This window comes from Pseudomonas sp. MOIL14HWK12:I2, assembly GCF_000510745.1.
Classification (GTDB): Bacteria; Pseudomonadota; Gammaproteobacteria; order Pseudomonadales; family Pseudomonadaceae; genus Chryseomonas; species Chryseomonas oryzihabitans.
Map to the genome: position 1 here is coordinate 1 of NZ_AZOA01000012.1, position 56,471 is coordinate 56,471.

At 68.4% G+C, this 56,471-nt stretch carries 46 protein-coding genes and 1 pseudogene (1 of these 47 running past the window's edge); 29 read left to right on the forward strand and 18 right to left on the reverse strand.

The genetic code is table 11. From position 1 onward, the window contains the following. The 3 genes from PSK12I2_RS0110960 to PSK12I2_RS0110970 form a co-directional block, all read left to right on the forward strand. On the forward strand, positions 1–3,582 hold a 3,582-nt coding region (locus PSK12I2_RS0110960; RefSeq protein ID WP_027598422.1), incomplete at its 5' end, for an Hpt domain-containing protein. Next, on the forward strand, positions 3,575–4,594 hold the full coding sequence (locus tag PSK12I2_RS0110965) for a chemotaxis protein CheB (protein ID WP_027598423.1): 1,020 nt from the start codon (positions 3,575–3,577) through the stop codon (positions 4,592–4,594). The genes PSK12I2_RS0110960 and PSK12I2_RS0110965, both read left to right, overlap by 8 nt. 11 nt (positions 4,595–4,605) lie before the next feature. Then, positions 4,606–5,073, forward strand: coding sequence for a chemotaxis protein CheW (locus tag PSK12I2_RS0110970; protein ID WP_007161686.1), 468 nt, complete (start codon positions 4,606–4,608; stop codon positions 5,071–5,073). Here PSK12I2_RS0110970 and PSK12I2_RS0110975 read toward each other — a convergent pair. The 3 genes from PSK12I2_RS0110975 to PSK12I2_RS0110985 form a co-directional block, all read right to left on the reverse strand. After that, positions 5,070–5,729: an HAD-IA family hydrolase gene (locus PSK12I2_RS0110975; RefSeq protein ID WP_027598424.1), complete on the reverse strand. Its 660-nt coding sequence runs from the start codon at positions 5,727–5,729 to the stop codon at positions 5,070–5,072. The two genes, PSK12I2_RS0110970 and PSK12I2_RS0110975, sit on opposite strands and share 4 nt — an antisense overlap. Positions 5,730–5,796: 67 nt before the next feature. Continuing rightward, a complete protein-coding gene (locus PSK12I2_RS0110980; RefSeq protein WP_027598425.1) occupies positions 5,797–6,525 on the reverse strand; it encodes a 16S rRNA (uracil(1498)-N(3))-methyltransferase in 729 nt (242 codons plus the stop codon). A gap of 13 nt (positions 6,526–6,538) precedes the next feature. Then, positions 6,539–7,939, reverse strand: coding sequence for an adenosylmethionine--8-amino-7-oxononanoate transaminase (locus PSK12I2_RS0110985; RefSeq protein ID WP_027598426.1), 1,401 nt, complete (start codon positions 7,937–7,939; stop codon positions 6,539–6,541). A gap of 174 nt (positions 7,940–8,113) precedes the next feature. Here PSK12I2_RS0110985 and PSK12I2_RS23915 point away from each other — a divergent pair, with 174 nt between their 5' ends. The 7 genes from PSK12I2_RS23915 (at position 8,114) to PSK12I2_RS0111020 (ending at position 17,936) form a co-directional block, all read left to right on the forward strand. Then, the gene (locus tag PSK12I2_RS23915; RefSeq protein ID WP_037007670.1) at positions 8,114–9,691 is read left to right on the forward strand and encodes a flavin monoamine oxidase family protein; all 1,578 of its coding nucleotides are present in this window, start codon (positions 8,114–8,116) and stop codon (positions 9,689–9,691) included. A 173-nt stretch (positions 9,692–9,864) separates the two neighbouring features. Next, the gene (locus PSK12I2_RS0110995; protein WP_027598427.1) at positions 9,865–10,419 is read left to right on the forward strand and encodes a cytochrome b; all 555 of its coding nucleotides are present in this window, start codon (positions 9,865–9,867) and stop codon (positions 10,417–10,419) included. A gap of 35 nt (positions 10,420–10,454) precedes the next feature. After that, positions 10,455–11,033, forward strand: coding sequence for a YceI family protein (locus tag PSK12I2_RS0111000; RefSeq protein WP_007161692.1), 579 nt, complete (start codon positions 10,455–10,457; stop codon positions 11,031–11,033). 346 nt (positions 11,034–11,379) lie between these two features. Then, positions 11,380–12,576, forward strand: a complete 1,197-nt coding sequence (locus tag PSK12I2_RS0111005; protein WP_027598428.1) for an efflux RND transporter periplasmic adaptor subunit — start codon at positions 11,380–11,382, stop codon at positions 12,574–12,576. Positions 12,577–12,588: 12 nt separating this feature from the next. Further along, complete coding sequence (locus PSK12I2_RS0111010) at positions 12,589–15,726, forward strand: efflux RND transporter permease subunit (RefSeq protein WP_027598429.1); 3,138 nt, start codon at positions 12,589–12,591, stop codon at positions 15,724–15,726. A gap of 1 nt (position 15,727) precedes the next feature. Next, a complete protein-coding gene (locus PSK12I2_RS0111015; RefSeq protein ID WP_027598430.1) occupies positions 15,728–17,230 on the forward strand; it encodes an efflux transporter outer membrane subunit in 1,503 nt (500 codons plus the stop codon). Between the two features lie 118 nt (positions 17,231–17,348). Then, positions 17,349–17,936: a YajG family lipoprotein gene (locus PSK12I2_RS0111020; protein WP_007161696.1), complete on the forward strand. Its 588-nt coding sequence runs from the start codon at positions 17,349–17,351 to the stop codon at positions 17,934–17,936. Between the two features lie 60 nt (positions 17,937–17,996). On the opposite strand, the gene PSK12I2_RS0111025 is transcribed toward PSK12I2_RS0111020, so the two are convergent. Next, positions 17,997–19,157: a 1-acyl-sn-glycerol-3-phosphate acyltransferase gene (locus PSK12I2_RS0111025; RefSeq protein ID WP_027598431.1), complete on the reverse strand. Its 1,161-nt coding sequence runs from the start codon at positions 19,155–19,157 to the stop codon at positions 17,997–17,999. Between the two features lie 107 nt (positions 19,158–19,264). Here PSK12I2_RS0111025 and PSK12I2_RS0111030 point away from each other — a divergent pair, with 107 nt between their 5' ends. The 3 genes from PSK12I2_RS0111030 to PSK12I2_RS0111040 all read left to right on the forward strand — a co-directional run bounded on the left by PSK12I2_RS0111030 (position 19,265) and on the right by PSK12I2_RS0111040 (position 20,479). Continuing rightward, on the forward strand, positions 19,265–19,447 hold the full coding sequence (locus tag PSK12I2_RS0111030) for a CPXCG motif-containing cysteine-rich protein (protein WP_017639858.1): 183 nt from the start codon (positions 19,265–19,267) through the stop codon (positions 19,445–19,447). Next, positions 19,447–19,707 carry a putative signal transducing protein gene (locus tag PSK12I2_RS0111035; protein ID WP_007162730.1) on the forward strand — a complete coding sequence of 87 codons (261 nt, stop codon included), beginning with the start codon at positions 19,447–19,449 and terminating at the stop codon, positions 19,705–19,707. The genes PSK12I2_RS0111030 and PSK12I2_RS0111035 overlap by 1 nt, the downstream gene beginning before the upstream one ends. Before the next feature lie 154 nt (positions 19,708–19,861). Next, on the forward strand, positions 19,862–20,479 hold the full coding sequence (locus PSK12I2_RS0111040) for an SOS response-associated peptidase (RefSeq protein WP_027598432.1): 618 nt from the start codon (positions 19,862–19,864) through the stop codon (positions 20,477–20,479). Between the two features lie 64 nt (positions 20,480–20,543). On the opposite strand, the gene PSK12I2_RS25490 is transcribed toward PSK12I2_RS0111040, so the two are convergent. Next, complete coding sequence (locus tag PSK12I2_RS25490) at positions 20,544–21,428, reverse strand: methyl-accepting chemotaxis protein (RefSeq protein WP_371100520.1); 885 nt, start codon at positions 21,426–21,428, stop codon at positions 20,544–20,546. Then, positions 21,402–22,673: pseudogene (locus PSK12I2_RS25495) on the reverse strand (HAMP domain-containing protein); the annotation flags it as partial. The pseudogene PSK12I2_RS25495 and the gene PSK12I2_RS25490, both read right to left, overlap by 27 nt. A 161-nt stretch (positions 22,674–22,834) precedes the next feature. On the opposite strand from PSK12I2_RS25495, the gene PSK12I2_RS0111050 reads away from it, so the two are divergent. After that, positions 22,835–23,656: a M48 family metallopeptidase gene (locus PSK12I2_RS0111050; RefSeq protein WP_007162727.1), complete on the forward strand. Its 822-nt coding sequence runs from the start codon at positions 22,835–22,837 to the stop codon at positions 23,654–23,656. Between the two features lie 117 nt (positions 23,657–23,773). Here PSK12I2_RS0111050 and PSK12I2_RS0111055 read toward each other — a convergent pair whose 3' ends face one another. Continuing rightward, positions 23,774–24,775, reverse strand: a complete 1,002-nt coding sequence (locus PSK12I2_RS0111055; protein ID WP_027598434.1) for a class I SAM-dependent methyltransferase — start codon at positions 24,773–24,775, stop codon at positions 23,774–23,776. 29 nt (positions 24,776–24,804) lie between these two features. Beyond that, positions 24,805–25,764, reverse strand: a complete 960-nt coding sequence (locus tag PSK12I2_RS0111060) for a 2-hydroxyacid dehydrogenase (protein ID WP_027598435.1) — start codon at positions 25,762–25,764, stop codon at positions 24,805–24,807. A gap of 94 nt (positions 25,765–25,858) precedes the next feature. Between PSK12I2_RS0111060 and PSK12I2_RS0111065 the strand changes: the two genes are divergently transcribed. Continuing rightward, positions 25,859–26,446, forward strand: coding sequence for an ACP phosphodiesterase (locus PSK12I2_RS0111065; protein WP_027598436.1), 588 nt, complete (start codon positions 25,859–25,861; stop codon positions 26,444–26,446). Here PSK12I2_RS0111065 and PSK12I2_RS0111070 read toward each other — a convergent pair. Both PSK12I2_RS0111070 and PSK12I2_RS23920 read right to left on the reverse strand, forming a co-directional pair. Then, a complete protein-coding gene (locus tag PSK12I2_RS0111070) occupies positions 26,389–27,186 on the reverse strand; it encodes a 1-acyl-sn-glycerol-3-phosphate acyltransferase (RefSeq protein WP_027598584.1) in 798 nt (265 codons plus the stop codon). The two genes, PSK12I2_RS0111065 and PSK12I2_RS0111070, sit on opposite strands and share 58 nt — an antisense overlap. Beyond that, on the reverse strand, positions 27,183–27,911 hold the full coding sequence (locus tag PSK12I2_RS23920; protein ID WP_037007673.1) for a GNAT family N-acetyltransferase: 729 nt from the start codon (positions 27,909–27,911) through the stop codon (positions 27,183–27,185). Before PSK12I2_RS23920 ends, PSK12I2_RS0111070 begins: the two co-directional genes overlap by 4 nt. Before the next feature lie 225 nt (positions 27,912–28,136). Between PSK12I2_RS23920 and PSK12I2_RS0111085 the strand changes: the two genes are divergently transcribed. Beyond that, positions 28,137–28,622 carry a peptidylprolyl isomerase gene (locus PSK12I2_RS0111085; RefSeq protein ID WP_027598438.1) on the forward strand — a complete coding sequence of 162 codons (486 nt, stop codon included), beginning with the start codon at positions 28,137–28,139 and terminating at the stop codon, positions 28,620–28,622. A gap of 129 nt (positions 28,623–28,751) precedes the next feature. Here the strand turns inward: PSK12I2_RS0111085 and cysZ are convergent, their stop codons facing one another. Beyond that, positions 28,752–29,504: a sulfate transporter CysZ gene (gene cysZ / locus PSK12I2_RS0111090; RefSeq protein WP_007162720.1), complete on the reverse strand. Its 753-nt coding sequence runs from the start codon at positions 29,502–29,504 to the stop codon at positions 28,752–28,754. 299 nt (positions 29,505–29,803) lie between these two features. Between cysZ and trxB the strand changes: the two genes are divergently transcribed. Next, on the forward strand, positions 29,804–30,778 hold the full coding sequence (trxB, locus tag PSK12I2_RS0111095) for a thioredoxin-disulfide reductase (protein WP_027598439.1): 975 nt from the start codon (positions 29,804–29,806) through the stop codon (positions 30,776–30,778). A 210-nt stretch (positions 30,779–30,988) separates the two neighbouring features. Here trxB and glyA read toward each other — a convergent pair whose 3' ends face one another. Both glyA and PSK12I2_RS0111105 read right to left on the reverse strand, forming a co-directional pair. Beyond that, a complete protein-coding gene (glyA, locus tag PSK12I2_RS0111100; protein WP_027598440.1) occupies positions 30,989–32,242 on the reverse strand; it encodes a serine hydroxymethyltransferase in 1,254 nt (417 codons plus the stop codon). Between the two features lie 123 nt (positions 32,243–32,365). Next, positions 32,366–36,559 (reverse strand): EAL domain-containing protein, encoded by a 4,194-nt coding sequence (locus PSK12I2_RS0111105; protein ID WP_027598441.1) that lies wholly within the window; start codon positions 36,557–36,559, stop codon positions 32,366–32,368. 211 nt (positions 36,560–36,770) lie between these two features. Between PSK12I2_RS0111105 and ettA the strand changes: the two genes are divergently transcribed. From ettA to modC, 4 genes are all read left to right on the forward strand, one after another. Then, positions 36,771–38,435 carry an energy-dependent translational throttle protein EttA gene (ettA, locus tag PSK12I2_RS0111110; protein ID WP_007162716.1) on the forward strand — a complete coding sequence of 555 codons (1,665 nt, stop codon included), beginning with the start codon at positions 36,771–36,773 and terminating at the stop codon, positions 38,433–38,435. A gap of 113 nt (positions 38,436–38,548) precedes the next feature. Next, entirely contained in the window at positions 38,549–39,304 is a 756-nt protein-coding gene (gene modA, locus PSK12I2_RS0111115; RefSeq protein ID WP_027598442.1) for a molybdate ABC transporter substrate-binding protein, read from the forward strand. A 4-nt stretch (positions 39,305–39,308) separates the two neighbouring features. Further along, positions 39,309–39,986, forward strand: a complete 678-nt coding sequence (gene modB, locus PSK12I2_RS0111120; RefSeq protein ID WP_027598443.1) for a molybdate ABC transporter permease subunit — start codon at positions 39,309–39,311, stop codon at positions 39,984–39,986. Continuing rightward, a complete protein-coding gene (gene modC, locus PSK12I2_RS0111125) occupies positions 39,983–41,059 on the forward strand; it encodes a molybdenum ABC transporter ATP-binding protein (RefSeq protein WP_037007675.1) in 1,077 nt (358 codons plus the stop codon). The genes modB and modC overlap by 4 nt, the downstream gene beginning before the upstream one ends. Here modC and PSK12I2_RS0111130 read toward each other — a convergent pair. Continuing rightward, positions 41,051–41,977 carry a LysR family transcriptional regulator gene (locus PSK12I2_RS0111130; RefSeq protein ID WP_027598444.1) on the reverse strand — a complete coding sequence of 309 codons (927 nt, stop codon included), beginning with the start codon at positions 41,975–41,977 and terminating at the stop codon, positions 41,051–41,053. The two genes, modC and PSK12I2_RS0111130, sit on opposite strands and share 9 nt — an antisense overlap. A 138-nt stretch (positions 41,978–42,115) precedes the next feature. Between PSK12I2_RS0111130 and PSK12I2_RS0111135 the strand changes: the two genes are divergently transcribed. Further along, on the forward strand, positions 42,116–43,033 hold the full coding sequence (locus PSK12I2_RS0111135; protein WP_027598445.1) for a DMT family transporter: 918 nt from the start codon (positions 42,116–42,118) through the stop codon (positions 43,031–43,033). Here PSK12I2_RS0111135 and PSK12I2_RS0111140 read toward each other — a convergent pair. After that, a complete protein-coding gene (locus PSK12I2_RS0111140; protein WP_027598446.1) occupies positions 42,999–43,931 on the reverse strand; it encodes an acetamidase/formamidase family protein in 933 nt (310 codons plus the stop codon). The genes PSK12I2_RS0111135 and PSK12I2_RS0111140 overlap by 35 nt on opposite strands. 26 nt (positions 43,932–43,957) lie before the next feature. Continuing rightward, positions 43,958–45,340, reverse strand: coding sequence for an APC family permease (locus PSK12I2_RS0111145; protein WP_027598447.1), 1,383 nt, complete (start codon positions 45,338–45,340; stop codon positions 43,958–43,960). A 154-nt stretch (positions 45,341–45,494) separates the two neighbouring features. On the opposite strand from PSK12I2_RS0111145, the gene PSK12I2_RS0111150 reads away from it, so the two are divergent. The 6 genes from PSK12I2_RS0111150 (at position 45,495) to PSK12I2_RS23925 (ending at position 51,483) form a co-directional block, all read left to right on the forward strand. After that, the gene (locus tag PSK12I2_RS0111150) at positions 45,495–46,259 is read left to right on the forward strand and encodes a LuxR family transcriptional regulator (RefSeq protein WP_027598448.1); all 765 of its coding nucleotides are present in this window, start codon (positions 45,495–45,497) and stop codon (positions 46,257–46,259) included. A gap of 88 nt (positions 46,260–46,347) precedes the next feature. Beyond that, on the forward strand, positions 46,348–46,818 hold the full coding sequence (locus tag PSK12I2_RS0111155; RefSeq protein WP_027598449.1) for a nuclear transport factor 2 family protein: 471 nt from the start codon (positions 46,348–46,350) through the stop codon (positions 46,816–46,818). Positions 46,819–46,890: 72 nt separating this feature from the next. Then, entirely contained in the window at positions 46,891–47,796 is a 906-nt protein-coding gene (locus tag PSK12I2_RS0111160; RefSeq protein WP_027598450.1) for a LysR family transcriptional regulator, read from the forward strand. 110 nt (positions 47,797–47,906) lie between these two features. Then, positions 47,907–49,097: a CaiB/BaiF CoA-transferase family protein gene (locus tag PSK12I2_RS0111165; protein WP_027598451.1), complete on the forward strand. Its 1,191-nt coding sequence runs from the start codon at positions 47,907–47,909 to the stop codon at positions 49,095–49,097. Beyond that, entirely contained in the window at positions 49,094–50,020 is a 927-nt protein-coding gene (locus tag PSK12I2_RS0111170) for a hydroxymethylglutaryl-CoA lyase (protein WP_027598452.1), read from the forward strand. The genes PSK12I2_RS0111165 and PSK12I2_RS0111170 overlap by 4 nt, the downstream gene beginning before the upstream one ends. A 77-nt stretch (positions 50,021–50,097) precedes the next feature. Next, a complete protein-coding gene (locus PSK12I2_RS23925; protein ID WP_037007309.1) occupies positions 50,098–51,483 on the forward strand; it encodes an MFS transporter in 1,386 nt (461 codons plus the stop codon). A gap of 2 nt (positions 51,484–51,485) precedes the next feature. Here the strand turns inward: PSK12I2_RS23925 and PSK12I2_RS0111180 are convergent, their stop codons facing one another. Next, positions 51,486–54,584, reverse strand: a complete 3,099-nt coding sequence (locus tag PSK12I2_RS0111180; protein ID WP_027598453.1) for a multidrug efflux RND transporter permease subunit — start codon at positions 54,582–54,584, stop codon at positions 51,486–51,488. After that, positions 54,584–55,726 (reverse strand): efflux RND transporter periplasmic adaptor subunit, encoded by a 1,143-nt coding sequence (locus PSK12I2_RS0111185; RefSeq protein ID WP_027598454.1) that lies wholly within the window; start codon positions 55,724–55,726, stop codon positions 54,584–54,586. The genes PSK12I2_RS0111180 and PSK12I2_RS0111185 overlap by 1 nt, the downstream gene beginning before the upstream one ends. A gap of 151 nt (positions 55,727–55,877) precedes the next feature. On the opposite strand from PSK12I2_RS0111185, the gene PSK12I2_RS0111190 reads away from it, so the two are divergent. After that, positions 55,878–56,471 carry the 5' portion of a response regulator transcription factor gene (locus PSK12I2_RS0111190; protein ID WP_081347947.1) on the forward strand. Its footprint extends 102 nt past the window's final position, so 594 of the gene's 696 nt are visible here — the first part of the coding sequence; its start codon is at positions 55,878–55,880; its stop codon lies beyond the right edge, outside the window.

The following is a 56,471-nucleotide window of genomic DNA, read 5'->3' on the forward strand; positions in this document are numbered from 1 at the left end:
GCCGAAGCCGAAGCCGAAGCCGAAGCCGAAGCCGAAGCCGAAGCCGAAGCCGAAGCCGAAGCCGAAGCCGAAGCCGAAGCCGAAGCCGAAGCCGAGCCTGACCTCGAGCTGCCGGAAGAGCCGCAGCCGCTGGCAGCGGACAGCGAGCCGGCGGCGGTCGAGGCCGAGACCGCCGAGCCCGTCGATCCGGAGATGCAGCTGATCTTCCTTGAAGAGGCCCAGGATCTGCTGGACAGCGCCGACCGGGCGCTGAAACGCTGGCTAGTGGAGCCGCAGCAGCGCTTCCACCTCGGCACCCTGCAGCGCGATCTGCATACCCTCAAGGGCGGCGCCCACCTCGCCGGGGTGGCGCCGGTCGCGCAACTGGCCACGGAGCTGGACGCCATCTACGAAGGCCTGCTCGACGGCCGTCTCGCCGGCGGTGCCGAACTGGCCCAGCCCCTGCGCGATGCCCATGGCTGCCTGGCGGCGCAACTCGAAGAGCTGGCGGCGGGCGAGCCGGTCAGCGAGCATGCCGACCAGGTCGAGCGCCTGCAGCGGATCCGTAGCGGTCATCTCGATGACCTGCCGGCGCTGGACGACAGCGGATCGGCCCCGGGCGAGCCCGCGCTCGGCGAATCGCTCGCGGATCACCCGGCGGACGCCGAGTCCGCGCTTCGGGAGCCGGCGCCCATGGCGACCGCGCCGGCGGCGGAGGAAGGTCCCGACGCCGAGTTGCTGGCCATCTACATCGAAGAGAGTCGCGACCTGCTCGACAGCATGGCGACCTCGCTGCGCGCCTGGGAAGCCGAGCCGCACAACAGTCTCGAACTGGAATCCCTGCTGCGCGACCTGCACACCCTCAAGGGCGGTGCGCGGCTGGCCGAGGTGGATGCCATCGGCGATCTCGCCCATGCCCTGGAGGCCTTCTACGAAGGACTGGCGCGCGGACGGATCAAGCCCGGCGCGGACCTGGGCGACCTGCTGCAGCGCTGCCATGACCGCCTGCACGAGCAACTCGAAGCCCTGGCCCGGGGCGAGACCCCGGTCCCGGCCGCCGATCTCATCGCGGCCTTGCGCGACTACCGCGGCGAGCCACTGGCGACCGGCGTGACCGCCGCGGCCGTGGTGGCGGCACCGGTCTTCGATGCCGACACCGATGCGGAAATCCTCGAGATCTTCATCGAGGAAGCCCAGGACCTGCTGGTCAGCATGGACGAGGCCCTGGCGGACTGGTCGGCCGCGCCAGATGTGGCGGTGGACGAATTGCTGCGCTGCCTGCATACCCTCAAGGGTGGCGCGCGCCTGGCCGGTCTGCACGGCCTGGGCGAGCAGGCCCATGAACTGGAACAGCAACTGGCGGAATTGCGCTCGCTCGCCGTGGGGCTGAGCGAGGGCGACCGTGAACGGGTACGCACCCTGGCGACTCAGGGCGTCGACGGGCTGCAACTGGCGGTCGCCCAGCTGTCGCTGCCGGCCGCCGCCCAGGCGAGTGCGGCGGCCGAGCCGGTCGAGACGGCCGAGGCCGAACCGGACGTCGTGCGCGAGGCTGAGCAGCCACCGGTCGCGGACGTCGCCGAGGAGGAAGCGCCTGCCGACCCGGACGTCGAGCCCGCCGTCGAGGGCCTGCCTGTTGCCCTGCCTGAGCAAGACAGCGCGGCGGCCCCCGTCATGGTCGCGGTCGAGACACCCGCGGCCCCAGTGGCGCCACTGCCCTTCGTGCAACGCCTGCAGCAGGTCCGTCAGCAGGCGGCGCAGCGGCGTTCGTCCCAAGAGCTGGTGCGGGTACCGGCCGCGCTGCTGGAGCAGCTGGTCAACCTGGCCGGCGAGACCTCGATCTTCCGTGGTCGCGTCGAACAGCAGGTCAGCGACATCGGCACCACCCTCGGCGAGATGGAAGCCACCATCGAGCGGGTGCGCGATCAGCTGCGCCGGCTGGATACCGAGACCCAGGCGCAGATCATCAGTCGTCACCACGAAGACGTGGATCGCGCCGGCTACGAGGATTTCGACCCCCTGGAGCTGGATCGCTATTCCCAGCTGCAGCAGCTGTCCCGCGCCCTGTTCGAGTCGGCGTCCGACCTCCTGGATCTAAAGAACACCCTGGGCCAGCGCAATCGCGATGCCGAGACCCTGCTGCTGCAACAGGCGCGGGTCAACACCGAGCTGCAGGAAAGCCTCATGCAGACGCGCATGGTGCCTTTCGAACGCATGGTGCCGCGACTACACCGGGTGGTACGCCAGGTCAGCGCCGAACTGGACAAGCCGATCGAGCTCAGGGTCGGCAACGCCGAAGGCGAGCTGGACCGCACGGTGCTCGAGCGGATCATTCCGCCGCTGGAGCACATGCTGCGCAACGCCATCGACCACGGCGTCGAGGACGCCGCCGGACGCCAGCGCGCCGGCAAGCCGGCCGAAGGCGTGATCAGCCTGGATCTGCGCCGCGAAGGTGGCGACATCATCCTGACCCTGGCCGACGACGGCCGTGGCATCGACCTGGCCGCGGTACGCCGCAAGGCCATCGAGCGCGGCCTGATGGCGGAAGACGCGCAGCTCGCCGATGAGGAGCTGCTGCAATTCATCCTCGAATCGGGCTTCTCCACCGCGCCGACCGTCACCCAGATCTCCGGGCGGGGCGTGGGCATGGACGTGGTGCACCAGGAGGTGAAGCAGCTCGGCGGCAACATGGACATCCACAGCGTGGCGGGCGAGGGGACGCGCTTCACCATTCGCCTGCCGTTCACTGTGTCGGTGAACCGCGCGCTCATGGTGCATGCCGGCGACGACCTCTATGCCGTGCCGCTCAACACCATCGAAGGCATCGTGCGGGTGACCGCGGCCGATCTCGAACGCTATTACCGTCCGGGGGCGGGCACCTTCGAATACGGCGGCCAGCACTATGACCTGCGCTATTTGGGGCACCTGCTTGGCAACGGCCAGCAGCCCAAGCTGAGCGGCCAGAGTCTGCCGCTGCCGGTAGTGCTGGTGCGCGCCGCCGAATACGCGGTGGCCGTGCAGGTGGATGCGGTGGCCGGCTCGCGGGAGATCGTGGTGAAGAGCCTGGGTCCGCAATTCGCCGGGGTGCCGGGTCTGTCCGGTGCCACCCTGCTGGGGGACGGGCGCGTGGTGGTGATTCTCGACCTGCTGGCGATGATCCGCAGTCAGCGCGCCAGTGGCGAAGAGCTGGCGCGGCTGGCGCAGGGTCCGGCCACCGTGGCCGAGGTCACCCGACCGGCGCTGGTCATGGTGGTCGACGATTCGGTCACGGTGCGCAAGGTCACCAGCCGCCTGCTGGAACGCCACGGCATGGAGGTCTTCACCGCCAAGGACGGGGTGGACGCCATCGCCCAGTTGCAGGAGCGGCAGCCGGACATCCTGCTGCTGGACATCGAGATGCCGCGCATGGACGGCTTCGAGGTGGCGACCCTGGTCCGCCACGATGCGCGCCTCAAGGACCTGCCGATCGTGATGATCACCTCCCGTACCGGGGAAAAACACCGCGAGCGGGCGCTGAGCCTGGGCGTGAACGAATACCTGGGCAAGCCCTACCAGGAGAGCGAACTCCTGGCCCACATCCATCGGTTGGTCAGGGAACATGACTGAGATGCACACCGCCCGCGTCGCCATCCTGGCCGACAGTCCGCTGCAGCGTCACGTGCTGCAGCAGGTGCTGGCCGACAATGGCTATCACGTCGTCCTCAACAGCGATCCGGAGCGCTTCGACGAAGCGGCCTGGCCCTCGGTCGCGACCGACCTGTGGCTGATCGACCTGAGCCAGACCGAGGAATCACCGCTGGTGGACGCGCTGCTGGAGGGGGCCGAGGTGCCCATCCTGTTCGGCGAAGGCCAGGCGCCGGAGCGCTTCACCGACCCCTTCACCCAGTGGGAGAAGCGCCTGATCGGCAAGCTCAAGCGGCTGATCGGCGATCCGGTGGCGGCGGTCGGTCCGGCCCTGGAGACCCTATTGCAGGACCAGCCGCGACCGCCGCGCCTGACCCTGCCGGAACCCCTGGCCAATCTGCCGCTGCCCGCCGGCGATCCGGCTCCCGAGGTCTGGTTGCTGGCGGCCTCCCTGGGCGGTCCGGCGGCGGTAAAGGCCTTTCTCGACGCCTTGCCGGGCGGTCTGCCGGTCGGTTTCCTCTATGCGCAGCACATCGGTGACGGCTTTGCCGCCAACCTGCTGCGCGCGGTCGGCCGGCACAGTCAGTGGCACATCCAGGGCGTGCGCCCGGGTGAGCCGGTGCGCTGTGGCGAGGTGGTGGTGGTGCCGACCCAGCAGGAGCTCACCTTCCGGGCCAACGGCGCCCTGGACATCGTCGAGCGCGCCTGGCCCGAGCCCCATACGCCGTCGATCAGCCAGATGATGCTCAACCTGGCGCAGCACTTCGGCGCCCGCTGCGGGGTCATCGTGTTCAGCGGCATGGGCAACGACGGCACCGCCTCGGCGCCCTATGTGCGGCGGCGCGGTGGCACGCTCTGGACCCAGTCGGCGAGCACCTGCATCGCCCCGAGCATGCCGGAAAGCCTGCGCGAATCGGGTCTCGCGACCCTTACCGCCGATCCCCGCGGCCTGGCCGAAGCCCTGGTGGCGCGCCTGGCCGAGCAGCAAAGCTGAAGGAATCTCCCATGTCGACCGCCGCGCCCGCCGAACACCTGACCGGTCTGCTGCTGACCCTGGCCGATCGCACCCTGCTGCTGCCCAACGCGGCGGTGGCCGAGCTGGTGCCCTGTCGCGAGATCCGGCCACTGCCGGTGCAACCCGACTGGTGCCTGGGCCAGGTCGCCTGGCGCGACCTGCGTCTGCCGCTGATCAGTTTCGAGGCGCTGTCCAGTGGCAGTGCCGCGCAATTCGATGGCGATCGCCATGCGCGGGTGGCCATCCTCAACGCCCTGGGCGGGCGTGAGCGGGTGCGCTTCCTGGCCCTGCTGATCCGCAGCATTCCGCGCTCGTTGCGCATCACCCCCGAGCTGGTCGCTGCCGAGGTACCCCTGGCCGCCCTGGAACTGGGCGCCGTGGCCTACGAAGGCGGCACGGCGCGCATTCCCGATCTGATCGGGGTGGAAGAGCGCCTCGCCGCCGCGGGCGTCTTCTAGACTTTCCGGATCAGGCGCAGGGCGCCGTCTTCATCACGGCTGATGCCGACGCCGCGGTAGTCGGCCAGGGTCGGCAGCCCCAGGTCCAGCGGCTGGCGATGGGTCGCGGTGATGGCCACCGCATCGGCGCCGGCGGCCTTGGCCGCGGCAAAGCCGGCGTGGGCATCCTCGAACACCAGGCAGTCGCCGATCGCCACCCCCAGCTTGCGCGCACCCGCCAGGAAACAGTCCGGCGCGGGCTTGCCCTGGGTGACGTCTTCGGCGCAGATCATCACCGGCGGCAGGGCCATGCCGGCCGCGGCGAGCCGCACTTCGGCCAGCCGGCGCGAAGCCGAGGTGACCAGCGCCCAGCTGCCGGCCGGCAGGCTGGCGAGAAAGGCCGCGGCGCCGGGGATTTCCTGGATATCGGCGACATCGGCGATCTCCAGTTCGGTGATGGCGCGGGTCTCGGCGTCGATGTCCGCGCCCGCCGGGGCGAAGCGCTTGACCGTCTCCACCGCCCGCACCCCGTGCATCACGGCGAGGACGTCCGCCGGATCGAGGCCATGGCCGAGGGCCCAGGTGCTCCAGGCGCGTTCGGCAGAGGCCACGCTGGTGAGCAGGGTACCGTCCATGTCGAACAGGAAGGCGGCGTAGGGGCGAGAGGGCAGGGTCATCCGGGGCTCCAAAACTATCCGTGGGGAAAGGGACGGACCGCCGCGGGGCAGCGGTCCGGGGGGCAAGTCAGGGGGTCTGGAAATCACCCCAGAGTTGCTGGGCCACGCTCAGGGCCACCACCGGCGCGGTCTCGGTGCGCAGCACCCGCGGCCCCAGGCGGGCCGGCTGGAAGCCGGCGGCGCGGGCGGCCGTGACTTCGGCCTCGCTCAGGCCGCCTTCCGGGCCGATCAGCAGGGCCAGGCGGGTGGGGCGGGCATGGCTTTCCAAGGGCTCGGCCACCGGGTGCAGGACCAGCTTGAGATCGGCGTCCAGCCCGGCCTGCCAGTCGGCCAGCAACTGCGGTGGATGGATCAGCGGCACCGTGGAGCGACCGCACTGTTCGCAGGCGCTGATGGCGACCTGGCGCCAGTGCTGCAGGCGCTTGTCGGCGCGTTCGTCCTTGAGGCGCACCTCACAGCGTTCGCTGACCAGTGGGGTGATCTCGGCCACCCCCAGCTCGGTGGCCTTCTGGATCGCCCAGTCCATGCGCTCGCCACGGGACAGGCCCTGGCCGAGGTGGATCCGCAATGGCGAATCGGGTTGGCCGGGCAATTCCTCGGTGAGGTCGACGCTGAGGGTCTTCTTGCCCACCTCGGCGACCTGGCCGAGGTATTCGCGGCCGCTGCCGTCGAACAGTTGCACGGCATCCCCCGGCGCCAGGCGCAGCACGCGGCCCAGGTAGTGGGCCTGGGCCTCGGGCAGGTCGAGACGGCCGAGGGCCAGGGGCAGGTCGAGGTGGCAGCGGGTGAGACGCATGGCGGACTCCAGATCAGCCGGGATCGCGGTGGTTGGGGTGCAGGTCGCTCAGGGCGACGCTGACCGAGGTGCGGGTGGCGAGGTCGATGCCTTCGCTCGCCACCTCGGCGAGGAAGTCGATCTGCTCGGGAGTGATGACGTAAGGCGGCAGGAAGTAGACCACGTTGCCCAGCGGCCGCAACAGGGCGCCGCGAGAGAGGGCGTGCTGGTAGACGGCCAGGCCGCGGCGCTCCTGCCAGGGGTAGGGCGTGCGGCGGGCCTTGTCGGCGGTCATCTCGATGGCCAGGGCCATGCCGGTCTGGCGCACCTCGCCGACCTGAGGATGCTCGGCCAGGTGCGCGGTGGCCTCGGCCATGCGCCGGGCCAGGGGCTTGTTGGCCTCGATGACGTCGTCCTCGGCGAAGATGTCCAGGGTCGCCAGGGCGGCGGCGCAGGCCAGCGGATTGCCGGTATAGCTGTGGGAATGCAGGAAGGCGCGCAGGGTGTGGTAGTCGTCGTAGAAGGCCTGGTAGACCGCATCGGTGGTCAGGCAGGCGGCCAGCGGCAGGTAGCCGCCGGTGAGTGCTTTGGACAGGCAGAGGAAATCCGGGCGGATGCCGGCTTGCTCGCAGGCGAACATCGTCCCGGTGCGACCGAAGCCCACGGCGATCTCGTCGTGGATCAGGTGCACGCCATAGCGATCGCAGGCCTCGCGCAGGAGGCGCAGATAGACCGGGTGGTACATGCGCATGCCGGTGGCGCCCTGGATCAGCGGCTCGACGATCACGGCGGCGACGCTGGCGTGGTGCTCGGCCAGGGTGCGCTCCATGTGCACGAACATCTGCCGCGAATGCTCTTCCCAGCCCATGCCTTCGGGGCGCAGGTAGCAATCGGGGCTCGGCACCTTGAGGGTGTCCAGCAAGAGCCCCTGGTAGGTCTCGGTGAACAGCGCCACGTCGCCCACCGACATGGCCGCCACCGTCTCGCCGTGGTAGCTGTTGGTCAGGGTGACGAAGCGGCGCTTGTCCGGCTGGCCCACGTTGCGCCAGTAGTGGTAGCTCATCTTCAGGGCCACCTCGATGCACGAGGAGCCGTTGTCGGCATAGAACACCCGGTCGAGACCGGCCGGGGTCAGGGCGACCAGGCGCTCGGACAGCTCGATCACCGGCTGGTGACTGAAGCCGGCGAGGATGACGTGCTCCAGCTGGTCGACCTGGGCTTTGATGCGGTCGTTGATGCGCGGATTGGCGTGGCCGAAGACATTGACCCACCAGGAACTGACGGCGTCCAGGTAGCGCTTGCCGTCGAAGTCTTCCAGCCAGACGCCCTCGCCGCGGCGGATCGGGATCACCGGCAGCTGCTCGTGATCCTTCATCTGGGTGCAGGGGTGCCAGAGCACCTCCAGGTCACGGCGCATCCAGTCGTGATTGGTCATTGGCGGTCTCCTGGCGACGGGCCCGGCGATAAAAAGGGGGCGCAAGCCTAAGCCAGGGCGCGCGACGGGAGCAAGGCGCGGGCCGATTGCCGGTCGTGGCGCCGTCTGGTTGCCCCGGGGCCGCTGGCGTATGCTGCGCCACCGCCGTTTCCCGGTCCCAGGAGTCTAGAAAAGATGTCGTCGCGTTGGACAGGTTTTACCGTCTGCTTGGCAGCCGGCGTATTCGCTACCAGCCTGAGCGCAGGCGCTGCCGAGAAGGCCCATAAAGAGTCGCACAAGGCGCCGGAAAAGGCTGCCGCGGCGCCCGTCGCGCCCAGTGGTCCCTCGGTGATCGTGGTCGGTGCCGGCATGGCCGGTCTGGCCTCGGCCTATGAACTGCAGCAGGCCGGCTGGAACGTGACCCTGCTGGAAGCCGGCGCGCGCGTCGGCGGTCGCTCCGGTCTCGCCTCCAGCGAATGGATCGGCGACACCAAGGCCCAGCCGGTGCTCAACCACTACCTGGACACCTTCAAGCTCAAGACCGTGGACGCGCCGTCCTTCGTGCGCACCCCGGGCTATCTGATCGACGGCCAGTACTATTCCCAGGACGACCTGGTGCAGAAGATGCCGGCCGTGGCCGATGCCCTGAAGCGCGTCGACAAGTCCCTGGACGACCTGGCCGCCGCCATCAGCGATCCGCTGCAGCCGACCGCCACCCCGACCCTGCACGCCCTCGACCAGATCAACGCCGCCACCTGGCTGGACAAGCAGAATCTGCCGCCGGTGGCCCGCCAGCTGATCAACCAGCGCATCCGCGTGCGCTACGACGAGCCCTCGCGGCTGTCGCTGCTCTATCTGGCCCAGCAGACCCGCGTCTATCGCGGCGTCGACGACAAGGACCTGCGCGCCTCGCGCCTGCCCGGCGGCAGCGACGTCCTGGCCCAGGCCTTCGTCAAGCAGATCAAGACGATCAAGACCGACAGCAAGGTGTCGAGCATCGTCCAGGATCCGAGCGGCGTGACGGTCAAGGCCGGCGCCAATGGCTACAAGGCCGACTACGTGGTGATGGCGGTGCCGCTGCGCGCCCTTGGTCAGGTGCAGATGACCCCGGCGCTGGACGCCACCCAGCAGGCCGCCATCAAGGGCACCACCTATGGCTGGCGCGACCAGATCCTGCTCAAGTTCAAGACCCCGGTGTGGGACAGCAAGTCGCGCATGAGCGGCGAGATCTACAGCGACCAGGGTCTGGGCATGCTGTGGGTGGAACCGGACGTCAAGGGCGGCGCCAATGTACTGGTCAACCTGGCCGGCGACAGCGCGCGCCTGGTGCAGGCCTTCGGCGACAAGCAGATGGTCGATCAGGTGCTGATCCGCTTCCACGCCCTCTATCCCAAGGCGCGCGGTGCCTTCTCCGGCTACGAAGTCCGTCGCTACAGCCGCGATCCGGGCGTGGGCGGTGCCTATCTGGCCTATGGTCCGGGCCAGATCACCCGTTACTGGCGGCTGTGGGAAAAGCCCACCGGCCGGGTGATCTTTGCTGGCGAGCACACCGATCCGCTGCATCCGGGCACCCTGGAAGGGGCCCTGGCCAGCGGTCAGCGCGCCGCCGGCCAGGTCCGCGACCTCAAGGCCGGCAAGGCCGTGGTCCCGGTCGTCGCCAGCGCCAAGGCCCAGGCTCAGCCGGCTGCCGCGCCCAAGCCCGCCGATGCCGCGCCGGCCAAGGACAGTGGCGAGCACGGTTTCTTCTGGAAGCTGTTCCACTGGTCGTTCTGATCCAGGCCCAGGCCCGGACGTTGCCCCTGCGCAGCGTCTGGGCTGGAGCGGACGGGGCACTCGCGCGCCGTCCGATCCATCGATTCCTTCGATATTGATTCGACACTTTTTCCGCTTTCCATCGATACGTTTGCGGCTAGGCTTAGGCAAAGCTTTTTCAGGAGAGAAAAGCGATGCACTGGCGCAACGATGGCCTTCGCTACGGTCTGGTAAGTCTGGTTCTGCATTGGGTCATGGCCCTGGCGATCGTCGCCATGTTCGCCTCCGGCCTGTGGATGCGCACCCTGGACTACTACGACACCTGGTACCACACCGCCCCCGAACTGCATAAGAGCGCCGGCATCCTCCTGCTGATCGCCCTGGTGCTGCGCCTGCTCTGGCGCCTGGTCAGTCCGCCGCCGCCGGTGGAGGGCAGCCCCCTGGTACGCCGCGCCGCCGGGGCCGGGCACTTCCTGCTCTATGCCTTGATGCTCAGCGTCATGGTGGCCGGCTATCTGATCTCCACCGCCGATGGTGTGGCCATCGATGTCTTCGGCTGGTTCAAGGTGCCGGCGACCCTGAGCGGCCTGCCGGACCAGGCCGATACGGCTGGCAAGATCCACCTCTGGTTCGCCTGGACGCTGATCGTCCTGGCCGGCCTGCATGTGCTGGCCGCGCTCAAGCACCATTTCGTCGACCGCGACGGCACCCTGGTGCGCATGCTCGGCCGGGTCCATACCCCTTCCTGATGTTCGCTTCCCACCACCACATGGAGCTCCATCCAATGCTGAAGAAAACCGTTGCCGCCCTGGCCCTGGGTACCGCTCTGCTGGGCGCCGGCCAGGCCATGGCCGCCGATTACAAGATCGACAAGCAGGGCCAGCACGCCTTCATCCAGTTCCGCATCCAACACCTGGGCTACAGCTGGCTGTACGGCACCTTCAAGGACTTCGACGGCAACTTCAGCTTCGATGCCAAGGATCCGTCCGCCGACAAGATCAAGGTGACCATCAACACCGACAGCGTCGACACCAACCACGCCGAGCGTGACAAGCACCTGCGCAGCGCCGACTTCCTCAACGTCGCCGCCCATCCCCAGGCCAGCTTCGAATCCACCAAGGTCACCCCCACCGGCGACGGCACCGCCGACGTCACCGGCAACCTGACCCTGAACGGCGTGACCAAGCCGGTCACCATCAAGGCCCACTTCATGGGCGAGGGCAAGGATCCGTGGGGCGGCTACCGCGCCGGCTTCGAGGGCACCACCACCCTCAAGCTCAAGGATTTCAACATCCAGAAGGACCTCGGTCCGAAGTCCCAGGAAGTGGAATTCATGCTGTCCTTCGAAGGCGTGCGCCAGTAACGGGACGCCCTCAGGTTGTAACCAAAGATGCCGGATTCGTCCGGCATTTTTATGCCTGGTCGTTTTTGGCGACGAGGCGGGCGCCAGAGGAATCCCCCGGCAGAACTCGCCTTCAGCCTGATGGTCTGCTACCGAGGTCGGTCGTCTGGGCCTGATGTCGTAGGAATAACCGTTTTCACGAGGCGCCGGAGCCGCCGGCGAGATACCCGAGCATGGCGCTTGGGTTATTTACAAACAGTCGTGAACGTAAGTATATTTGTCTGATAATAATTCCTATGCTCGAGCCGGTGCGGATCCACAAGGCGCGCTGCGCATGCTCATTTCCCCGCTTTCAAGGACTTTTGATATGCAGATCAAGCCGGCGCATGCCTTTTTCGCCCCCGCCCTGCTGGCCGTGGCCCTGGCCCTGGGCGCCTGCGGCAAGCAGGACAACAAGGACCAGCAGCAGCAACAGCAGCAGAAGCCCGCGGAGGTCGGGGTGGTGACGATGCAACCCCGCACCGTGACCCTCACCGACGAACTGCCCGGGCGCACCTCGGCCTTCCGCATCGCCGAGGTCCGTCCCCAGGTCAGCGGCATCCTGCTCAAGCGCTACTTCACCGAGGGCGCCGACGTGAAGGCCGGCACCCAGCTCTATCAGATCGATCCGCGCACCTACGAAGCCAACGTCAACTCGGCCAAGGCCTCGCTGGCCCAGGCCCAGGCGACCCTGGCCTCCAACCGGCTCAAGGCCCAGCGCTATGGCGCCCTGGTCAAGGAGCAGGCGATCAGCAAGCAGGAAGCCGACGACGCCCTGTCCATGCAGCGGCAGAACGAAGCCCAGGTGGAATCGGCGAGAGCCGCCCTGCGCAACGCCGAGATCAACCTGGCCTACACCAAGGTCGCCGCGCCGATTTCCGGCCGCATCGGGCGCTCGATGATGACCGAAGGCGCCCTGGTCACCGCCGACCAGACCACCGCCCTGACCAGCATCACCCAGCTCGATCCCATCTATGTCGACGTGACCCAGTCCGCCACCGACCTGTTGCGCCTGCGCCGTGAACTGGACAGCGGTCAGCTGCAGCGCGTGCAGGGCGAGAACGCCGCCGAGGTCAAGCTGATGCTGGAAGACGGCAGCGCCTACAGCCGTCCCGGCAAGCTCAAGTTCGCCGAGGTCTCGGTGGATCAGGGCACCGGCTCGGTGACCATCCGTGCCGAATTCCCCAACCCCGACAAGCTGCTGCTGCCAGGCATGTTCGTGCGTGCCCAGCTGCAGTCCGGCGTTCGCCAGAATGCCCTGCTGGTGCCGCAACAGGGCGTGACCCGCGACATCAAGGGCCAGCCCACCGCCATGGTGGTCAACGGCGAAGGCAAGGTCGAGCAGCGAATCCTCAAGACCGAGCGTACCGTGGGCTCCGACTGGCTGGTCACCGACGGCCTGAAGGCGGGTGACAAGGTCATCACCGAGGGCCTGCAGAAGATCAAGCCGGGCGCCACCGTCACCACCAAGCCGGCGAGCAACATCGCCTCCGCCGAGCAGAAGCCGGCGGGTCAGGCTCAGTAAGGGGAGCGCCCGATGTCCAAGTTCTTCATCGACCGGCCCATCTTCGCCTGGGTGATCGCCCTGGTGATCATGCTCGCCGGTATCCTGTCGATCCTCAATCTGCCGATCAACCAGTACCCGAACATCGCCGCCCCGGCGGTCTCGATCCAGGTGAGCTACCCGGGCGCCTCGGCGCAGACGGTGCAGGACACCGTGGTCCAGGTCATCGAGCAGCAGATGAACGGGATCGACAACCTCAGGTACATCTCCTCGGAGTCCAACTCCGATGGCAGCATGACCATCATCGTGACCTTCAACCAGGGCACCAACTCCGACATCGCCCAGGTCCAGGTGCAGAACAAGCTGCAGCTGGCGACGCCGCTGCTGCCGCAGGAAGTGCAGCAGCAGGGCATGCGCGTGGCCAAGTACCAGCGCAACTTCATGATGGTGGTGGGCCTGGTCTCCATGGACGGCTCCCTGACCAAGGAAGACCTGTCCAACTACATCGTTTCCAACATGCGTGATCCCATCGCGCGGACCAGCGGTGTGGGTGACTTCCAGGTGTTCGGTGCCCAGTACGCCATGCGCATCTGGCTCGATCCGCAGAAGCTGGTGAAGTACCAGCTGACGCCGGTCGACGTCAGCAGCGCCATCCAGAGCCAGAACGTGCAGATCGCCTCCGGTCAGCTCGGCGGCCTGCCGGCGGTGCCGGGGCAACAGCTCAACGCCACCATCATCGGCAAGACCCGCCTGACCAGCGTCGAGGAATTCGGCAAGATCTTCCTCAAGGTCGATCAGAGCGGCGCCCAGGTGCGCCTGCGCGACGTGGCACGGGTGGAGCTGGGGGGCGAGAACTATTCCATCGACGCTCAGTTCGACGGCAAGCCGGCCTCCGGCATGGCCCTGCGTCTGGCCACCGGGGCCAACGCCCTGGACACCGCCAAGGCGGTCCGCGCCACCATCGAACGGCTCAAGCCGTTCATGCCGCCGGGCATGGAAGTGGTCTATCCCTATGACACCACCCCGGTGGTGACCGCTTCCATCCACGAGGTGGTCAAGACCCTGGGCGAGGCGATCCTGCTGGTGTTCCTGGTGATGTTCCTGTTCCTGCAGAACTTCCGGGCCACCCTGATCCCCACCATCGCCGTACCCGTGGTTCTGCTGGGCACCTTCGCGGTGCTGCTGGCCGCCGGTTTCACCATCAACATCCTGACCATGTTCGGCATGGTGCTCGCCATCGGCCTGCTGGTGGACGATGCCATCGTGGTGGTGGAAAACGTCGAGCGGGTGATGGCCGAGGAGGGGCTCTCGCCCAAGGAGGCGACGCGCAAGTCCATGGGCCAGATCCAGGGCGCCCTGGTCGGTATCGCCATGGTGCTGTCGGCGGTGTTCGTGCCCATGGCCTTCTTTGGCGGCTCCACCGGGGTGATCTATCGCCAGTTCTCCATCACCATCGTTTCCTCGATGGTGCTCTCGGTGCTGGTGGCCCTGATCCTGACCCCGGCGCTGTGCGCCACCCTGCTCAAGCCGGTCAAACAGGGGCACCACGAGAAGCGCGGTTTCTTCGGCTGGTTCAACCGCAAGTTCGAGAGCGGTCAGCACCGCTACGAGCGCAGCGTGGCCGCGGTGATCCGCCACAAGGTGCCCTTCCTGCTGCTGTACCTGCTGATCGTCGGCGTCATGGTGTTCCTGTTCACCCGCATCCAATCGTCCTTCCTGCCGGAAGAGGACCAGGGCGTGATCTTCGCCCAGGTCACCACGCCGCCGGGCTCCAGTGCCGAGCGGACGCAGAAGGTGCTCGACACCATGCGCGAGATGATGATGAAGAACGACTCGAGCGCGGTCAGCTCGATGTTCACCGTCAACGGCTTCAACTTCGCCGGTCGCGGCCAGAGCTCGGGCCTGGCGTTCATCCAGCTCAAGCCCTGGGAAGAGCGTCCGGACGCCAAGGACGGGGCCAGTGCCGTGGCCGGTCGCGCCATGGGCTACCTGTCGGGCATCAAGGACGCCATCGTCTACGCCATCGTGCCGCCGGCGGTGCTGGAGCTGGGTAACGCCACCGGCTTCGACTTCTATCTGCAGGACCAGGGCGGCATCGGCCACGAGGCGCTCATGGCCGCGCGCAACCAGCTGCTCGGCATGGCCGCGCAGAATCCCAAGCTGATGCAGACCCGTCCCAACGGCCTCAACGACGAGCCGCAATTCAAGCTCATCGTCGACGACGAGAAGGTGCGCGCCCTGGGGCTGTCGCAGAGCGACGTCAACCAGACGCTGTCCATCGGCTGGGCGTCCAGCTACGTCAACGACTTCATCGACCGCGGTCGGGTGAAGAAGGTGTACCTGCAGGGCGAAGCCAGCGCGCGGATGAATCCCGAGGACTTCAACAAGTGGTACGTGCGCAACAGCGCGGGCGAGATGGTGCCAGTGTCGGCCTTCGCCCGCGGCGAGTGGATCTACGGCTCGCCCAAGCTGGAGCGCTACAACGGCATCTCCTCGCTGGAGATCCTCGGTTCCGCGGCGCCCGGCTACAGCACCGGTGACGCCATGGCCGAGATCGAGCGCATGGCCAAGGACCTGCCGCAGGGCGTGGGTATCGCCTGGACCGGTCTGTCCTACGAGGAGCGGCTGTCGGGCTCCCAGGCGCCGGCGCTCTACGCCCTGTCGCTGCTGGTGGTGTTCCTCTGCCTGGCGGCGCTGTACGAGAGCTGGTCGATTCCGATCGCGGTCATCCTGGTGGTGCCGCTGGGGGTGGTGGGGGCCTTGCTGGCCACCTACTTCCGTGGCCTGGCCAACGACGTCTTCTTCCAGGTCGGTCTGTTGACGACCATCGGTCTGGCGGCGAAGAACGCCATCCTGATCGTGGAATTCGCCAAGGAGCTGCACGAGGGCGGCAAGAACATCGTCGATGCGGCGGTGGAGGCCTCGCGCATGCGTCTGCGGCCCATCATCATGACCTCCATGGCCTTCATCCTGGGCGTGGTGCCCCTGGCGATCTCCTCGGGCGCGAGCTCCGGCAGTCAGCACGCCGTGGGTACCGGCGTGATCGGCGGCATGCTCACCGCCACGATACTGGCGATCTTCTGGATTCCCATGTTCTACGTGGTGGTCAGCAGCCTGTTCAAGGACAAGGCCACCAAGGACCAGGAAGCCCATGGCAAGGAAGGACACTGATATGAAGAAGTCTGTCTTGGCGGTGGTCGTGGGCATGCTGGCCGTCTCCGGCTGCAGCCTGATCCCCGACTACCAGCGACCCAACGCGCCGGTGGAGAATGCCTGGCCCCATGGCCAGGCCTACGATGCCCTGACGGTCAATCGCGACCAGCAGGCGGCCGACATCGGCTGGCGCGATTTCTATCGCGATCCGGCCCTGCAGCAACTGATCCAGCTGTCGCTGGACAACAACCGCGACCTGCGCCAGGCCGCGCTGAACGTGCGCCTCTACCAGGCGCAGTACCGCGTGCAGCGCGCCGAGCTGTTTCCCGACATCAGTGTCAGCGGCACCGGGACCCGTACCCGCCAGCCGGAAGACCTGAGCCAGGTCTCCGCCATCCGCGAACTGCTCGCCGGCAACAGCGCCAACGGCGCGGGTGGCGGTGGCGGCGGCAGCATCAGCAGCCAGTACAGCGTGACCCTGGGCTTCACCTCCTATGAGCTGGACCTCTTCGGTCGCCTGCGCAGCCTCAGCGAGCAGGCGCTGCTCAACTACTTCGCCACCAGCGAAGGACGTCGCAGCACCCAGATCTCGCTGGTCTCGGAAGTGGCCAACGCCTACTACGCCTGGCTCACCGACCAGCGCATGCTGCAACTGACCCGCGAGACCCTGGACGCCTATCAGCGCTCCTACGACCTGACCCGTCAGACCGTGGAGAACGGCGTGGCCAGCGGCCTGGACCTGCGCCAGTCGCGCACCGCCCTGGAAGGGGCGCGGGCGAATCTGGCGCAATACACCCGCCAGGTGGCCCAAGATCGCAATGCCCTGACGCTGCTGCTGGGCACCTCGATCCCGGCCGACCTGCCGCAGGGCAAGGGCCTGGACGGCAAGGACCTGCTCGCCGACCTGCCGGCCAACCTGCCGTCGGATCTCCTGCAGAAGCGCCCGGACATCCTCCAGTCCGAGCTGCAGCTGCGCGCCGCCAACGCCAACATCGGCGCGGCGCGGGCGGCCTTCTTCCCGCGCATCAGCCTGACCGCCCAAGGTGGCACGGCCAGTCGCGATCTGAATGGCCTGTTCGACGCCGGCTCCGGCTACTGGACCTTCTCGCCGAGCATCAACATCCCGATCTTCACGGCCGGCAGCCTCAAGGCCAGCCTGGATGCGGCCAGGATCCAGAAGGACATCAACGTCGTCACCTACGAGAAGTCGATCCAGACCGCCTTCCGCGAAGTGGCCGATGCCCTGGCGGCGAAGGGCACCTATGACGACCAGCTGCAGGCCCAGCAGGACCTGGTGCAGGCCAGCCAGGAGTACTACGACCTGGCCAACCTGCGCTATCGCCAGGGCATCGACAACTACCTCACGGTGCTCGACGCCCAGCGCTCGCTGTACAGCGCCCAGCAGCAGCTGATCACCGATCGACTCAACCAGCTCAACAGCGAGGTCACCCTGTACAAGGCCCTCGGCGGTGGCTGGCTGGAGCGTAGCCAGACGCGACCGCCGCTGGCGGCCAAGCCCTGACCCTGCTCCAGCAAGACGCCGGCCTCGTGCCGGCGTTCTTCTGTCCGGGGTGCCCGTCTATCGACGCCGCTGGGGGGCTGGGTATACTGCCCCCTGTCCCTTTCTCTGGAGTCTCTGCATGCGCTATCGCCTGTTGCTCGGCCTGCTCGCCGCCACTGGTCTGACCCTGGCCGGCTGCGCCAGCAGCCCCCAGCAATTGAGTCCGCAACCCCAGATCACCGCGCCCATCGCCCCGGTCGGCCAGGGCCAGCCGGTCTCGGTCCGGGTGGTCGACGGCCGTTCCTCCTTTACCCTCGGCACCCGTGGCGGTCTCTATCCCGACACCAGCGTGGTGGTGGTGCAGACCCAGGACGTGATTCCCAAGCTGCAGGCCGAAGCCGAGAAGGCGGTCCGCCAGATGGGCTTCACCCCGTCGCCCAATGCCGGCCCCGGCGCGCCCCAGCTGACCCTGACCCTGGCCGAGCTGAACTACCAGTCGCCCAAGGAGCTGTACGTCACCGCCTCCGACGTTGCCGCGGCCTTCCAGGTCGACGTCCGCAACAGCCAGCGCGGCTACCGCGGCCGCTACGGCGCCAGCCTCAACCAGCGTTTCGGCATGGCGCCCAACGCCGAGGCCAACACCAAGCTGGTCAGCGATGTGCTGAGCGACGCCCTGACCCGGGTATTCAAGGATCCGACCGTGGTCCAGGTGCTCAGCGGTCGCTGAAAACCCGACGCCCACGAAAAAGCCCGGCCAGTGCCGGGCTTTTTCGTGGGTCGCCGACCGCTATTCCAGGCCGGCCAGCACGCGGTACTTGTTGAGCACCGGCTGGGCGTACTGGCGCACCAGCTGCGCCCGGTATTCCGCCGGGCACTCGGCCAGGCGCTTTTCCCACTCGCCGCGGGCGACCGCGATCTCCTCGGCGGGAAACAGGGCGTCCACCGCGGGCACGGCCAGCTCCGGATCGCGACCCTCCCAGGCGGCATAGGCCAGGTAGCTGGCCGGGAACAGCCGGTAGTTGCCGAGGATCTGCCGGTCCATTTCCTGGGCCAGCGCCTTGGCATCCTCGAACTCACCCGTGACCGGCTCGCCAAAGGCCACGTGCACCCGGCCCTTGTAGCCGGTGATCCCCAGGGCGATGCTGACGTCGTCCTCGCCCGGCGCCTTGGTATAGCCGCCGGTGGTGGCGCGGATGTGCAGTTCGCGGGCCTTGGCCTGGTCGCAGGGATCGAATTCGTAGCTGATGGACACCGGGACGATATTCAACGCCTTGACCAGCTCGGCGAAGGGCGCGTCCTTGCAGCTCATGTGGAACATCTTGAGGATGGCCGAATCGGTACGGTCGTCGCCGTCCTTGGCCCGGCCCTCGGCCTGGGCGATCCAGATGGACTGGCCGTCCTGGCGGATCGAGTGATTGATGTAGGCGGACAGATTCTGGTACGCCGCCAGCTTCTCGCGCCGACCGCTGATGGAGCGGTGCACGATGAAGCTCTTGTTCAGTCGCATCAGGTCGCTGACGAAGGGCTTCTGCAGGAGGTTGTCGCCGATGGCAATGCGCGGCGTTGGCAGACCGGCGTGGTAGACGGCATAGTTGACGAAGGCCGGGTCCATCACGATGTCGCGGTGGTTGGCCAGGAACAGATAGGCCCGGCCGCTGCGCAGCTGGTCGATACCGGAGTAGGTGACGCCGTCCGAGGCCTTTTCGATGGCGCGATCCACATAGGGTTCGAGCTTGTCCTGCAGCGCGGCGACGCTCTGGATGCCGCCCAGTTCCTGGCGCAGGCGGGTGCGCAACAGGGGCCGCACCACCCAGCCGAGGCCCTTGGACAGGCGCGGGAAACGGTAGCCGGCGAGGATGGCGATGAAGTGGTCGTCGTCGATCAGGCGGGCCAGAACCCCGGGGACTTCCGCGTCGTTATAGGGTCGAATGGCTTCGAACTCGCCCATGGTGTTCTCTTGTAGAAATTCCGGCGGCCATAGTAGTGGGCGTGGCGCCAGATGCAAGCGCCAGGGGCCGGATGGGCGGCAGGTTGGCGGTCGAGGAGTGCAGGCAGATGCTGGAAAGCCAGGAATACGATTGCCCTTATTGCGGCGAACCGGGCGAGGTGGTGCTCGACCTCAGCGGCGGTGATCAGGACTACTACGAAGACTGCGAAGTCTGCTGCCGGCCGATCCGCTTCGGCCTGCACACCGATGGCGAGGACTGGAATCTCGAGGTTCGTCGGGAGGACGACTGATGCGGCGCATCTACGAGCCGGGTTCGCTGCACGAGGGCGAATTGCTCCTGGCGGTGCTGGCCAGCGAAGGCATCAGCGGCTTTCTCGCCGGGCGCCATCTGCTCGGGGGCATCGGCGACCTGCCGGCGGCAGGGCTGCTCGGCCTGCTGGTCGAGGATGAGGAGGCCCTCCGCGCGCAGGCGCTGATCGCCGCGTACAATGCCGCCACGCCCCTGCCGGGAGAGGATCCGTCCCCCGAGCAGGGCATCCTCGTCTGCTAGGTTCTAGACGAAAAGTGCCTACGCATCGGTGATGCTTCGTTGAAAAACGCTTCGGAATGCTCATTTACCACTTGTAAACTCCGCTTCCTCAGCATTTTTCGCCTCGCCTGACCTTCGCTCGGCGACTTTTCGTAAAGAACCTAAAAAGGTTTTCATGTCCGGACGCTACGCCCTGTTCCGCTGGCCCGCCGAATTCGCCGCCCTGGCGGGATTCCCCGAAAAGCATGCGCCGCGCTGGAACATCTCCCCCCATCAGCAGGTGCTGCTACAGCGGCGGACCGCCGAGGGCGAGCGGGTCGACAGCGGTCGCTGGGGACTGACTCCGCCCTGGCTCACCGATCTTTCCCGCACCCCCACCCACGCCCGCGCTGAAAGCCTGGCCACCCAGCCGATGTTTCGCGAGCCCTTTCGCCTGCGACGTTGCCTGCTGCCCGCCAACGGCTTCTACGAATGGCGCGGCAATCATCGCAAGCGGCCCTACTGGATGCTCAATGGCGAACCCCTGGCCTGGTTCGCCGCGCTCTGGGAGGCCTATCCGGCCGGGGACCAGCTCTGGCTGTCGGTGGCCATGGTCACCCAGGCCGCCGGCCCGCTGCGGCGGCCAATCCTGCTGGATGAAGCGGGGCGTTCCCTCTGGCAGGATCCGAACAGCTCGCCTGAAGCCCTGCAGGCGCTGTTGGCCGCGGGCGGCATGCCGCTGCGCGAGCGGGTGCTGGCCGATATCGTCAATCGGCCCGAGGTGGACGGGCCGGAGTGTCTGACCCCGCTGTAGACGCGGCCCTCACCCCGGCCTCTCCCAGGAGGGAGAGGGGGGCTTGGCACTTGAGGGGAGGGGGCTAGACCCGGAACCGTCCCGCCAGCTGGCGTTGCTGTTCGGCCAGTTCGCGCAGTTGCTGGCCGGCGCGGGAGGCGCTGTCGGCTTCGCCGTGGACCGCCTGGGCGCTCTGGCCGATATTGACCACGTTGCGATTGATGTCCTCGGCCACCGCGCTCTGTTCTTCCGCGGCGCTGGCGATCTGCAGATTCATGCTGGTGATCTCGCCCACCGCCGCCAGGATGGTGTCCAGGGCCTGGCGGGTGGCCTCGGTCTGGGCGACCTGGGTGCTGGTCTGGGCGCCGCTGGCCTGCATCACCGTCACCGCCTCGCGGGTGCCCTGCTGCAGGCGCTGGATCATCTCCTGGATCTCGCCGGTGGCGACCTGGGTCTTTTGCGCCAGGTTGCGCACCTCGTCGGCCACCACGGCAAAGCCGCGGCCCTGCTCGCCGGCACGCGCCGCCTCGATGGCGGCGTTGAGCGCCAGCAGATTGGTCTGCTCGGCGATGCCGTTGATGGTGGTGAGGATGGAGCCGATGTTCTCGCTGTCCTCGGCGACCCGGCGGACCTGCTCCACCGCGCGCTCGATCTCCCGGGCGAGGGCGGCGCTGCTGGCGACGTTCTGCTGCACCAGCCGCTGGCCTTCGTTGACCGCGCCGTCCGCCTCGGTGGCGGCCCGCGCCGCGCGACCGGCATTGCCGGCCACGTCCTGGGCGGTGGCGGTCATCTCCTGCATGGCGGTGGCCAACTGGTCGATCTCCTGCAGCTGGCGCTGCACGCCGTCGCGGGTGCGCTGGGCGATATGGGAGGTGTGCTCGGCGGCCGAGGCCACCTCGCCCACCGAGCGGATCAGCTGGCCGATGAGGCCCTGCAGCGAGGCCAGGAAGCGATTGAAGCCGCCGGCCATGGCACCGACCTCGTCGCGGCGCTCGGTGGCGAGGCGCTGGGTGAGGTCACCGTCGCCCTGGCCGATGGCGTCGAGCATGGTCACCATCTGCCGCAGCGGCCGGGCGATGCGCAGGCTGATCAGCCAGAGTACCAGTAGACCGGCGCCAGCGACCGCCAGGCCCACCAGCAGCATGCCGATCACGTCCTGGTGGCGTTGGCTGCCGAGGGTTTCCTTGAGGCTGTAGAGGTCGGCCAGCACGGCTTCGCGGGGGAGTTCGATGATCAGCGTCCAGACCTGGCGGTTGTCGCCGGCGAAGCGCAGCGGCAGATAGACCTGATAGCGCTCGCTCTGGGCGTCGAAGCGCCGGGTGACGCCTTCGCCCAGGTCCTTGAGGCCGGCCAGGGTCGCGCCCAGCACCGGTTCGGCCGGTTTGCCCAGCTGGCTGGCATCGGCGGTGTAGGCGACCAGGGTGCCGCGGCCGGCCACCAGAGCCATGCGGCCCACGCCGCCATAGAGGCGGCCATTGGCCTTGACCAGCTGGCGCTGGATGAAGTCCAGCGGCACGTCGGCACCGACCACGCCCTTGAAGGCGCCGCCGACCAGGATCGGCACGTTGAAGGAGGCGATCAGCACCTGCTGCTCGTTGACCGTGTCGGGCATGGGGTCGAGCACGCAGGTGGTGCGATTTTCCCGCGGGCAGAGGTAGTACTCGCCTTCGCGCACGCCCGAGGGCAGCCGGGTCTGGCTTTCCACGGTCGGGCCGATCGGTTCCACCGTCACATCGCCGTCGAGGGTCTTGTGCCACCAGGGGGTGAAGCGCCCATGCTCGTCGTAGCCGGCCGCGGCATCACCGCGATGGCGGTCGTCCTGGCCGTCGATGGCATTGGGTTCCCAGACGGTATAGAGACTGAGCAGGCCGGACTGGCGCTGCAGACTCCGGCCCAGCAGGCGGACCAGACTCTGGCGATCCAGCTCGACCTGCTGGTCGCCCGGACTGGCCATGGCCACGTTGAGTTGCGCCAGCTGACTGGCCAGTTGCAGGGGGACGTCCAGCTGGCGTTGCAGCTGGTTGCCCACGGCCTCGGCCTCGGCCGTGAGCCGGGCTTCGGCGGCCGTGGCGGCCAGGGCCTCGGTATGGCTGTCGACCAGGGCGCGGGTGCGCTGACCGGCGAACAGGGTGTAGGCGATCAGGGCAGCGACCACCGCCAGGATGCAGGCGCCGGCCAGCAGGGTGATGGAGGTGCGGATGGAGCGGGAATTCATGGGGGACTCCGGGGCGTTCGATACCGGGAGCTATCGGCGCAGATGTCTGTCCATTGAGGCCTCCGGTCGGCTGGCAGGAGAGCGTTGCCGGGCATTACCGGACGTTGCCGGGTCTGACGCCCCTCTCTAGACTGTATCCGCCTCGATACCTGGAGATTCCCATGCGCCGTATCCTTCCCCTCGCAGGCCTGTCCCTGAGCCTGCTGCTGGTCGCCTGCCAGACCGTCAATACCACCTCCGGTGGTGCGGTCGGGGTGCAGCGCAAGCAGTACATGTTCAGCATGCTGTCCGAGCAGCAGGTCAACCAGATGTACGCCCAGTCCTATGCCAAGACGGTCAGCGAGGCCAAGTCCGCCGGCAAGCTGGCCAACGACACGGCCGACGGCAAGCGCGTGGCCGCCATCGCCAAGCGGCTGATCCCGCAGACCGCGGCCTTCCGTCCGGACGCGGTGAACTGGGACTGGCAGGTCAACCTGGTGCAGAGCGACGAACTCAACGCCAACTGCGGCCCCGGCGGCAAGATCTTCGTCTACAGCGGCCTCATCGATCAGCTCAAGCTGACCGACGACGAACTGGCGGCGGTGATGGGCCACGAGATCGCCCACGCCCTGCGCGAGCACAGTCGCGAGCAGATGTCGCGGGCCTATGCCATCCAGATGGGGGAGAACCTCGGCGGCGCCCTGCTGGGCGTTGGCCAGGGCGGCATGCAGCTGGCCGACCAGGTGTCCCAGGTGGCCCTGACCCTGCCGTTCAGCCGCGGCAACGAGAACGAGGCGGATCTCATCGGTCTGGAGCTTTCGGCGCGTGCCGGCTACAACCCCAATGCCGCCATCACCCTCTGGCAGAAGATGGCCCAGGCCAGCCAGGGCAAGCAGCCGGCGGAATTCCTCAGCACCCACCCCTCCGACGCCAACCGCACCAAGGCCCTGCAGGCGGCGATTCCCAAGGTGATGCCGCTGTACGAGGCGGCGAAGAAGGGTTGAGGGTTTGGGTTGGGTGAGAGGGTTTCCCTCACCCCAGCCCTCTCCCAGGGGGAGAGGGGGCGGGTAGGCGCCGTAAGTTGGGTTGAGCGCAGCGAAGCCCGACAGGGCGCGGTGTCGCTACCGCCGACGGGCGCTGTAGACCTTGAAGCCGTCGCGCTCGGCCAGGGTGCGGCAATTGCCGAAGGCGGCCTCGATCAACGGCGGATAGCGCAGGAAGCTGTTGGCCACCAGGCGCAATTCGCCGCCGGGACGCAGATGACGCACCGCCTCGGCCAGCAGGGTCTCGGTGGTGCGGTAGTCGGTCTTCACGCCGCTGTGGAAGGGCGGGTTGCTGACGATGGCGGCAAGACCGGTGGGCGCCGCGGCGATGCCGTCACCGGCGATCACGGTTCCGGCCAGGCCATTGGCCGCCAGGGTCTGGCGACTGCTGGCCGCGGCGAAGGCGTCCACGTCGAGCAGGTGCAGGCTGCTGGCGGGATAGCGGCGGGCCAGGGCGGCGCCGACCACGCCGGCGCCACAACCGAAGTCCAGTACCGCCCCCTCGGGCAAGCCGTCGAGGTGTTCCAGCAGTAGCGCCGTGCCCACGTCCAGCCGGCCATGGCTGAACACGCCCGGCAGGCTGAAGATCTCCAGACTCATCCCCGCCCGCTCCAGCCGGTGACGTTGCAGCCAGGCGTCCGGCTGCGGATCGGCCGAGGTACGAGCGCCCTGCACCACCCACAGTTGGCAATGGCGGGCACTGTCGAGCTTGCTGGCCTGGCCCAGGGCGCCCAGCTGGCGCGCCGCGCGTTCGATCCCGGCCTTCTTTTCCCCGACCAGAAACAGACTACCCGCGGCCGGCAGGCGCTGGCTCAGGGCGGTGAGCAGGAAGTCGGTGGCCTCGCGGGACTTGGGCAGGAACAGCACGGCAGCGGTGAAGTCGCCCGCCGGGGGCTCGGTCCCCAGGCTGACGCGACCCGGATAGCGCCGCATCAGTTGTTCGGCCTCGCCCGCATGCCAACTCCAGCCGCTGGCCGCGGGCAGGGCGCCCAGCAGCTCATCGGCCGGCAAGCCGGCCAGCAGCAAGGCGCCGCCAAAGCGCTCGGGGTGACGGAGGAGGACTTCGCTGCGCGGATCCATGGGGCTACCTGGCGAAAAAAGCGCGAACTTTAGCAGACCACCCGCTGCGGCGTGCCGGCGAAATGACCCTCGGCATTGGCGGCGAGCTGGCCAATGATCCGCTGGCGCGCCTCGCGACTGCCCCAGGCGTTGTGCGGGGTGACGATCAGTCGTGGAATGTCGCCGGCCAGCAGCGGATTGCCGTCGCGCGGCGGCTCGACGCTGAGCACGTCGGTGGCGGCGCCGGCCAGGTGGCCGCGTCTCAGGCAGTCGGCCAGGGCCTGTTCGTCGACGATGCCGCCGCGGGCGGTGTTGACCAGGAAGGCCGTGGGTTTCATCGCCGCCAGTTCCGCCTTACCGATAAGGCCGCGGGTCTGCTCGGTCAGCGGGCAGTGCATCGTCAGGGCATCCACCTGGGGCAGCAGCTCGGCCAGCGGCAGGCTGCCCGGGCGGGCGGGCCGACCGGGCAACTGGCCCACCAGGGTCTGCATGCCGAAGGCTTCGGCCAGCCGCTTGACCGCGCTGCCCAGTTCGCCGAGGCCGAGCAGGCCCAGGGTCTTGCCCTCCAGCTCGACGATGGGGTGATCGAGCAGGCAGAACTGGCTGGCGCTCTGCCAGCGACCGGCGCGGATGTCCGCTTGGTAGTCCGGCAACCGGGTGGCCAGGGCCAGCAGCAGCGCCAGGGTGTGCTGGGCGACCGAGGCGGTGCCGTAGCCCTGGCAGTTGCAGACGCGCACGCCCTGGGCGCGTGCGGCCTCCAGGTCGATGTTGTTGGTGCCTGTGGCGCTGACCAGCACCAGCTTCAACTCGGGGCAGGCGGCCAGGATGGCGGCGTCCAGCACCACCTTGTTGACGAGGGCGACCTGGGCGCCGGCCAGGCGCGCCGCGACCTCCTCCGTGGCGCTCGCCGGATGGAGTTCCAGTTCGTCGAACACCGCGCGCAAGGGCGCCGGGTCCAGATCGCCCAGGTCGAGAGAGGCATAGTCGAGGAACACGGCGCGAACGGGCATGACGACTCCAGCGGACAGGGAAGGGAGGTCCGAGCCTAGCAGCCGCGGGTCGTCCAGGAAAACCGCCCGGTCGCGGCTGGAGTATGCTGAGGGGATGAACTATCTCGCGCACCTGCACCTGGGCGGCCCCGGCCGCGAAGATCGCCTCGGCAGTCTCTACGGCGATTTCGTCAAGGGCTCGGCGGACCTCTGGCCGGCCGGGATCGCCGCCGGCATCCGGCTGCACCGGCGCATCGACGTCTATACCGACGACCATCCCCTGGTGATCCGGGCCAAGACCCGGTTGCCCGCGGCGCGGCGGCGGGTGGCCGGACTGCTGGTGGATGTCTTCTTCGATCACTGCCTGGCGCGCCTCTGGCACGACTATGCCGAGCAGCCGCTGCCGGATTTCGTCGCGGACTGCTACCAGACCCTGCTGGAGGAGCCGGAGCTGCCGCCGCGGCTGGCCCGCATCGCGCCCCTGATGGCGCGTCAGGACTGGCTGGGCAGCTACCAAGACTTCGCCGTGCTGGAGCGGGTGGTGGAAGGCATGGCGCGGCGGCTGTCACGCCCGGAGCTGCTGGCCGGGGCCTTCGCCGAACTGGAGGCCGCCTACGACGGCCTGCTGGCAGACTTTCGCGACTTCTATCCGCAGTTGCAGGCCTTCGCCGCCGCCGAGCGGGCGGCGCGGGTTTCCAGCTGAATCCCGAGGCGGGCGGCGATGGCCGCCTGGCAGCGACCCGCCAGTACCTGGCGCGCCTGGCCTTGGGGCAGCACCGCGGGCAGCAACTCGATCCTCAGGGTGGTCCCGCCATTCTCCAGCAGGCGCAGCAGATGGCTGACCAGGTCGTCGTCGCCGATGAAGGCCGCGGCCCGGTCAGGCTCGCCGTGGCGCCAGTAGCTCAGGGCCACGGGTTGCAGCGGAGTGCCGGTGGCGATGGCCGGACTCAGCAGCCGGCCATGAAAGGTCCGCAGCACGCTGCCGTCGGTGGTGGTGCCCTCGGGAAAGAGCGCCAGCGACAGGCCCTGGGTCAGGCGCGTGGTCAAGGCTTCGCCCAGGGCGTCGCCGCGTTCGGCACCGCGGCGGATGAACAGGGTGCCGGCCTGGCGCGTCAGCCAGCCGGCGAAGGGCCAGTCCGCCACCTCCGCCTTGGACAAGAAGCCCAGCGGCCGCAGGCTGCCGAGGGCGACGATGTCCAACCAGGACACATGATTGGCCAGCCACAGATGGGTGCCGTGCGGCACCTCGCCCCGGACCTCCAGGCGCAAGCGCAGCGCCCGAGCCAGCAGCTGGAAGAAGCGCCGCGTCAGCCGTTGCCGCAGCCCCAGGCAGGGCCGCCGACCGAGCGTTACCGCCAGCGCCACCGTCAGGGCGAACAGCGCCCCGAGCAGCAGCGCGGCCAGCACCGGCAGCAACCGCAGGGCGAGGCGCAGTCGCCTCATACCGCGGCCTTGAAGTGGCGGGCATAGCGTGGGCAGAGGTCTTCGCGCTTGAGCAGGATGAAGACGTCGGCCACGCCGAATTCCGGATCCCAGCAGGGCGCGCCGCAGACCTGGGCGCCCAGGCGCAGATAGGCCTTGAGCAGGGGCGGCAGCTGCACCACCAGGTTGTCCGGCACGGCGACGAAGGGCAGCGGGCGCCGCGGCGTGGCGCGGATCGCCGGGGTGCGTTCGTCCCGCGCGGCCTGGCGCAGCAGGGCGGCGGCCTGCAGACCGCCATCGGCCATGGGCACGCTGGCGCAGCCCATGAGGTAGCGATAGTCGCCACAGGCCATGATTTCGGCCAGTTCCGCCCACAGCAGGGCGATGGCGGCGCCGGTGCGATGCCCGGGCGCCACGCAGGTGCGGCCGATTTCCAGCAGCGGACCCTGCAGGCCGTCCAGGCCTTCCAGCTGGAATTCGCTTTCGCTGTAGAGACTGCCCAGGCGCTCGCGGCGGCGTCCGTCGAGCAGTCGCGTGGTGGCGATCAGCTCGCCGCTGCGCAGGTCGCGCACCCCCAGGTGCAGGCAGTGGGCGTCGTAGACATCCTGGTCGAGGTTGTCGGCGAAATGCACGCCGTAGGTGCTGCCGAAGACGTTGGCCCGCAGGCGCTGGGCGGCGCGGATATCCGCGGCGGTCGACAGGCGTTCGGCGCGCAGCGCGGGCGGTGCGGACACTGGAATCGGCATGGCAGGGCTCCGGCAGTGGGTATGCAGCAAACCCTAGGTAGCCGGGATGACAGCCCCGTGAAGCGGCCGTGGCGATCTCGTGACGAGCGGTCGGGCACCGTTGCAGGGGCGCCCTCCAGATGCCTCCGGGCGCCAGGGGACTGACCGAACGCATTCGCAATTGCTAGGTTGGACGCGTAGACTGATGCGTCAATCCTATTTTTTCCCAGCATGAAGGTTCTGGCCATGCAGATCGCGGCGAACACGGCAGTATCCATCGACTACACCCTGACCAACGACGCCGGCGAAGTCATCGACAGCTCCGCTGGTGGTGCTCCGCTGGTGTACCTGCAAGGCGCGGGCAACATCATTCCCGGCCTCGAGCGCGCCCTTTCCGGCAAGCAGGCCGGCGACGAGCTGAAGGTGGCCATCGAGCCGGAAGACGCCTACGGCGAATACACCCCCGAACTGGTTGCCACCCTGGGCAAGGAAATGTTCGAAGGCGTGGACGAGCTGGAAGTGGGCATGCAGTTCCACGCCTCCGGCCCGGACGGCGCCATGCAGATCGTCACCGTGCGTGACATCGACGGCGACCAGGTCACCGTCGACGGCAACCACCCCCTGGCTGGCCAGCGTCTGAACTTCGACGTCAAGGTGGTCAACGTGCGTGCGGCCAGCGACGAAGAAATCGCCCACGGCCACATCCATGGCGAAGGTGGGCATCACCACTAAGCCTGGCCTCAGGCTCCCGCGACGCCCGTGTCCGGCTCTGCCGGCGCGGGCGTTGTCGTTTGTGGCGTCCGTGCGACGTGGCCCTCACCCCAACCCTCTCCCAGGGGGAGAGGGGGCTGGTAGGGTGCCTTAGGGACGCACCACCAGGGCCTTGTCGCCCCCTTCACGTACCCAGAACAGCGTCGCCCCGGCCACTGCGGCGGGCATGAACAGGGCGTTCAGGCCAGGGACCAGCAGCGCCAGGTAGGTCACCCCGCCAAAGCCCAGGCAGCGCAGGCGGCGGGTGCGCAGCCAGGCGAGCATGGCACGGAAGTCCAGCTTGTGGTTGTCGGCGGGGAAGTCGATGTACTGCACCGCCATCATCCAGACACCGAACAGGATCCACAGTGGCGCGGCGATCAGGTTGAGGCCGGGGATGAAGGTCAGCACCAGCAGGCCCAGGGCGCGCGGCAGGTAGTAGCCCAGCTTGCGCAGTTCGCGCTGCAGGGTGCGCGGCACCATGGTGACCAGTTCGGTGAGATTGAACGGCGGGAAGTCGTCCTGGCCGCGCACCATGACCTCGACCTTTTCCGCCAGAAAGCCGTTGAAGGGCGCCGCCACCAGGTTGGCCAGCATCGTGAAGGTAAAGAAGATGATCGCCAGCAGCAGGAGCACGAACAGTGGCCAGAGCAGCCATTCGACGAAGCTCGCCCAGGCCGGCAGGCTTGGCATCAGCTGCTCCAGCCAACCCTCGAAGCCGCGCACGGCAAAGGTGAGAATGGCGGCGTAGAGCAGTAGGTTGATGGTCAGCGGGATGACCACGAAGCGGCGCATGCCGGGGCGGGTCACCAGGCGCAGCCCTTCGGCGAAGTAGGCGGAGCCGGACAGCGGAGCGACGGCCATGAAGATTCCTGACAGGTGGCGGGAGGCACAGCTTACCTCAGGGCTCCCTGGCCGAAGCGGTCGACATAGGCGCGCCCTATGGTCTGGATTTAGAATGGTCGCTTCTGTGGAGGGGCGGCACCCGTTAGGCTGAGCCCCATCCCTGGACCCGGTGTCCGCCTTTTGGCGCCGGTCGCGCCGTCGCCAGGAGCGACTGGCGCTTGCGGAACGGCTCCGCACGCACACCGGCCGGCATGCCCCCAGGGCGCGCCGGCCACTCTACTCTTAGGTCTGCCGGAGACCCCGGCAGGGAGAATGTCATGTCTGAAGTCAGCAACTCGCGCCATTCGCGTCTCATCATCCTCGGTTCCGGTCCGGCCGGTTACACGGCCGCGGTCTATGCCGCCCGTGCCAACCTCAAGCCGCTCTTGATCACCGGCATGCAGATGGGCGGCCAGCTGACCACCACCACCGAGGTCGACAACTGGCCGGGTGACCCCCACGACCTGACCGGTCCGGCGCTGATGGAGCGGATGCGCGAGCACGCCGAGCGCTTCGAGACCGAGATCGTCTTCGATCACATCAACGCCGTGGACTTTGGCGGCAAGCCCTACACCCTCAAGGGTGACAGCGCCACCTACACCTGCGACGCCCTGATCATCGCCACCGGTGCCAGCGCCCGCTACCTGGGCCTGGCCAGCGAGGAGGCCTTCATGGGCAAGGGCGTGTCCGCCTGCGCCACCTGCGACGGCTTCTTCTATCGCAACCGTGAGGTGGCGGTGGTCGGCGGCGGCAACACCGCGGTCGAGGAAGCCCTGTACCTGGCCAACATCGCCAGCAAGGTGACCCTGATCCACCGCCGCGAGACCTTCCGCGCCGAGAAGATCCTGCAGGACAAGCTGCGTGCCCGGGTCGCCGAAGGCAAGATGGCGCTCAAGCTCAACGCCAGCGTCGACGAGGTGCTGGGTGACAACATGGGCGTCACCGGCGTGCGCATCAAGAACAACGATGGCAGCAGCGAAGAGCTGCAGGTGGCCGGTCTGTTCGTCGCCATCGGCCATACCCCCAACACCGGGTTGTTCGAAGGCCAGCTGGAGACCCACGACGGCTATCTGGTGGTGAAGGGCGGCCGCGAGGCCAATGCCACCGCCACCAACGTGCCGGGCGTGTTCGCCGCCGGCGACGTAGCCGACCACACCTACCGCCAGGCCATCACCTCGGCCGGTGCCGGCTGCATGGCGGCACTGGACGCCGAGCGCTATCTGGATGGGTTGGGCGATCTCCAGGTCCTCTAAGGCCTGATCGACGCCTGACAAAGAAAAACCCCGGCACTGGCCGGGGTTTTTCTTTTTCGAAAGCTTCCGGCGTGCGGCAAGAGCTGGCCTGGCTGCCTTGACGACCCTTCTGGAAATGCAAAGAGCCCCGGCCATTTGGTCGGGGCTCTTTGTTCTGGGGGTTCCCTCACCCCGGCCCTCTCCCAGGGGGAGAAGGGGAAGGCGTGCCTCTTACTTGCCGTAGACCGGCAGGCGAGCGCAGACGGCCTTGACCTTTTCACGGACGGCGTCGATCACCGATTCGTCGCCCATGTTGCCAAGGATGTCGCAGATCCAGCCGGCCAGTTCGCGGCACTCGGCTTCCTGGAAGCCACGGGTGGTGACGGCCGGGGTGCCGATGCGCAGACCGGAGGTGACGAAGGGCGAGCGCGGATCGTTCGGCACCGAGTTCTTGTTCACGGTGATGAAGGCGCGACCCAGGGCGGCGTCCGCGTCCTTGCCGGTGATTTCCTGCTTGATCAGGCTGAGCAGGAACAGGTGGTTGTCGGTGCCGCCGGAGACGACGTTGAAGCCACGCTCGATGAACACGCCGGCCATGGCCTGGGCGTTCTTGATCACCTGCTGCTGGTAGGTCTTGAACTCGGGCTGCAGGGCTTCCTTGAAGCACACCGCCTTGCCGGCGATGACGTGCATCAGCGGGCCGCCCTGGGCACCGGGGAAGACCGCCGAGTTGAGCTTCTTCTCGATGGCTTCGTTGGCCTTGGCCAGGATCAGGCCGCCACGCGGACCGCGCAGGGTCTTGTGGGTGGTGCTGGTGACCACGTCGGCGAAGGGGACCGGGTTGGGGTAGACCCCGGCGGCGACCAGGCCGGCGAAGTGGGCCATGTCGACGAACAGGTAGGCACCCACGGCATCGGCGATGGCGCGGAAGCGGGCGAAGTCCAGCACCTGGGAGTAGGCGGAGTAGCCGGCGACGATGACCTTGGGCTTGTGCTCCTGGGCCAGGCGCTCGACCTCGGCGTAGTCGATCAGGCCCTGCTCGTCGATGCCGTACTGCACGGCGTTGTACAGCTTGCCGGAAGAGGACACGGTGGCGCCGTGGGTCAGGTGACCGCCGTGAGCCAGGCTCATGCCGAGGATGGTGTCACCGGCTTCGATCAGCGCGAGGTAGACGGCCGAGTTGGCCTGGGAGCCGGAGTGCGGCTGGACGTTGGCGTAGTCGGCGCCGAACAGCTGCTTGGCGCGGTCGATGGCCAATTGCTCGACCACGTCGACGTATTCGCAGCCGCCATAGTAGCGCTTGTGGGGATAGCCTTCGGCGTACTTGTTGGTCAGCACGCTGCCCTGGGCTTCCATGACCGCCGGGCTGGTGTAGTTTTCCGAAGCGATCAGCTCGATGTGATCTTCCTGACGCTGGGCTTCCTGCTGCATGGCGGCATACAGGTCGGCGTCGAAGCGGGCGAGGGTGGTTTCACGGCTGAACATGGCGGCAGGGTCCCCTGAGGCATGGCGAAGAGCGAGCCCGATCGGGCTCGTGAGGGGCAGTATTCTACCCCATCGCGGGAACTCTGAGGTATGAGCGCCGGTCATGCGGTGGCGCCATCGGTCTCATGTCAGGACCGGAAACAGCCCCTGGTGCTCCAGCCGTTCGCGCAGCAGATCCGGCGGCAGCGGACGGTCGAAGAGGAAGCCCTGCACCTCGTCGCAGCCATGCAGGCGCAGGAATTCCAGTTGCGCCGGTTCCTCGACGCCCTCGGCGATCACCGAGAGATTGAGGCTGTGGGCCATGGCGATGATGGCCCGGGCGATCTGCGCATCCTGCTCGCCGTGGGGCAGGCCGTCGACGAAGCTGCGGTCGATCTTGAGGATGTCGATGGGGAACTGCTTGAGGTAGTTGAGCGAGGAATAGCCGGTGCCGAAGTCGTCCACCGCGATGCACAGGCCCAGACTCTTGAGTTCGCCGAGCAGTTGCAGGGCCTCGCCGACGTCGCGCATCAGGATGCTCTCGGTCAGTTCCAGCTCCAGGCAGGCCGGCGCCAGGCCGGTCTCGGCGAGGATCGCGGCGATGCGCTGGCCGAGCTGGCCGTCGCTGAATTGCCGCGCGGAGAGATTCACCGAGACCTTGGGAATGCGCACCCTGGCCGCGTGCCACTCGCGCATCTGCCGGCAGGCCTCGCGAATCACCCAGTCCCCGACCTGGACCACCAGGCCGATCTCTTCGAGCACCGGGATGAATTCCGCCGGCGAGACGTGGCCGCGCACCGGATGCTCCCAGCGCAGCAGGGCCTCGACCCCGGTCAGGCGCCGGTTGTCGCAGCGGTACTGCGGCTGGTAGTGCAGGCGGAATTCGCCCTGCAGCAGGGCGTGCCGCAGATCGGCTTCCAGTTCCAGGCGTTCCAGGGCGCGGGCGTTCATCTCGGCCTGGTAGAACTGGAAGTTGTTCTTGCCCATCTCCTTGGCGTGGTACATGGCGGTGTCGGCGTTCTTCATCAGCTGGCTGAGCTCATGGCCGTCCTGCGGCGAGAGGGCGATGCCGATGCTGGCGGAGACGAAGAATTCGCGGCCTTCGAGCACGAAGGCCTCGGACAGCTGGGTGAGGATCTGCTCGCCGACGCGGATCGCCTGGGCCAGGGCCACTTCGCGGGTTTCCAGGCCCGACAGCAGCAGGGTGAATTCGTCGCCACCCATGCGCGCCACGCTGTCCTCGGTGCCCACGCAGGCGGTCAGGCGCATGGCCACCTCCTTGAGCAGGCGGTCACCGGCGGCGTGGCCGAGGCTGTCGTTGATCGGCTTGAAGCGGTCGAGGTCGAGGAACATCAGCACCACCCAGCTGCCGTTGTGGCGACTCTGCTGCAGGGCGTTGTGCAGGCGGTCCTGGAACAGGGTGCGGTTGGGCAGCAGGGTCAGGGCGTCGTAGTAGGCGAGGCGATGGATGCGTCTTTCGCTGGCCTTGCGCTCGCTGATGTCGACGAAGAAGCAGACATAGCTCATCAGGTCGCCGTCGTCGTCGCGGATGGCGGTGATGCCGACCCAGGAGGGGTAGGGCTCGTTGTCCTGGCGTCGCTGCCAGAGTTCGCCTTCCCAGCTCTCCTGGGTGCGCAGCTGCTGCATCACGTGCTGCAGCTGGTTGGCTTCCTGCTTGTCCGCGCAGAGCATCATCGGCTGCTGGTCGAACACCTCTTCGGGGCTGAAGCCGGTGATGCGGGTGAAGGTGCGGTTGACCCGCACGATGTAGCCGGCCGGGTCGGTGACCAGGATGGCGCCGGCGGAGTGGTCGAACACCGTGGCCGCCATGCGCATGTCCTTTTCCGTGCGGCGCTGGGCGGAGATGTCGCGGCAGATGCCGAGCAGGCCGGCGAAGCGCTCGTGGTCGTCCCACAGCGGCTTGAGCCGCAGCTCGATCTGCAGGGTGTGACCCTGGGCGTGCAGGCAATCCAGCAGCAGGGGCGCGAAGTGTTCCCGGCGCAACTCGGCCAGGGCGCGCGGATCGTCGAGGCTGCGCAACAGCCGCTGCAGGGTGCGGCGGAATTCCTGCAGCTGGCGCGAATGCACCACCAGCTCGGCCAGGGTGCGCTGTTGCAGCTCGGCGACGGGATAGCCGAGCAATTCCTCGACCGAGGGGCTGAGGTAGTTGAGCACCAGCTGGGCGTCGGTGGTGAAGATGACGTCGCTGATGCTTTCCGCCAGCTGCCGGTAGCGATTCTCGCTCTCGCGCAGGCGCTCGCTGGCGCGGACCATGTCGGTGACGTCCAGGGCCAGCCCCACCACGCTCGCCGCGCTGCCGTCCGCCGCACTGGCGAGGCGTTGCTCGCGCACGTCGAACCAGCGCCAGCCGCCGTTGCGGTGCTGCCAGCGCAGGAGGCTGCTGCTGGGCTGGTCGCACAGCGTCGGCCGCATGCTGACCACTCGCTCGTGCAGCTCGACGTCGTCCGGGTGCAGGCGCGCGGGACCGAGGCTGGCGAAGGCCTCCGGCGGATAGCCGAGCTTGAGCGCCAGCGAATGACTCTCGTAGGTCAGCTCGCCACTGGCCACGTCGTAGGTGTAGAGGGTGTCGGGGATGGCGCTGATCAGATTCGACCAGAAGCTGTCGCGCTCGAGCAGGCGCAATTCGCCGAGCTTGCGCTGGGTGATGTCGGTGAGGCTGAGCAGGGTGGCATCGAGGTGCTGGGGATCGGCCGGCAGGTGCATGGTCAGCCAGAGATGGCGCTCGCCCTCGGCGGTGTCGATGCAGGTCTCGAGTTCCAGCACCTGCTGGCCGGAGAGCAGACCGGCCAGCAGGCGGTAGCGCTTGCCGCCGAGCTGGACGCGGGAGTCACCCACCAGCCGCGCCCAGGCCTGGTCCAGGTGGCCGATGCCGAGCATTTCCAGGGCGCGCTGGTTGATCTCGGTGATGCGCACCTGGCGGCCCAGGGCATCCAGGGCCTCGGGCTGGCGGGCGAACAGCTCCGCCAGTTGCTCGGGACGTTCCAGGCCCAGGGCGTGCATGTGGGGATGGACGGCGCTCAGATCGACCACGCAGATGCCGGTGTGCACCCCGTTGAAGATGCTTTCGTAGCGCTGCCGGGTGGTCTGGATGGTCTCCAGGTTGCGCTGCTGCTCGGTGACGTCGCGCAGCACCCAGACGAAGCCGTCCTGGGTCTGGGTGCGGTCGCGCAGGACGCGGGCGCTGGGCTGGCTGGCCGCCAGGGCATGGCAGCTGACCGCGAAGCGCCGCGGCTGGCCTTCCACCACCAGGGTGACCAGGGCACCGCCGTCACGTTCGGCGGGCGTCAGGGCCACCACCTCGGGCAACAGACTGGCGAGGAAGAACTGCTGGGCGTCATCGGCGGCGATGCCCAGCAGGCGGGCGGCGGTGGCGTTGACATGGACCAGGCGACCGTCGGCCTGGGTCATGCAGACGGCTTCCTCGATGCCGTTGAGGGCGATGCCGGCCAGGCGCAGGCCGCGTCGCGAGGCGAGGGTCAGGGCGCGCAGGCCACGTTCTTCGCGCAGCAGCAGGTAGAGCAGGATGACCGCCACCAGGCCGGACAGGCTGAACAGCGCCAGGCGGCCGAAGGAGGCCCCCAGCAGGGTGGTGCCCATGTCTTCGGCGGGATGGCTGCCCACCACCTGCCAGTTGCTGTAGGCCAGCTCCTGGCGTACTTCATCGCGGCTGTCCGCCGCCAGGGTCGCCCCGCCGCGGAACAGCAGGGTGCCCTGGGCGCGATCTTCCAGGCGCCAGTCGAGGCCGGACGGGACCCGGGTCGGCCGCCACAGGGGTTCGAGCAGGGGGGCGCTGGTCAGCACCCACCAGCCCCGCTGCTCCTCGCGATCGCCGGCCAGCAGCACATAGAGGGGCGCCGCCGCGGCCTGGGCATTGTAGCCGTAGCGGAAGTCGGCCTGGCCGGCGCGCGCGATCAGTTGCTGGATGAAGGCGGCGTCCGGCGTATCGCCCAGGCGGGCGGCGCGCAGAGTGGCGTTGGCCGGCAGCCAGCGCACCTGTTGCAGCCCGGGAAAGAAGTCCTGGAGGCCGAGCAGCAGGTTGGGAGCCAGCGGCAGGGTAGGGTCCAGCGACCAGCGCAGGGTGCTGCGCACCGCCTGGGCCTTGAGCGCCAGGCCGAATTCGACGGTGTTGGCCAGTTGCTGGGTCAGGCTGTCCAGCTGTTCGCGCCGCAGGGCCTCGCGCTCGGCCACGCTGGCGAAGGCCTGCCAGAACATCAGGGCCAGCATGGCCACCAGCGAAAGGACGAGCAGGCCGCGGGTGAGGCGTCGCGAGGCGGGGGCGAGCGGCGCTTCCGGCAGCGAGGAGGGCGGGCTGTTCACGACGGACTGCGTTCCTGCAGAGGCGATGGCCGTTCGGCTGCGCCCGATTCCGCGGGGCAGGGATGGCCTATGATAAGGGACCGGACGGTGTCTCCGCCGGTTTTTTCCGCGTGATCAGCGCCGGCGCTTTCGTCGCGCGGGGTTTCGACAGCGTTCGCTGCTGACGCCATACTGTGTCCCCTGTTTTTCATTCCGGTCCCAAGGTCCCACCATGGCTCAATACGTCTACACCATGCATCGGGTCGGCAAGGTCGTGCCGCCCAAGCGTGAAATCCTCAAGAACATCTCCCTGTCGTTCTTTCCCGGCGCCAAGATCGGCGTGCTCGGTCTGAACGGTGCGGGTAAATCGACGCTGCTGCGCATCATGGCCGGCGTCGATACCGAGATCGAAGGTGAAGCGCGTCCGATGCCCGGTATCAATGTGGGTTATCTGCCGCAGGAACCGAAACTTGATCCCGAGCAGACGGTTCGTGAGGTGGTCGAGGAAGCGGTCGGTCAGATCAAGCAGGCCCAGGCCCGCCTGGACGAGGTCTATGCCGCCTACGCCGAGCCGGATGCCGACTTCGACGCCCTGGCCGCCGAACAGGCCAAGCTGGAAGCCATCCTCCAGGCCGCTGACGGCCACAACCTGGACCGCCAGCTGGAAGTCGCCGCCGACGCTCTGCGCCTGCCGGCCTGGGACGCCAAGGTCGGGGTGCTCTCCGGTGGCGAGAAGCGCCGCGTGGCCCTGTGCCGCCTGCTGCTGTCGGCTCCCGACATGCTGCTGCTGGACGAACCCACCAACCACCTGGACGCCGACTCGGTGGCCTGGCTGGAGCACTTCCTCCACGACTTCCCCGGTACCGTGGTGGCCATCACCCACGACCGCTACTTCCTCGACAACGTCGCCGGCTGGATCCTGGAACTGGACCGTGGCCAGGGCATCCCCTTCGAGGGCAACTACTCCGGCTGGCTGGAATCCAAGGCCGCGCGCCTGACCCAGGAAGCCAAGCAGGAAGCCGCCCATGCCAAGGCCATGAAGGCCGAACTGGAATGGGTGCGCTCCGGTGCCAAGGCCCGCCAGTCCAAGTCCAAGGCCCGCCTGCAGCGCTTCGAGGAAATGCAGTCCCAGGAATTCCAGAAGCGCAGCGAGACCAACGAGATCTACATCCCCGCCGGCCAGCGCCTGGGCGACAAGGTCATCGAGTTCAAGAACGTCAGCAAGGGCTACGGCGATCGCCTGCTGATCGACGACCTGAGCTTCGTGGTGCCCAAGGGCGCCATCGTCGGTGTCATCGGCGGCAACGGCGCGGGCAAGTCGACCCTGTTCCGCATGATCATGGGCAAGGAGCAGCCGGATTCGGGCAGCATCGAGATCGGCGACACCGTGCAACTGGCCAGCGTCGACCAGAGCCGCGAGAACCTGTCCGACACCAAGACCGTCTGGGAGCAGGTCTCCGATGGCTCCGACGTGATCAAGATCGGCAACTACGAGGTGCCCTCGCGCAGCTATGTGGGTCGCTTCAACTTCAAGGGCGCCGACCAGCAGAAGTTCGTCAAGGATCTCTCCGGCGGTGAGCGCGGTCGTCTGCACCTGGCGCTGACCCTCAAGCAGGGCGGCAACGTGCTGCTGCTGGACGAACCCTCCAACGACCTGGACGTGGAAACCCTGCGCGCCCTGGAAGACGCCCTGCTGGACTTCCCCGGCGCGGCCATCGTGATCTCCCACGATCGCTGGTTCCTCGACCGCATCGCCACCCACATCCTCTCCTACGAGGATGACTCCAACGTGGTGTTCTTCGAAGGCAACTACACCGAGTACGAAGCCGATCGCAAGAAGCGCCTGGGCGAGGCCGCGGCCCAGCCCAAGCGGGTGAAGTACAAGAAGCTGGCCTAAGCGCCAGGATCAACGCCGGCGGGGCCACCTGCCGGCGTTTTCTTTTGTGCCCTCTGCAGCCGCCAGCGTCCTGCGACTGCGGAGGGATTGCCAGCCCCGAGGAAGAAAGCCCGATGCCATCCAGCCGTTCCCGCCTGTTGCTTTCCCTGCTCACCGCAGCCCTGGCCACCCCGGCCCTGGCCGATGAGGTCCAGGTCGCCGTGGCCGCCAATTTCAGCGCGCCGCTTAAGGCCATCGGCGAGCGCTTCGCCCAGGACACCGGCCATCAGCTGGTGATTTCCAGCGGCGCCACCGGCCAGCTCTATGGCCAGATCAGGAATGGCGCGCCCTTCGCGGTCTTTCTCTCCGCCGACGACAGCACCCCGGCCAAGCTGGAAAGCGAGGGGGCGGCGGTCAAGGGCTCGCGCTTCACCTATGCCATCGGCACCCTGGCGCTCTGGTCGCCCAAGCCCGGCTATGTGGACGGCGACGGCGCGGTGCTCAAGCGGAACGCCTTCACCCACCTGGCCGTGGCCAATCCCAAGACCGCGCCCTATGGCCTGGCCGCCAGCCAAGTGCTGGCCAAACTGGGCCTGACCGAGGCGGTCGCGGCCAAGCGGGTGGAAGGCCAGAACATCACCCAGACCTACCAGTTCGTCGCCACCGGCAATGCCGAGCTGGGCTTCGTCGCCCTGTCGCAGATCTACGGGGACGGCAAGATCAAGGAAGGCTCGGCCTGGATCGTGCCGGCCGAACTCTATGAGCCGATCCGCCAGGACGCCGTATTGCTGGACAAGGGCCAGGACCAGCCGGCGGCCAAGGCGCTGCTGGCCTATCTCAAGGGCCCCCAGGCGGCCGCGGTGCTCAAGGCCTACGGCTACCGGCAGTGACGCCATGAGCCTGAGCGCGGCGGACTGGGCGGCGATCCGCTTGACCCTGGAACTGGCCAGCGTGACCACCCTGCTGCTCCTGGTGCTGGGTACGCCCCTCGCCTGGTGGCTGGCGCGCACCGGCTCCCGGCTCAAGGGGCCGGTCGGCGCCCTGGTGGCCCTGCCGCTGGTGCTGCCGCCCACGGTGATCGGCTTCTACCTGCTGCTGGCCATGGGGCCGGAGGGCTGGGTAGGGCAATTGACCGAGGCGCTGGGGCTGGGGCGGTTGCCCTTCACCTTCGCCGGGCTGGTGGTGGGTTCGCTGTGCTATTCGCTGCCCTTCGTGGTGCAGCCGCTGCAGAACGCCTTCGAGGCCATCGGTCCGCGCCCGCTGGAAGCGGCGGCGACCCTCAGGGCCAGTCCCCTGGATACCTTCTTCCACGTGGTGCTGCCGCTGGCGCGGCCGGGCTTCGTCACCGCCGCCATCCTCGGCTTTGCCCATACCGTGGGCGAATTCGGCGTGGTACTGATGATCGGCGGCAACATTCCCGGGCGCACCCAGGTGGTCTCCACCCAGATCTTCAATCATGTGGAAGCCATGGAGTATCCCCAGGCGCACCTGCTGGCCGGGGGCATGCTGGCCTTCTCCTTCGTGATCCTCCTGCTGCTCTATGGGCGCCGTGGGCGGTCGGCCTGGACATGAGTCTCGCCGCGCGCTTCGAATTGCGGCATGCCGACTTCGTGCTGGACGTGGACCTCGCCCTGCCCGGCAGCGGCGTCACCGCGCTGTTCGGTCCCTCGGGCTCGGGCAAGACCAGTTGCCTGAGGTGCGTGGCCGGACTCGAGCCCGCCGCCCGTGGCCGCCTGGTGGTGGCGGAAGAGACCTGGCAGGACAGCGACCGCGGCCTGTTCCTGCCGCCGCACCGACGCGCCCTGGGCTACGTCTTCCAGGACGCCAATCTGTTCGAGCACCTGGACGTGCGCCGCAACCTGCTGTTCGGTTGGAAGCGGGTGGCGCCCGCCGCGCGTCGACTGGAACTGGAGCAGGTCGTCGAGTTGCTGGGCATCGAAGGACTGCTCGCGCGGATGCCGGCGCGCCTGTCCGGCGGCGAACGCCAGCGGGTCGGCATCGCCCGCGCGCTGCTGACCAGTCCGCGGCTGCTGCTGATGGACGAACCCCTGGCGGCGCTGGACGCCGAGCGCAAGGCCGAGATCCTGCCCTACCTGGAACGCCTGACCCGGGAGCTGGCGCTGCCGATCCTCTATGTCAGCCATGCCCCCGATGAGGTGGCGCGGCTGGCCGATCACCTGGTGCTGCTGGAGCGGGGGCGGGTGCTGGCCAGTGGGCCGACCACCGAGATACTGGCGCGCCTCGACCTGCCCATCGCCCTGGCCGACGACGCCGGGGTGGTGCTGGAAGGGCGGGTGCTCGGCCATGACCCGGACTACGGGCTGCTCAGCCTGGGGCTGGCGGGCGAGCAGCGCGTGCTGCTGGCCCATGCCCCGCTGCCGCCCGGGCAGTCGCTGCGCATCAAGGTGCTGGCGCGGGATGTCAGCCTCAGCCTGGAACGCCAGCACAGCAGCATCCTCAATGTGCTGCCGGCCACCGTCGCCGAGATCGCCCCGACCCGTTCGCCGGCCCAGGTGCTCTTGCGCCTGGACCTGGGCGGCGCGGCGCTGCTGGCGCGGATCACCCGCTATTCGCTGGAGCGGCTGGCGTTGCAGCCGGGCAGCCGGGTGTGGGCGCAGCTCAAGTCGGTGGCGGTGCTAGCCTGAACCTGGGGTTGGCCCGAGCCGCTCCAGCAGAAAGTCCACCAGCGCCCTGACCGCCGCCGGCAATTGGCGATCCGGCGGATAGAGCAGCCAGGCGGTGCCCTGGTAGGGGCCGAGGTATTGCCAGTCGGATAGCACCCGCCGCAGGCGGCCGTCGGCCAGACCGGCTTCGGCGGCGAAGGCCGGCAGGCAGGCGATGCCCAGGTCGGCGAGGGTCGCCTCCAGACGTACCCCGCTGTGGTTGCAGGCCAGGCGGCCCCGCACCGTCACGCTTTCCACCCGGTCGCCGCGGCGCAGTTGCCAGCGCTGGTCGCCAGGGGTTTCGCCCAGGTAGAGGCAGTCGTGCTCGGCCAGCGCCTGGGGCTGCTGCGGCGTGCCGCGGCGTCCGAGATAGGCCGGGCTGGCGCAGAGCACGAAGTCCATCTCGCGCAATGGCCGGGCGACGAAGCCGGCGGGTGGCTGCTCGGTGATGCGCACCAGCAGATCCTGATCGTCGGCGATGGGATCCAGCGGACGGTCGTCCAGGCGCAGTTGCAGATCCACCTCGGGATAGCGCTGGAAGAAGTCCGGCAGCAGCGGCGCGATCAGCCGATAGCCGACCGCCTTGGGCACCGCCAGCCGCACCTGGCCGCGGGGCTCCTCGCGATGCTGCAGCCCGCTGTCCAGCGCCGCACCGGCGGCGGCCAGCAGCTGGCGGCAGTGGCCGAGCACCTCGCGGCCGGCCTCGCTCAGGCGCAGCTGACGGGTGGTGCGCTGCAACAGGCGCACACCCAGCTCCCGCTCCAGTCGCGCCACCTGGCGACTGACCGCCGAAGGCGTGGCGTCCAGCAGGCGGGCGGCGGCGGTGAAGCTGCCGGTCTCCACCACCTTGGCGAAGGCGACCAGGCAGGGCAGCAGGGGGAGGGCGCGCACGAGATCCATGCCAAGTCCGTGGGAAGCAATGGGGCTGGAAAGACTGGCATTGCTTCCCGGGCGGAACAAGAGCTGTGCGCGCGGACAGGCTTATCGCGCCTACCGCGGGACGGGCACACTGGCGGCCTGATCCAGGGAGAAGCCGTCATGTCGTCACGCCCCACCTTCGGCCTCGCCGAAGGCCTGTTGCTCGCCACCGCCCTGGTCTGGGGGACCAGCTACGCCGTGGTCAAGGACGCCGTGGTGCTCTATCCGGTGCTCGGCTATCTGGCGCTGCGCTTCTGTCTCACCGCAGCGCTGCTGCTGCCCACCCTGAGGGGCGAGGGTCGGCGGGCCTGGCGACCCGGGGTGCCGACCGGTCTGCTGCTGTTGGCGATCTTCCTCGCCGAGACCTATGGCGTGGCCCTGACCAGCGCCAGCAACGCCGCCTTTCTCATCAGCCTGTGCGTGGCCCTGACGCCCTTCGCCGAATGGTGGCTGCTCGGTCAGCGCCCCGAGGCCCGTGCCCTGGGCGCCGCGGCCCTGGCGGTGGCGGGCGCCGGGCTGCTGACCCGTGGCGTGACCCTGAGCTTCAACCTGGGTGATGGCCTGATCCTGCTGGCAGCCGTATTGCGCGCGATCAATGTCTGCGTGGTGCGCCGGCGTCTGCAGCGGGCCAGTGCCCCGGTGCCGGCCCTGGCGCTGACCGCGGTGCAGACCGGAGTGGTCGGCCTGGCCTGCCTGCTGCTGTTCGCCCTCGGCCCGGGCCTGGCGCCGCTGCCCGTAAAGCCAGGCTTCTGGCTGGCCACCGGCTACCTGGTGCTGTTCTGCACCCTGGGCGCCTTTCTCGCCCAGAACTTTGCCCTGGGCCGCACCAGCGCCACCCGCGTCGCCCTGCTGATGGGCGCCGAGCCGCTGTTCGGCGCACTGTTCGCTAGCGTCTGGCTGGACGAACGCCTGGGCCTCTGGGGCTGGCTGGGCGGCCTGCTGATCGTCATCGCCTCGCTGTGGGGGACCTTGCCGCGGCGGGCGCCGGACCATTCGGCCCCGGCTATTCGAACACGATCCGCGGGAAGTAGAAGCTGACTACCCAGTTGGGTACGTCGACGATCTCGCTGATGCGCAGGTCGCCACACACCGAGCAGAGCAGATAGGCCTGTTCCGCCCGCAGGTTGCGGGTCTGCCCGAGCCAGTCGATGGCGCCGCTGACAGCCATGCGCGCCGCGGCCAGCAGGTCCGGTCCGACGCCGGTGAAGACCTCGTAGCCGGCGCCGTCCAGGTGGCGGGTGACCGGCCCCGGGGTGCTGAAGCGCGGCATGGCCAGGGGTTGCCCCTTGATCAGCTCGAAGGTGGCGGTGACCGCCATGGCGGTCTCGATGGCGGTGCCGCAGACCTCGCCATCGCCCTGGGCGGCATGGGTGTCGCCAATGGAAAACAGCGCCCCGGCGACCTCCACCGGCAGGTAGAGGCTGGTGCCGGCTGCCAGGTCGCGGATATCCAGATTGCCGCCCACCCGTCGCGGTGGCACCACCGAGTGCAGACCCGGCGCCGCGGGCGCCACCCCCAGGGTGCCGGCGAAGGGCTTGAGCGGGACCCGCGCCAGCTCGCCGAAGGCGGCCGGCGTCTGACCGCTGCGGTCGTACTGCCAGAGTTGCAGCACCGGGTCCGGAAACTGGTCGGCGAGCAGGCCGAAGCCGGGGATGTTAGCGGTCCAGCCAAAGCCGCTGGGGGTGAAACTGTCCAGCGTCACCTTGAGCACGTCGCCCGGCTCGGCACCCTCGATCCACAGCGGACCGCAGACCGGATTGACCCGCTCGAAGGGCAGGGTTGCGATGTCGGCGGCGCTGGAGTGGCCGTGGAAGTGGCCGTCCGCCGCGTCGCGGCAGGCAAAGCTGACCGTTTCGCCCGGCGCGACCTCCAGCGCCGGGGGGAGGCTGTGGTCCCAGCCGCAATGGCAGTGCTGGCTGTGCAGGGTCTTGATCATCTGAAGCCTCCGCGGCGGGTCTGTGCCTAATGGACGGCGTCGTTGGCCTTGAATTCCGTGGTCCGGCCGCTGAGCTTGAGGAAGGCCAGCACGGCCAGGCCCAGCACCATCCAGCAGCTGCCACCGACCTTGGCGTAGACGTCGGCGTTGAACAGTACATAGGCGAGGATGATGAAGCCGATCATCGGGACCAGCGCATGGAGCAGCGGGCGACCGGCGCCGCGGTGGTGCCAGGCCACTGCCACATGCAGGAGCAGGAAGGCGGTCAGCGCACCGAAGTTGCACATGGAGGCGAGCAGATTGATCTGGCCGACAAAGAACAGCCCCAGTACCAGGCTCAGGGCCGCCACCAGCAGGATGGCGCGTTGGGGCACGCGCGTGACCGGATGGATCTGGCGCAGGAACTGCGGCAGCTGGCGATCCCGGGCCATGGCGAACAGCAGGCGCGAGGTGGCGGCCTGGGCCACCAGGGCGTTGGCGATGGCGGCGCCGATGGCCACCGCCAGGGCGATCACCACCTGCAGCCAGGGACCGGCAATCAGCCGACCGATCTCGTAGAAGGCGTTGTTGGAGGCGTCGGCGTCAGGGTACTGGATCAGATTGGGTTGCAGCAGCGCGGCCAGCCAGGTCTGCACCATGAACAGCGCCGCCACCAGGGTCAGGGCCAGCAGGGTGGCGCGACCCACCACGCGGCTGCCGCCGCGGGTTTCCTCGGAAAGGGTGGAGATGGCGTCGAAGCCGAGAAAGGACAGCACCGCCACCGACAGGGCGCTGAAGATCAGCGGCAGGGAGAATTCCTGGGGGTTGTACAGCGGCTTCAGGCTCCACTCGGCGTCGTTCACGCCGCGGCTGATGGCCAGCGACGCCAGCACCACGAACACCAGCAGCACCGCCAGCTGGCCATAGAGGAACAGCCGGTTGGCACGGGCGGTGGTCTCGATGCCGCGCAGGTTGACCAGGGTGTTGAGGCCGACGAAGAAGAGGATCCACAGCGGCTGGGGAAGCGCCGGGATGACGTTGGCCATGGCGTTGGCGCCGATCACATAGAGCAGGGTGGGCACCAGCAGGTAGTCGAGCAGGATGGCCCAGCCGGCGAGAAAGCCCAGGGCCGGGTGTAGGCCGCGGCCGACATAGGCATAGACCGAACCGGCCACCGGGAAGGCGCGCGACATCTGCTGGTAGCTGACCGCGGTGAACAGCATGGCGACGAAGCCGATCAGGTAGGTGAGGGGCACCATGCCGTGGCTGGCATCGAACACCCCGCCAAAGATGGAAAAGGGCGCGATGGGCACCATGAACACCAGGCCGTAGATCAGCAGGTCCTTCAACCCGAGCTGGCGCTTGAGTTCCTGGGTGTAGCCGAAGCGGGCGAGGTCGGCGGCGTCGCCGGACGGAGCGTGCTGAGTCATGGGGGCTTCCTCGAAGGGGCGGGTTAGGCTCGACTCTAGGCCAGGGTGGGGCCTGGCCCCATCCGCAAAAGTGCTAGGTTTGCAGCAGTGCTGTCGCGACTGGCAGAACCTTTGCTTCGCGTTCCCCATCGCGATCCAGGGGAGGAGCTCCAAGATGCATGCCGATCTGCTTACCGTCAGCAGCCGCCTCGCCGGACTGCCCACGCTCGACGCCTGTCTGGATGCCGTCCAGGCCAGCGCCGACCACCTGGGGTGCAAGGCGCTGATCTACGACTATGCCCCGGTGCCCCTCAGTCACGAGGGCGTGCTCATCACCCCCTCGGTATTCAAGGTGCGCAACGCCCCGGCGGACATGCAGGCCTTCTGGTGCGAGCGCGGCTATTACCAGATCGACCCGGTGCAGCAATGCGCCAGTCGGCGCGCGGCGCCCTTCGTCTGGTCGTTTCGCAGCGAAACCCGCAGCGCCCTGCGCGAGTACCTGGGTGACAGTCACCGCCCGGTCACCTGCTATGTGCGTGACAGCGGCCTGGCCACCGGGGTGACGGTGCCGCTGCACCTGCCGGGCGGTGCCTTCGCCACCCTGACCGGCATCCTCGATGCCGAGGCGCGGGACGCCGAGGCCGCCGGCGAAGCCTGCCTGGGCGCCTTCCTGGTGCTGGCCCATGCCTTCCAGGCCCGGGCCGACGAACTGCTCGCGCCGGCCGAACGCCGCTGCGGTCAGGTCCGCCTGACGCCGCGCGAGCGCGAATGCCTGCAGTACTCGGCCAAGGGCCTCACCGCCAAGCGCATCGCCGCGACCCTCAACCGCTCCACCGCCACGGTCAACCTGCACCTCAACTCCGCCGCCCGCAAACTGGGCGCGCGCAACCGGGTCGAGGCGGTGGTGCGGGGCTTGCACTATCGCCTGGTCGAGGTCTGAGCGACTTGGCCGGATCCGTGGGCTGATCGACCTTGTGACACCCGCGCTGCGGCCCGACACTGGGGCCTCATCTGCCTAGGAGTGTCCCATGAGCGCCGCCCGTCCTCCCGTCCCGCCCTTCACCCTCGAATCCGCCCGGCAAAAGGTCCGCGCCGCCGAAGACGGCTGGAACAGCCGCGATCCGGCCAAGGTGGCCCTGGCCTATACCGCCGACAGTCGCTGGCGCAATCGCAGCGATTTCCTCCAGGGCCGCGCCGCCATCGAGGCCTTTCTCACCCGCAAGTGGCAGCGCGAGCACGAGTACCGGCTGATCAAGGAACTCTGGGCCCATGACGGCGCGCGTATCGCCGTGCGCTTCGCCTACGAATGGCGGGACGAAGACGGCCAGTGGTACCGCGCCTACGGCAACGAGAACTGGCACTTCGACGACCAGGGCCTGATGGCCGAGCGTCACGCCAGCATCAACGACCTGCCGATCACCGAAGCCGAGCGGCTGTTTCATTGGCCCCAGGGGCGGCGCCCGGATGACCATCCCGGCCTGAGCGACCTGGGTCTCTAACCTGAGGCAGGTGGCTACCCCGGGCGCGCCGGGTCCTGTACAAGGACCTCTGGCCGCCTGGACCCCAAGACGATGCACTACCGCAACCTGCTCCGCCGCCTCGACCTGGTCTCGCTGCAGCTGCTGCTGGCGGTGCACGAGGAGGGCACCCTGACCCGCGCCGCCGAGCGCGAGATGATCGCCCTGTCCGCCGCCAGCAAGCGACTGCACGACCTGGAGCGCTCGCTCGACATCGAACTCTTCGAGCGCAACGCCAAGGGCACTACCCTCACCCCGGTCGGCGAGACGCTGCTGCATTACGCCAAGCGCATCCTCGCCGACGTCGAGCGCATCAGCATCGATGTCGGCGAGCACCTGCAGGGCGTGCGCGGCTACGTGCGGATGATGGCCAACATCTCCGCCATCATCGAATTCCTCCCCGAAGACCTGCAGGCCTTCACCGCCGGCCATCCCCAGGTCAAGGTCAGCCTGGACGAACGACCCAGCGCCGGGGTGGTAAAGGGGGTGCTGGAAGGCGCCGCCGACCTGGGCATCTGCTCCTCGGACACCGATACCCGCGGCCTGCTGGCCGTGCCCTACCGGCAGGACACCCTAGTGGTGGTGATGCGTCCGGATCATCGCCTGGCCGCACGCCCGCGGCTGGCCTTCGCCGAGACCCTGGACGACGACCACGTCGGCCTGCACGCCGACAGCTTCATCAACCTGCGCACCAAGGCGGCCGCCCGCAGTCACGGCAAGGCCCTGCGCCTGCGCATCCATGTGCCCGGCTTCGATGCCGTGTGCCGCATGGTGCAGGCGGGCTTCGGCCTGGGCGTGCTGCCGCTGCAGGCCTTCGAGCTCATCGGGCGACCGCTCGGGCTGATCGCCGCGGCGCTGGATGACGACTGGTCCCAGCGCAGCCTGGCGCTGGTGGTGCGCGACGTCGAGTCGCTGTCGCCGGTCAGCCGGCTGCTCTACGACCACCTGCTGGACGTGTGAATCGGGTCTTCGCGATCTGCGAAGACCCCTTGCCGAAAGACGTTAACCACTGACTGCACTATTGTCCTAGCATCGGCCTCATTCCAATAACAAAGAGAGGCTAGGCCACCATGACGGCTCTCACCGGACTCCGTGTCATCGAGATCGGCACGCTCATTGCCGCCCCCTTCGCCGCTCGGCTGATGGCCGAATTCGGCGCCGAGGTGATCAAGATCGAAGCCCTGGACAAGGGCGATCCCCTGCGCAAGTGGCGCAAGCTGCACGAGGGCACCTCGCTCTGGTGGTACCTGCAGTCGCGCAACAAGAAGTCCCTCGCCCTGAATCTGCGCTCCGCCGAAGGCGTGGCCCTGGTCAAGCAGCTGGTCGAGGGGGCCGATGTGCTCATCGAGAATCTGCGCCCGGGCGCCCTGGAAAAGCTCGGCCTCGGCTGGGACGTCCTGCACGCCCTCAATCCCAAGCTCACCCTGGTGCGCATCTCCGGCTACGGCCAGACCGGCCCCTATCGTGATAGACCCGGCTTCGGTGCCATCGGCGAGGCCATGGGCGGCATCCGCTACACCACCGGTACCCCGGGCGTGCCGCCGGCGCGGGTCGGGGTCAGCCTCGGCGATTCCCTGGCCTCCATGCACGCGGTGATCGGCGCCCTGATGTCGGTGCTGCGGGTCAAGACCGGCCAGGGCGACGGCCAGGTGGTCGATGTCTCCCTGGTCGAGAGCGTGTTCAACGTCATGGAAAGCCTGGTGCCCGAATACTCCATGCTCGGCCATGTGCGCGAGCGCACCGGCGGTGCATTGCCTGGTATCGCGCCGTCCAACACCTATCCCACCGGCGATGGCGGTTTCGTGGTGATCGCCGGCAACAGCGATCCCATCTATGTCCGGCTGATGCAGGCCATCGGCCGTCCCGATCTGGCCGAGCGCCCGGACCTTGCGCAGAACGACGGGCGCGCCCGCCACTGCGAGCTGATCGACGAGGCCATCGCCGCCTGGACCGGCAGTCGCGGCATCGACGAGGTGCTGGAGATCCTCGAAGGCGCCGAGGTCCCGGCCGGCCGCATCTATTCGGCCGCCGACATCGTCGCCGATCCCCATTACCAGGCGCGGGAGATGCTGCTGGACACCACGCTGCCCGACGGCGCGACCCTGAAGATGCCGGGCATTGTGCCCAAGCTGTCGGCCACTCCGGGCCAGGTCAACTGGCAGGGTCCGACCCTCGGTCAGCACACCGACGGCCTGCTGGCCGAACTGGGGCTGAGCGAAGCGGACATCCAGCGACTCAGGCAGGGCGGGGTGGTGCAATGAGTACCGAACGCCTGATCGTCCAGGAAGTCGCCCCCCGCGATGGCTTGCAGATCGAGCCGAGCTGGGTGGAAACCACCGACAAGATCGCTCTGATCGACGAGCTTTCGGCGCTGGGTTTCTCGCGGATCGAGGCCGGTTCCTTCGTCTCGCCCAAGGCGGTACCCATGCTGCGCGACGGCGAGGCGGTGTTCCAGGGCATCGCCCGCCGGCCCGGGGTGACCTACGTCGCCCTGGTGCCCAATCTCAAGGGCGCCCAGCGCGCCCTGGCGGCCGGCGCCGACGAGCTGAACCTGGTGCTCTCCGCCAGCCAGACCCACAACCGCGCCAACATGCGCATGAGCTGCGAGCAGTCCCTCGCCAGCTTCGCCGAGGTGGTGCAGCTGGCCAAGGGGCAGGCGGTCTCGCTCAACGGCACGGTGGCGACCACCTTCGGCTGCCCCTTCGAGGGGCGCATCGACGAAGGCTGGGTGTTCGAGCTGGTGCAGCGCTATCTGGCGCTGGGCATGACCGGCATCACCCTCGCCGACACCACCGGCATGGCCAATCCGCGGCAGGTCGCGCGGATCGTGCGCCAGGTGCTGGAACTGATCCCGGCGTCCGCCCTGACCCTGCATTTCCACAACACCCGCGGCCTCGGCCTGTGCAACGTGCTGGCGGCTTATGAAGCCGGCGCGCGCCGCTTCGACGCCGCCCTCGGCGGACTCGGCGGCTGCCCCTTCGCGCCCGGTGCGTCCGGCAACATCTGCACCGAGGACCTGGTGAACCTCTGCGTGGAAACCGGAGTGGAGACCGGGATCGATCTGGAGCGGCTGATAGCGCTGTCGCGCACCCTGCCGGCGCTGCTCGGCCACGACACCCCCGGTCAGCTGGCCAAGGCCGGTCGCAACTGCGATCTGCATCCGCCGCCCGCCGCCACTGGCTGAGCCGCCCCCGTTTTCATTCGTTCGCCCTGACTACAACAACAAAGGAGCGCCAGCCTGGCCGCTCCCGGGAGACCGCTATGTCCTCATCCGCAACCTCCGCCGCCCTGGCGGCCACCGAACAGGCCATCGTCCGCAAGGTCGCCTGGCGGCTCATGCCGCTGATCATGGTCTGCTACCTGTTCGCCTTCTTTGATCGCATCAACATCAGCTTCGCCAAGTTCCAGCTGCAGGCCGACCTGTCGCTGAGCAACACCGCCTATGGCCTGGGCGCGGGACTCTTCGTGGTGGGCTATGTGCTGTTCGAGGTGCCCAGCAACATGATGCTGTACAAGGTCGGCGCCCGGCGCTGGATCGCCCGCATCATGATCTCCTGGGGCATCGCCACGGCGCTGATGATGTTCGTCACCGCCGAATGGCAGTTCTATGTGCTGCGCTTCCTCATCGGCGCCATGGAAGCCGGCTTCGCGCCGGGCATCCTCTACTACCTGACGCTGTGGTTTCCGCAGAGCTATCGCGGCCGCATCACCTCGACGCTGTTTCTCGCCTCGGCCTTTGCCGGACTGATCGGCGCCCCGGTCTCGGGGGTGATCCTCGGGCAGATGGACGGTCTGCTCGGCATGCGCGGCTGGCACTGGCTGTTCCTGGTCGGTGGCATCCCCTGCGTGCTGCTCGGCGTGCTGGTGCTGCGCCTGCTGCATGACCGCATCGCCGATGCGCCCTGGCTCAACGCCGACGAGAAGACCTTCCTGGCCAGCCGCATCGCCCGCCATGAAAACAACAGCCACGGCTCGCTGCTGGCGGCGATCCGGCTGCCGGGCTTCCTGCTGCTCGCGGTGATCTACTTCCTGATCCAGGTCGCCTCCTATGGCCTCAACTTCTGGGCGCCGCAGCTGATCCGCAGCGCCGGTACCGAGAGCCCCACGCTCATCGGCCTGCTGACCGCCGTGCCCTACGTCTTCGGCGCCATCACCATGGTGGTGGTGGGACGGCTGTCGGACGCCAGCGGCGAGCGGCGCAAGTTCGTCTGCGGCCTGGTGATCGCCGGCGCCCTGGGGTTCTTCAGCGCGGGACTCTTCGCCGACCACACCCTCTTCCTGATCCTGTCCCTGGCCCTGATGGGCGCCGGCATCATCGCCGCCATCCCGACCTTCTGGTCGCTGCCGCCGAAACTGCTGGCCGGCGCCGGCGCAGGCGCCGCGGGGGGCATCGCCCTGATCAACACTCTGGGGCAGGTCGGTGGCATCGTCAGTCCGGTGATGGTGGGCTACATCAAGGACCTGACCGGCAGCACCACCCCGGCGCTCTATCTCATCGGCTGCACCAGCCTGCTGGCCGCCGGCCTGATGTTCTGGGCGCTGCCGCAGAGCCTACGGACCTCGGACAAGCTCGGCGCCCGCAAGCCCGAGCCCGCGCCGGTCGAGGACGCCACGCTGCTGGGCGACAAGCGCCCCCACAACGCCTGAGGCTAGAGGTCCGGCGCGCGCCAGCGCCGGACCAGCCGCAGCACCAGCACGAAGAACACCGGCACGAAGACCAGCGCCAGGGTGGCGCTGAGCATGCCGCCGATCACCCCGGTGCCCACCGCCTGCTGGCTCGCCGAGCTGGCCCCGGTGGCCAGGGCCAGGGGCACCACGCCGAGGATGAAGGCCAGCGAGGTCATGACGATGGGTCGCAGGCGCAGGCGGGCGGCGCGGCAGGTGGCCTGGTACAGGTCCATGCCTTCGTCGTGCAGGCGCTTGGCGAATTCGATCAGCAGGATGGCGTTCTTCGCCGTGAGGCCGATCACCGTGATCAGGCCGACCTTGAAGAAGACGTCGTTGGGCATCCCCCTCAGGGTCACCGCCAGCACCGCGCCGAGTACCCCCAGGGGCACCACCAGCAGCACCGCGGTGGGAATCGACCAGCTCTCGTAGAGCGCCGCTAGGCAGAGGAACACCACCAGCAGCGACAGGCCCAGCAGCAGGGGCGCCTGGCCGGCGGAGAGACGTTCCTGCAGCGACAGCGCCGTCCACTCCAGGGCGAAACCGCGCGGCAACTCGGCGGCCAGGCGCTCCAGTTCGGCCATGGCCTCGCCGGTGGTATGACCGGGCAGCGGTTCGCCGGCCAAGCTGATTGCGGGGTAGCCGTTGTAGCGCGACAACTGCGCCGGGCCCTGGGTCCAGTCGGCGCTGACGAAGGCGGACAGCGGCACCATGCGTCCGCGCTCGTTGCGTACCTCCAGGCGCAGCAGGTCGTCCACCTGGCTGCGGGTACCCAGGTCGGCCTGCACGATCACCTGCTGCATCCGACCGCGATTGGGAAAGTCGTTGACGTAGCTGGAGCCCAGGGCCGTGCCCAGGGTCTCGCCGAGGGCGCTGAAACTCACTCCTAGCGCGGCGGCCTGGCGGCGATCCACCACCAGCTGCACCTGGGCGCTGTCGGCCAGGGCGGTCTCCCGCACGTAGGCGATGATCGGATTGCCTGCCAGCCTGGCCTGCAGTTCATCGCGCGCCGCCTTGAGCGCCGCCTGGCCGCGATTGGACCTGTCCTGCAGACGCACCTCGAAGCCGCTGGAGGTGCCCAGGCCTTCCACCGGCGGCGGCAGCACGGCGAAGCCCTGGGCCTCGCTCTCGCCCGCCAGGGCGGTATTGGCCCGCGCGGCGATGGCCGCGGCGGAGTCGGCCGGGCCGCGGGCGGACCAGTCCTTGAGGGTAGTGAAGGCCAGGGCGGCGTTCTGGCCGCTGCCGGAAAAGCTGAAGCCGAGCAGCACGAGATCGTTGGCCACGCCCGGCTCCTCGGCATAATGGCGCTCCAGGCGCTCGAGCACCTTGAGGGTGCGCTCCTGGGTAGCGCCCGGCGGCAGCTGGATGTCGGTGATCAGATAGCCCTGGTCCTCGGTGGGCAGAAAGGCGCCGGGCAGGCGGCCATAGAGCGCCACCAGGGCCGCCAGCAGGACGGCGAACAGCAGGAGATTGGGCAGCAGTCGGCGGATGGCGCGGGCCACCCAGCCTTCGAAACCGCCGGTCAGGCGTTCGAAGCCCCGGTTGAAGGCGCCGAAGAAGCCGCCGCGGGCATGGGCGCCCTGGGCAATCGGCTTGAGCAGGGTGGCGCACAGCGCCGGGGTCAGGCTCAGGGCGAGAAAGGCGGACAAGAGGATGGCCACCGCCATGGACGCCGAGAACTGGCGATAGATGACGCCCACCGAACCGCTCATGAAGGCCATGGGCACGAAGACCGCGGTCAGCACCAGGGTGATGCCGACGATGGCGCCGGAGATCTCGCCCATGGCCTTGCGCGTGGCGGCGCGCGGATCGAGTCCTTCCGTGGCCATGAGGCGCTCGACGTTCTCCACCACCACGATGGCGTCGTCCACCAGAATACCGATGGCCAGCACCATGCCGAACAGGGTCAGCACATTGATCGAATAGCCCAGCGCCAGGAGCACGGCGCAGGTGCCCAGCAGCGCCACCGGCACCACCAGGGTCGGGATCAGGGTGTAGCGCAGATTCTGCAGGAACAGGTACATCACCGCGAACACCAGCGCCATGGCCTCCAGCAGGGTGTGGATGACCTGGGTGATGGAGATCTCGACGAAGGGCGCCGTGTCGTAGGGGATGTCGTACTTCATTCCCGGCGGAAAGTACCGGGACAACTCGGCCAGCTTGGCGCGCACCGCCTTGGCGGTGGCCAGGGCATTGGCGGTGGGCGCCAGCTGCACGCCGACCGCCACCGAGGGCTTGCCGTCCAGCCGGGTGCCGAAGTTGTAGCTCTGGCTGCCCACCTCGACCCGGGCGACATCGCCCAGGGTCACGCTGGAGCCATCGACCCCGGCGCGCAGCAGGATGCCGGCGAATTCGGCCGGGTCGCTGAGCTGGCCCTTGATCAGCACCGGCGCGTTCAGCTCCTGACCCGCGGGGGCGGGCAACTCGCCAAGACTCCCGGCCGCTACCTGGACGTTCTGCTCGGCGATGGCGCGGGTCACGTCGGCCGGGGTCAGGCCGACCGCCACCAGGCGACTGGGATCGAGCCAGACGCGCAGGGCGTGCTCGGCGCCAAACAGCTGGGCCTTGCCCACCCCGTCCAGCCGGCGCAGTTCGTTGACCACGTTGCGCGCCAGGTAGTCGCTCAGGGCGGTGGTGTCGAGGCGCGCGTCGGTGGCGGTGAGGGTGACGAACAGCAGGTAGCCGGCAGAGGTCTCCTCGATCTGGATACCCTGCTGGGTGACCGCCCGCGGCAGGCGCGGCTCCACCACCTTGAGGCGATTCTGGATGTCGACCTTGGCCAGCTCCGGATCGGTGCCGGGCTGGAAGGTCACGGTCAGGGTGGCGCTGCCCTGGCTGCTGCTGGACGAGAAGTAGAGCAGGTGATTGACGCCATTGAGTTCCTGCTCGACCAGACTGACCACGCTCTCGTCCAGGGTTTGCGGCGAGGCGCCCGGATAGCTCAGGGTCAACTCGATCTGCGGCGGCGCTACGTTGGGATACTGGGCTACCGGCAACTGCGGCAGGGCCAGCAGGCCGGCGAGCAGGATGAACAGCGCCACCACCCAGGCGAACACCGGGCGGTCGATGAAGAAATTGGCCATCAGCGCGCCTCCGCCGGGGCGGCCTGGGGTTCCACCACCAGGCCCGGCTGCGCCTGTTGCAGGCCCGAGAGCAGTACCCGCTCACCAGCGGCCAGGCCGAATTCCACCACCCAGCGACCGTCCACCACCGGTCCCAGGCGCACCTCGCGCAGGGCGAGCCGGTCTTCGGCATCCACCACCCAGACCTGGGCCTGGCCGCCGGCGCTGCGCTGCACCGCCCGTTGCGCCACGCTCAGACCCTGGTCGAGCCGTGCCTGCTCCAGGCGCACCCGCACGAAGCTGCCCGGCAGGAGTTCGCGCCGTGGATTGGGAAACTGGCTGCGCAGGGTGATCTGGCCGGTGCTGGCGTCCACCGCCAGATCGGCGAATAGCAGGCGGCCGCTCTCCGGGTAGGGGCTGCCGTCTTCCTGCAGCAGGGTGACCCGCGCCTGGTCCGGCGCCACCTGCTGCAGTCGGCCGTCGCTGAGGGCATCGCGCAGCGCCTTGAGCTGGCGGGTCGACTGGGTGACGTCGGCATGGATGGGGTCCAGCTGCTGGATGATCGCCAACGGCGTGGCATCGCCCTGGCCGACCAGGGCGCCTTCGCTGACCAGGGCCTTGCCGATGCGCCCGGCGATGGGCGCGGTGACCGTGGCATAGTCCAGATTCAGCCGCGCCCGCTTGAGCGCCGCCTGGGCGGCCGCCACCTCGGCCTGCGCCTGCAGACTGGCACCCTGGGCATCGTCCTGCGCCTGACGACTGATCGCCTCGCTCTCCACCAGTGCCGCATAGCGCTCGGCCAGGCGGCGGGCCTGGAAGGCGCTGGCCTCGGCCTTGCGTAGGGCGGCCGCGGCGCTGTCCACCTCGGCCTGCAGCGGCGCCGGATCGATACGGAACAGCACCGCGCCGGCCTTGACCTCGCTGCCCTCGTGAAACACCCGCTGCAGCACGATGCCGGCGACCCGCGCCCGTACCTCGGCGGTCCGCGGCGCCACCAGGCGGCCACTGAGTTCGCTGGCGATGGCCAGGGGCGAGGGGTGCAGCGTCTCCACCTGCACCCTGGGCGCGGGCGGGGCGGCAGCTTCCGGGGCCGGACGGTCGCAGGCGGCGAGCAGCAGGCAGAGCAGCGCGAGGCTGCCGAGGGCAGGGCGGGGCAGGGACATCAGGGGCTTCCTCCAGGAGAGCGCCATGGTAGGCGTCCCGCTCAGGCCTCCCTGTAAACGTCTGTAGGTCTCTTGTGAAAGAGTGTTAAGCCCCGCGCCCGCCTGCCCGGGGCTCGGCTATGCTCGGCACTTTCCGCCATGAAGGCCTGCCGTGATCCCCTTGCTCATCGTCGAAGACGACACCGCCCTGGCCGAGCTCATCGCCACCTACCTGGGCCGTCAGGGCTATGCCGTGACGGTGATCGGTCGCGGCGACGAAGCCCTGGCCGCGGTGCAGCGCCTGCGCCCGCACCTGGTGGTGCTCGACGTCATGCTGCCGGGGCTGGACGGCCTGCAGGTCTGCCGTCAGCTGCGCGCCGCCCAGCCGAGCCTGCCGATCCTGATGCTCACGGCTCTGGACGACAGCCACGACCAGGTGCTGGGCCTGGAGATCGGCGCCGACGACTACGTCAGCAAGCCCTGCGAACCGCGGGTGCTGCTGGCGCGCATCCGCACCCTGCTGCGCCGCTGCCAGCTGGGTGAGGCACCCGCCGATGACCGCCTCACTATCGGCCAGCTGCGGCTGCTGCCGGGTGAACGCCAGGTCTGGTGGCGCGACCAGCTGGTGGAACTGTCCTCCACCGAATTCAACCTGCTGGCGATCCTCATGCGCCATGCCGGCGAGGTGCTCAGCCGCGACCAGCTGATCCAGCAATTGCGCGGCATCGAATTCAACGGCGTCGACCGCTCGGTGGACGTGGCCATC

Coding starts and splice junctions, on each gene's coding strand:
- PSK12I2_RS0110980 (WP_027598425.1), bottom strand. CDS start 6,525: ATGCGTCTCACCCGCTGCCACCTCGACCTGCCCCTGGCCCTCGGCCGT.
- PSK12I2_RS0111005 (WP_027598428.1), top strand. CDS start 11,380: ATGCAGATCAAGCCGGCGCATGCCTTTTTCGCCCCCGCCCTGCTGGCC.
- PSK12I2_RS0111030 (WP_017639858.1), top strand. CDS start 19,265: ATGCTGGAAAGCCAGGAATACGATTGCCCTTATTGCGGCGAACCGGGC.
- PSK12I2_RS23920 (WP_037007673.1), bottom strand. CDS start 27,911: ATGCCGATTCCAGTGTCCGCACCGCCCGCGCTGCGCGCCGAACGCCTG.
- PSK12I2_RS0111040 (WP_027598432.1), top strand. CDS start 19,862: ATGTCCGGACGCTACGCCCTGTTCCGCTGGCCCGCCGAATTCGCCGCC.
- PSK12I2_RS0110975 (WP_027598424.1), bottom strand. CDS start 5,729: ATGACCCTGCCCTCTCGCCCCTACGCCGCCTTCCTGTTCGACATGGAC.
- PSK12I2_RS0111170 (WP_027598452.1), top strand. CDS start 49,094: ATGAGTACCGAACGCCTGATCGTCCAGGAAGTCGCCCCCCGCGATGGC.
- PSK12I2_RS25490 (WP_371100520.1), bottom strand. CDS start 21,428: ATGGCCGGCGGCTTCAATCGCTTCCTGGCCTCGCTGCAGGGCCTCATC.
- PSK12I2_RS0111070 (WP_027598584.1), bottom strand. CDS start 27,186: ATGAGGCGACTGCGCCTCGCCCTGCGGTTGCTGCCGGTGCTGGCCGCG.
- PSK12I2_RS0110985 (WP_027598426.1), bottom strand. CDS start 7,939: ATGACCAATCACGACTGGATGCGCCGTGACCTGGAGGTGCTCTGGCAC.
- PSK12I2_RS0111035 (WP_007162730.1), top strand. CDS start 19,447: ATGCGGCGCATCTACGAGCCGGGTTCGCTGCACGAGGGCGAATTGCTC.
- PSK12I2_RS23915 (WP_037007670.1), top strand. CDS start 8,114: ATGTCGTCGCGTTGGACAGGTTTTACCGTCTGCTTGGCAGCCGGCGTA.
- PSK12I2_RS0111010 (WP_027598429.1), top strand. CDS start 12,589: ATGTCCAAGTTCTTCATCGACCGGCCCATCTTCGCCTGGGTGATCGCC.
- PSK12I2_RS0110995 (WP_027598427.1), top strand. CDS start 9,865: ATGCACTGGCGCAACGATGGCCTTCGCTACGGTCTGGTAAGTCTGGTT.
- PSK12I2_RS0111160 (WP_027598450.1), top strand. CDS start 46,891: ATGCACTACCGCAACCTGCTCCGCCGCCTCGACCTGGTCTCGCTGCAG.
- PSK12I2_RS0111065 (WP_027598436.1), top strand. CDS start 25,859: ATGAACTATCTCGCGCACCTGCACCTGGGCGGCCCCGGCCGCGAAGAT.
- PSK12I2_RS0111050 (WP_007162727.1), top strand. CDS start 22,835: ATGCGCCGTATCCTTCCCCTCGCAGGCCTGTCCCTGAGCCTGCTGCTG.
- modB (WP_027598443.1), top strand. CDS start 39,309: ATGAGCCTGAGCGCGGCGGACTGGGCGGCGATCCGCTTGACCCTGGAA.
- PSK12I2_RS0111185 (WP_027598454.1), bottom strand. CDS start 55,726: ATGTCCCTGCCCCGCCCTGCCCTCGGCAGCCTCGCGCTGCTCTGCCTG.
- PSK12I2_RS0111155 (WP_027598449.1), top strand. CDS start 46,348: ATGAGCGCCGCCCGTCCTCCCGTCCCGCCCTTCACCCTCGAATCCGCC.
- ettA (WP_007162716.1), top strand. CDS start 36,771: ATGGCTCAATACGTCTACACCATGCATCGGGTCGGCAAGGTCGTGCCG.
- PSK12I2_RS0110970 (WP_007161686.1), top strand. CDS start 4,606: ATGTCGACCGCCGCGCCCGCCGAACACCTGACCGGTCTGCTGCTGACC.
- PSK12I2_RS0111000 (WP_007161692.1), top strand. CDS start 10,455: ATGCTGAAGAAAACCGTTGCCGCCCTGGCCCTGGGTACCGCTCTGCTG.
- PSK12I2_RS0111085 (WP_027598438.1), top strand. CDS start 28,137: ATGCAGATCGCGGCGAACACGGCAGTATCCATCGACTACACCCTGACC.
- PSK12I2_RS0111150 (WP_027598448.1), top strand. CDS start 45,495: ATGCATGCCGATCTGCTTACCGTCAGCAGCCGCCTCGCCGGACTGCCC.
- PSK12I2_RS0111055 (WP_027598434.1), bottom strand. CDS start 24,775: ATGGATCCGCGCAGCGAAGTCCTCCTCCGTCACCCCGAGCGCTTTGGC.
- PSK12I2_RS0111015 (WP_027598430.1), top strand. CDS start 15,728: ATGAAGAAGTCTGTCTTGGCGGTGGTCGTGGGCATGCTGGCCGTCTCC.
- PSK12I2_RS0111060 (WP_027598435.1), bottom strand. CDS start 25,764: ATGCCCGTTCGCGCCGTGTTCCTCGACTATGCCTCTCTCGACCTGGGC.
- glyA (WP_027598440.1), bottom strand. CDS start 32,242: ATGTTCAGCCGTGAAACCACCCTCGCCCGCTTCGACGCCGACCTGTAT.
- modC (WP_037007675.1), top strand. CDS start 39,983: ATGAGTCTCGCCGCGCGCTTCGAATTGCGGCATGCCGACTTCGTGCTG.
- PSK12I2_RS23925 (WP_037007309.1), top strand. CDS start 50,098: ATGTCCTCATCCGCAACCTCCGCCGCCCTGGCGGCCACCGAACAGGCC.
- PSK12I2_RS0111135 (WP_027598445.1), top strand. CDS start 42,116: ATGTCGTCACGCCCCACCTTCGGCCTCGCCGAAGGCCTGTTGCTCGCC.
- PSK12I2_RS0111145 (WP_027598447.1), bottom strand. CDS start 45,340: ATGACTCAGCACGCTCCGTCCGGCGACGCCGCCGACCTCGCCCGCTTC.
- PSK12I2_RS0111025 (WP_027598431.1), bottom strand. CDS start 19,157: ATGGGCGAGTTCGAAGCCATTCGACCCTATAACGACGCGGAAGTCCCC.
- PSK12I2_RS0110965 (WP_027598423.1), top strand. CDS start 3,575: ATGACTGAGATGCACACCGCCCGCGTCGCCATCCTGGCCGACAGTCCG.
- cysZ (WP_007162720.1), bottom strand. CDS start 29,504: ATGGCCGTCGCTCCGCTGTCCGGCTCCGCCTACTTCGCCGAAGGGCTG.
- PSK12I2_RS0111130 (WP_027598444.1), bottom strand. CDS start 41,977: ATGGATCTCGTGCGCGCCCTCCCCCTGCTGCCCTGCCTGGTCGCCTTC.
- modA (WP_027598442.1), top strand. CDS start 38,549: ATGCCATCCAGCCGTTCCCGCCTGTTGCTTTCCCTGCTCACCGCAGCC.
- PSK12I2_RS0111180 (WP_027598453.1), bottom strand. CDS start 54,584: ATGGCCAATTTCTTCATCGACCGCCCGGTGTTCGCCTGGGTGGTGGCG.
- PSK12I2_RS0111165 (WP_027598451.1), top strand. CDS start 47,907: ATGACGGCTCTCACCGGACTCCGTGTCATCGAGATCGGCACGCTCATT.
- trxB (WP_027598439.1), top strand. CDS start 29,804: ATGTCTGAAGTCAGCAACTCGCGCCATTCGCGTCTCATCATCCTCGGT.
- PSK12I2_RS0111140 (WP_027598446.1), bottom strand. CDS start 43,931: ATGATCAAGACCCTGCACAGCCAGCACTGCCATTGCGGCTGGGACCAC.
- PSK12I2_RS0111020 (WP_007161696.1), top strand. CDS start 17,349: ATGCGCTATCGCCTGTTGCTCGGCCTGCTCGCCGCCACTGGTCTGACC.